Annotated in this window: 52 protein-coding genes and 1 other RNA gene (1 of these 53 running past the window's edge); 19 read left to right on the plus strand and 34 right to left on the minus strand. The window is 63.1% G+C overall.

Annotated elements, in window-relative coordinates:
- The 6 genes from B0G75_RS30685 to B0G75_RS30710 form a co-directional block, all read right to left on the minus strand.
- Positions 1-212: acyl-CoA dehydrogenase N-terminal domain-containing protein (locus B0G75_RS30685; protein ID WP_181309388.1), on the minus strand; the 212-nt coding region annotated here is incomplete at its 3' end.
- Between the two features lie 102 nt (positions 213-314).
- Positions 315-1,250: an electron transfer flavoprotein subunit alpha/FixB family protein gene (locus tag B0G75_RS30690; protein ID WP_106313792.1), complete on the minus strand. Its 936-nt coding sequence runs from the start codon at positions 1,248-1,250 to the stop codon at positions 315-317.
- A gap of 14 nt (positions 1,251-1,264) precedes the next feature.
- Positions 1,265-2,014: an electron transfer flavoprotein subunit beta/FixA family protein gene (locus B0G75_RS30695; RefSeq protein WP_106313793.1), complete on the minus strand. Its 750-nt coding sequence runs from the start codon at positions 2,012-2,014 to the stop codon at positions 1,265-1,267.
- A 238-nt stretch (positions 2,015-2,252) separates the two neighbouring features.
- Positions 2,253-3,050, minus strand: a complete 798-nt coding sequence (locus B0G75_RS30700) for a MetQ/NlpA family ABC transporter substrate-binding protein (protein WP_106313794.1) — start codon at positions 3,048-3,050, stop codon at positions 2,253-2,255.
- Between the two features lie 34 nt (positions 3,051-3,084).
- Complete coding sequence (locus B0G75_RS30705) at positions 3,085-3,738, minus strand: methionine ABC transporter permease (RefSeq protein ID WP_106313795.1); 654 nt, start codon at positions 3,736-3,738, stop codon at positions 3,085-3,087.
- Entirely contained in the window at positions 3,728-4,762 is a 1,035-nt protein-coding gene (locus B0G75_RS30710; protein ID WP_012433961.1) for a methionine ABC transporter ATP-binding protein, read from the minus strand. The genes B0G75_RS30705 and B0G75_RS30710 overlap by 11 nt, the downstream gene beginning before the upstream one ends.
- Positions 4,763-5,002: 240 nt before the next feature.
- Here B0G75_RS30710 and B0G75_RS30715 point away from each other — a divergent pair, with 240 nt between their 5' ends.
- Positions 5,003-5,914 (plus strand): alpha/beta hydrolase, encoded by a 912-nt coding sequence (locus B0G75_RS30715; protein ID WP_106313796.1) that lies wholly within the window; start codon positions 5,003-5,005, stop codon positions 5,912-5,914.
- 18 nt (positions 5,915-5,932) lie between these two features.
- Here the strand turns inward: B0G75_RS30715 and B0G75_RS30720 are convergent, their stop codons facing one another.
- Both B0G75_RS30720 and B0G75_RS30725 read right to left on the minus strand, forming a co-directional pair.
- Entirely contained in the window at positions 5,933-6,742 is an 810-nt protein-coding gene (locus tag B0G75_RS30720; protein ID WP_106313797.1) for an enoyl-CoA hydratase, read from the minus strand.
- A gap of 122 nt (positions 6,743-6,864) precedes the next feature.
- Positions 6,865-7,788 (minus strand): histone deacetylase family protein, encoded by a 924-nt coding sequence (locus tag B0G75_RS30725; protein WP_106313798.1) that lies wholly within the window; start codon positions 7,786-7,788, stop codon positions 6,865-6,867.
- Positions 7,789-8,082: 294 nt separating this feature from the next.
- On the opposite strand from B0G75_RS30725, the gene mltB reads away from it, so the two are divergent.
- Positions 8,083-9,231: a lytic murein transglycosylase B gene (gene mltB, locus B0G75_RS30730; protein ID WP_106313920.1), complete on the plus strand. Its 1,149-nt coding sequence runs from the start codon at positions 8,083-8,085 to the stop codon at positions 9,229-9,231.
- 103 nt (positions 9,232-9,334) lie between these two features.
- On the opposite strand, the gene cysM is transcribed toward mltB, so the two are convergent.
- From cysM to serC, 15 genes are all read right to left on the minus strand, one after another.
- Entirely contained in the window at positions 9,335-10,237 is a 903-nt protein-coding gene (cysM, locus tag B0G75_RS30735) for a cysteine synthase CysM (protein ID WP_012433966.1), read from the minus strand.
- Positions 10,238-10,511: 274 nt separating this feature from the next.
- The gene (locus B0G75_RS30740; protein ID WP_106313799.1) at positions 10,512-10,877 is read right to left on the minus strand and encodes a helix-hairpin-helix domain-containing protein; all 366 of its coding nucleotides are present in this window, start codon (positions 10,875-10,877) and stop codon (positions 10,512-10,514) included.
- Between the two features lie 77 nt (positions 10,878-10,954).
- On the minus strand, positions 10,955-11,947 hold the full coding sequence (gene rfaD, locus B0G75_RS30745) for an ADP-glyceromanno-heptose 6-epimerase (RefSeq protein WP_106283259.1): 993 nt from the start codon (positions 11,945-11,947) through the stop codon (positions 10,955-10,957).
- Between the two features lie 145 nt (positions 11,948-12,092).
- A complete protein-coding gene (gene rfaE1, locus B0G75_RS30750) occupies positions 12,093-13,100 on the minus strand; it encodes a D-glycero-beta-D-manno-heptose-7-phosphate kinase (protein WP_106313800.1) in 1,008 nt (335 codons plus the stop codon).
- Positions 13,066-14,469 (minus strand): UDP-glucose/GDP-mannose dehydrogenase family protein, encoded by a 1,404-nt coding sequence (locus tag B0G75_RS30755; protein WP_106313801.1) that lies wholly within the window; start codon positions 14,467-14,469, stop codon positions 13,066-13,068. The genes rfaE1 and B0G75_RS30755 overlap by 35 nt, the downstream gene beginning before the upstream one ends.
- A 150-nt stretch (positions 14,470-14,619) precedes the next feature.
- On the minus strand, positions 14,620-15,795 hold the full coding sequence (lapB, locus tag B0G75_RS30760) for a lipopolysaccharide assembly protein LapB (RefSeq protein WP_106313802.1): 1,176 nt from the start codon (positions 15,793-15,795) through the stop codon (positions 14,620-14,622).
- A gap of 68 nt (positions 15,796-15,863) precedes the next feature.
- Positions 15,864-16,157 carry a lipopolysaccharide assembly LapA domain-containing protein gene (locus B0G75_RS30765; protein WP_012433972.1) on the minus strand — a complete coding sequence of 98 codons (294 nt, stop codon included), beginning with the start codon at positions 16,155-16,157 and terminating at the stop codon, positions 15,864-15,866.
- Positions 16,158-16,648: 491 nt separating this feature from the next.
- Positions 16,649-16,972 (minus strand): integration host factor subunit beta, encoded by a 324-nt coding sequence (locus B0G75_RS30770; RefSeq protein WP_012433973.1) that lies wholly within the window; start codon positions 16,970-16,972, stop codon positions 16,649-16,651.
- 21 nt (positions 16,973-16,993) lie between these two features.
- A complete protein-coding gene (gene rpsA, locus B0G75_RS30775; RefSeq protein WP_012433974.1) occupies positions 16,994-18,727 on the minus strand; it encodes a 30S ribosomal protein S1 in 1,734 nt (577 codons plus the stop codon).
- A gap of 164 nt (positions 18,728-18,891) precedes the next feature.
- Positions 18,892-19,578: a (d)CMP kinase gene (cmk, locus tag B0G75_RS30780; RefSeq protein ID WP_106313803.1), complete on the minus strand. Its 687-nt coding sequence runs from the start codon at positions 19,576-19,578 to the stop codon at positions 18,892-18,894.
- A gap of 35 nt (positions 19,579-19,613) precedes the next feature.
- The gene (gene aroA, locus B0G75_RS30785; protein WP_106313804.1) at positions 19,614-20,918 is read right to left on the minus strand and encodes a 3-phosphoshikimate 1-carboxyvinyltransferase; all 1,305 of its coding nucleotides are present in this window, start codon (positions 20,916-20,918) and stop codon (positions 19,614-19,616) included.
- A gap of 19 nt (positions 20,919-20,937) precedes the next feature.
- Entirely contained in the window at positions 20,938-21,879 is a 942-nt protein-coding gene (locus B0G75_RS30790; protein WP_106313805.1) for a prephenate dehydrogenase/arogenate dehydrogenase family protein, read from the minus strand.
- Positions 21,880-21,930: 51 nt separating this feature from the next.
- Positions 21,931-23,043, minus strand: a complete 1,113-nt coding sequence (hisC, locus tag B0G75_RS30795; RefSeq protein WP_106313806.1) for a histidinol-phosphate transaminase — start codon at positions 23,041-23,043, stop codon at positions 21,931-21,933.
- 78 nt (positions 23,044-23,121) lie between these two features.
- Positions 23,122-24,204 carry a prephenate dehydratase gene (gene pheA / locus B0G75_RS30800; protein WP_012433979.1) on the minus strand — a complete coding sequence of 361 codons (1,083 nt, stop codon included), beginning with the start codon at positions 24,202-24,204 and terminating at the stop codon, positions 23,122-23,124.
- Positions 24,205-24,273: 69 nt separating this feature from the next.
- Positions 24,274-25,356 (minus strand): 3-phosphoserine/phosphohydroxythreonine transaminase, encoded by a 1,083-nt coding sequence (gene serC / locus B0G75_RS30805; protein ID WP_106313807.1) that lies wholly within the window; start codon positions 25,354-25,356, stop codon positions 24,274-24,276.
- A gap of 1 nt (position 25,357) precedes the next feature.
- Here serC and B0G75_RS30810 point away from each other — a divergent pair, with 1 nt between their 5' ends.
- Positions 25,358-25,651, plus strand: a complete 294-nt coding sequence (locus tag B0G75_RS30810) for a hypothetical protein (RefSeq protein ID WP_106313808.1) — start codon at positions 25,358-25,360, stop codon at positions 25,649-25,651.
- A 1-nt stretch (position 25,652) separates the two neighbouring features.
- Here the strand turns inward: B0G75_RS30810 and B0G75_RS30815 are convergent, their stop codons facing one another.
- Together B0G75_RS30815 and gyrA are read right to left on the minus strand one after the other, a co-directional pair.
- Complete coding sequence (locus B0G75_RS30815) at positions 25,653-26,255, minus strand: DUF2059 domain-containing protein (RefSeq protein ID WP_106313809.1); 603 nt, start codon at positions 26,253-26,255, stop codon at positions 25,653-25,655.
- Between the two features lie 123 nt (positions 26,256-26,378).
- Positions 26,379-29,015: a DNA gyrase subunit A gene (gyrA, locus tag B0G75_RS30820; RefSeq protein WP_012433982.1), complete on the minus strand. Its 2,637-nt coding sequence runs from the start codon at positions 29,013-29,015 to the stop codon at positions 26,379-26,381.
- A gap of 486 nt (positions 29,016-29,501) precedes the next feature.
- On the opposite strand from gyrA, the gene ompA reads away from it, so the two are divergent.
- The 5 genes from ompA to B0G75_RS30845 all read left to right on the plus strand — a co-directional run bounded on the left by ompA (position 29,502) and on the right by B0G75_RS30845 (position 32,899).
- On the plus strand, positions 29,502-30,149 hold the full coding sequence (gene ompA, locus B0G75_RS30825) for an outer membrane protein OmpA (protein ID WP_106283269.1): 648 nt from the start codon (positions 29,502-29,504) through the stop codon (positions 30,147-30,149).
- Between the two features lie 192 nt (positions 30,150-30,341).
- Entirely contained in the window at positions 30,342-31,040 is a 699-nt protein-coding gene (gene ubiG, locus B0G75_RS30830; RefSeq protein WP_106313810.1) for a bifunctional 2-polyprenyl-6-hydroxyphenol methylase/3-demethylubiquinol 3-O-methyltransferase UbiG, read from the plus strand.
- Positions 31,041-31,071: 31 nt separating this feature from the next.
- Positions 31,072-31,785, plus strand: a complete 714-nt coding sequence (gene gph, locus B0G75_RS30835) for a phosphoglycolate phosphatase (RefSeq protein WP_106313811.1) — start codon at positions 31,072-31,074, stop codon at positions 31,783-31,785.
- A gap of 111 nt (positions 31,786-31,896) precedes the next feature.
- Positions 31,897-32,267, plus strand: a transfer-messenger RNA (tmRNA) gene (ssrA, locus tag B0G75_RS30840).
- 272 nt (positions 32,268-32,539) lie between these two features.
- Complete coding sequence (locus B0G75_RS30845) at positions 32,540-32,899, plus strand: hypothetical protein (protein ID WP_106313812.1); 360 nt, start codon at positions 32,540-32,542, stop codon at positions 32,897-32,899.
- A gap of 107 nt (positions 32,900-33,006) precedes the next feature.
- Here the strand turns inward: B0G75_RS30845 and B0G75_RS30850 are convergent, their stop codons facing one another.
- Both B0G75_RS30850 and B0G75_RS30855 read right to left on the minus strand, forming a co-directional pair.
- On the minus strand, positions 33,007-33,273 hold the full coding sequence (locus tag B0G75_RS30850; protein ID WP_106313813.1) for a hypothetical protein: 267 nt from the start codon (positions 33,271-33,273) through the stop codon (positions 33,007-33,009).
- Positions 33,274-33,381: 108 nt separating this feature from the next.
- Complete coding sequence (locus B0G75_RS30855) at positions 33,382-34,461, minus strand: substrate-binding domain-containing protein (RefSeq protein WP_106313814.1); 1,080 nt, start codon at positions 34,459-34,461, stop codon at positions 33,382-33,384.
- Between the two features lie 134 nt (positions 34,462-34,595).
- Between B0G75_RS30855 and B0G75_RS30860 the strand changes: the two genes are divergently transcribed.
- From B0G75_RS30860 to B0G75_RS30875, 4 genes are read left to right on the plus strand one after another with little or no spacing between them, the layout of a single operon-like run.
- A complete protein-coding gene (locus B0G75_RS30860; RefSeq protein ID WP_106313815.1) occupies positions 34,596-35,081 on the plus strand; it encodes an NAD(P)H-dependent oxidoreductase subunit E in 486 nt (161 codons plus the stop codon).
- A complete protein-coding gene (locus B0G75_RS30865) occupies positions 35,078-36,640 on the plus strand; it encodes an NADH-quinone oxidoreductase subunit NuoF (protein ID WP_106313816.1) in 1,563 nt (520 codons plus the stop codon). The genes B0G75_RS30860 and B0G75_RS30865 overlap by 4 nt, the downstream gene beginning before the upstream one ends.
- A 14-nt stretch (positions 36,641-36,654) precedes the next feature.
- Positions 36,655-39,603 (plus strand): formate dehydrogenase subunit alpha, encoded by a 2,949-nt coding sequence (gene fdhF / locus B0G75_RS30870; RefSeq protein ID WP_106313817.1) that lies wholly within the window; start codon positions 36,655-36,657, stop codon positions 39,601-39,603.
- An 8-nt stretch (positions 39,604-39,611) separates the two neighbouring features.
- Positions 39,612-39,863: a formate dehydrogenase subunit delta gene (locus B0G75_RS30875; RefSeq protein WP_106313818.1), complete on the plus strand. Its 252-nt coding sequence runs from the start codon at positions 39,612-39,614 to the stop codon at positions 39,861-39,863.
- Between the two features lie 243 nt (positions 39,864-40,106).
- Here the strand turns inward: B0G75_RS30875 and B0G75_RS30880 are convergent, their stop codons facing one another.
- From B0G75_RS30880 to B0G75_RS30890, 3 genes are all read right to left on the minus strand, one after another.
- Positions 40,107-41,831 carry an FAD-dependent monooxygenase gene (locus B0G75_RS30880; protein ID WP_106313819.1) on the minus strand — a complete coding sequence of 575 codons (1,725 nt, stop codon included), beginning with the start codon at positions 41,829-41,831 and terminating at the stop codon, positions 40,107-40,109.
- Between the two features lie 147 nt (positions 41,832-41,978).
- A complete protein-coding gene (locus B0G75_RS30885) occupies positions 41,979-43,088 on the minus strand; it encodes a cation diffusion facilitator family transporter (protein ID WP_106313820.1) in 1,110 nt (369 codons plus the stop codon).
- The gene (locus tag B0G75_RS30890; protein WP_374956934.1) at positions 43,085-43,477 is read right to left on the minus strand and encodes an ArsR/SmtB family transcription factor; all 393 of its coding nucleotides are present in this window, start codon (positions 43,475-43,477) and stop codon (positions 43,085-43,087) included. Before B0G75_RS30890 ends, B0G75_RS30885 begins: the two co-directional genes overlap by 4 nt.
- Positions 43,478-43,581: 104 nt before the next feature.
- On the opposite strand from B0G75_RS30890, the gene B0G75_RS30895 reads away from it, so the two are divergent.
- The gene (locus tag B0G75_RS30895; RefSeq protein ID WP_106313821.1) at positions 43,582-45,429 is read left to right on the plus strand and encodes a tetratricopeptide repeat protein; all 1,848 of its coding nucleotides are present in this window, start codon (positions 43,582-43,584) and stop codon (positions 45,427-45,429) included.
- A gap of 113 nt (positions 45,430-45,542) precedes the next feature.
- Here B0G75_RS30895 and B0G75_RS30900 read toward each other — a convergent pair whose 3' ends face one another.
- The gene (locus B0G75_RS30900) at positions 45,543-46,844 is read right to left on the minus strand and encodes an MFS transporter (RefSeq protein ID WP_106313822.1); all 1,302 of its coding nucleotides are present in this window, start codon (positions 46,842-46,844) and stop codon (positions 45,543-45,545) included.
- A gap of 303 nt (positions 46,845-47,147) precedes the next feature.
- Between B0G75_RS30900 and B0G75_RS30905 the strand changes: the two genes are divergently transcribed.
- Both B0G75_RS30905 and B0G75_RS30910 read left to right on the plus strand, forming a co-directional pair.
- Positions 47,148-47,672 carry a GNAT family N-acetyltransferase gene (locus B0G75_RS30905; RefSeq protein ID WP_106313823.1) on the plus strand — a complete coding sequence of 175 codons (525 nt, stop codon included), beginning with the start codon at positions 47,148-47,150 and terminating at the stop codon, positions 47,670-47,672.
- Between the two features lie 299 nt (positions 47,673-47,971).
- A complete protein-coding gene (locus tag B0G75_RS30910) occupies positions 47,972-49,090 on the plus strand; it encodes a hypothetical protein (RefSeq protein WP_106313824.1) in 1,119 nt (372 codons plus the stop codon).
- 133 nt (positions 49,091-49,223) lie between these two features.
- On the opposite strand, the gene B0G75_RS30915 is transcribed toward B0G75_RS30910, so the two are convergent.
- The 3 genes from B0G75_RS30915 to B0G75_RS30925 all read right to left on the minus strand — a co-directional run bounded on the left by B0G75_RS30915 (position 49,224) and on the right by B0G75_RS30925 (position 53,834).
- Positions 49,224-49,901 carry a DUF2968 domain-containing protein gene (locus B0G75_RS30915; RefSeq protein WP_374956935.1) on the minus strand — a complete coding sequence of 226 codons (678 nt, stop codon included), beginning with the start codon at positions 49,899-49,901 and terminating at the stop codon, positions 49,224-49,226.
- A 524-nt stretch (positions 49,902-50,425) separates the two neighbouring features.
- Positions 50,426-51,925, minus strand: coding sequence for a gamma-glutamyl-gamma-aminobutyrate hydrolase family protein (locus tag B0G75_RS30920; protein WP_106313825.1), 1,500 nt, complete (start codon positions 51,923-51,925; stop codon positions 50,426-50,428).
- 151 nt (positions 51,926-52,076) lie between these two features.
- Positions 52,077-53,834 (minus strand): cation:proton antiporter, encoded by a 1,758-nt coding sequence (locus B0G75_RS30925; protein ID WP_106313826.1) that lies wholly within the window; start codon positions 53,832-53,834, stop codon positions 52,077-52,079.
- 206 nt (positions 53,835-54,040) lie between these two features.
- On the opposite strand from B0G75_RS30925, the gene B0G75_RS30930 reads away from it, so the two are divergent.
- The 4 genes from B0G75_RS30930 to B0G75_RS30945 form a co-directional block, all read left to right on the plus strand.
- Positions 54,041-54,730 carry a DUF2848 domain-containing protein gene (locus B0G75_RS30930; RefSeq protein WP_106313827.1) on the plus strand — a complete coding sequence of 230 codons (690 nt, stop codon included), beginning with the start codon at positions 54,041-54,043 and terminating at the stop codon, positions 54,728-54,730.
- Between the two features lie 7 nt (positions 54,731-54,737).
- Complete coding sequence (locus B0G75_RS30935; RefSeq protein ID WP_106313828.1) at positions 54,738-56,087, plus strand: MFS transporter; 1,350 nt, start codon at positions 54,738-54,740, stop codon at positions 56,085-56,087.
- A 146-nt stretch (positions 56,088-56,233) separates the two neighbouring features.
- Positions 56,234-56,914, plus strand: coding sequence for a GntR family transcriptional regulator (locus B0G75_RS30940; protein ID WP_106313829.1), 681 nt, complete (start codon positions 56,234-56,236; stop codon positions 56,912-56,914).
- A gap of 88 nt (positions 56,915-57,002) precedes the next feature.
- Positions 57,003-57,302, plus strand: the 5' end (the start) of a protein-coding gene (locus tag B0G75_RS30945; protein ID WP_106313830.1) for an amidase. It continues 1,077 nt past the right edge of the window; only the first 300 of its 1,377 coding nucleotides appear in the window; it begins with the start codon at positions 57,003-57,005; its stop codon lies off the right edge, out of view.

Raw genomic sequence — 57,302 nt, forward strand, 5'->3', positions numbered from 1 at the left:
ACCACGCCGTCTTTCCAGCTGCTCGGATTGCGATCGCCTTCGACATTCAGCGGCGCCAGCACGCCACCGCACAGTTTCGCCGACTCTTCGAGCACCGCCTGCGCGGTCTCGAGGTTCGCGTCTTCGAAGCCCGGCAAGGTCGCGATGTCTTCGAGACCGGCCAGTTCTTTCATGACGAACAGCATGTCCTTGATGGGCGCCGTATAGCTCATTTCAGTTCTCCCCCGCTTCGAATATAAAAAAAGGACGCTGGACTTGATCGGTCCCGCGCCCTTCCTGTGCTGCCAGACGCCTTTTATGCGGCGCTACGGCGCTTAGCCGAGTTCACTGACGAGTTCGGGCACGAGCGTGAACAGATCGCCCACCAGACCGTAATCGGCGACGCTGAAGATCGGCGCTTCTTCGTCTTTGTTGATCGCGACGATCACCTTGCTGTCTTTCATGCCGGCCAGATGCTGGATCGCACCCGAGATGCCGACTGCGATGTACAACTGCGGCGCGACGATCTTGCCGGTTTGTCCCACCTGATAGTCGTTCGGCACGAAGCCCGCGTCGACCGCGGCACGCGATGCGCCCAACGCGGCGTTCAGCTTGTCTGCCAGCGGTTCGAGTACCTTGGTGTAGTTCTCGCCGTTGCCCAGACCGCGGCCGCCCGAGACGATCACCTTCGCCGACGTCAGTTCCGGACGATCCAGCTTCGTCACTTCACGGCTCACGAACGACGAGATGCCGCTGTCCGCTGCCGCTTCGATTTTCTCCACCGATGCGCTGCCGCCTTCGGCTGCGACTGCATCGAAACCGGTCGTGCGAACCGTGATGACCTTGATCGGGTCAGCCGATTGCACAGTTGCGATTGCGTTGCCGGCGTAGATCGGACGTTCAAAAGTATCAGCCGAATCCACTGCCGTGATGTCGCTGATCTGCGCGACGTCGAGTTTTGCAGCGATACGCGGCGTGATGTTCTTGCCGTAGGCCGTTGCCGGCGCGAGGATGTGCGTGTAGTCCTTCGCGACGTTCAGCACCGTTGCCTCGACGTTTTCCGCAAGGCCCGCTTCGAGTTGCGGTGCGTCGGCCAGCAGGACCTTCGACACGCCTGCAATCTTCGCTGCCGCATCCGCCGCGGCTTGTGCGTTGTGGCCCGCCACCAGCACGTGAACGTCGCCACCAATCTTCTGTGCGGCGGCAATCGTGTTCAGCGTCGCGGCCTTGATCGACGCGTTGTCGTGTTCTGCAATTACCAGATTCGTCATTTGCTCTGTCTCCCTCACAGCACCTTGGCTTCGGTCTTCAGCTTCTCGACCAGCGTCTTCACATCCGGCACCTTCACACCGGCGGAGCGCTTGGGCGGCTCGACAACCTTCAGCGTCTTAAGGCGCGGCGTGACATCGACGCCGAGGTCTTCCGGCTTGAGGACTTCCAGCGGCTTCTTCTTCGCCTTCATGATGTTCGGCAGCGTGACGTAGCGCGGCTCGTTCAGGCGCAGGTCGGTCGTGACGACAGCAGGCAGCTTTAAAGACAGCGTCTCAGCGCCGCCATCGACTTCACGCGAAACGGTTGCCTTGCCGTCCGCGACGACAACCTTGGATGCAAACGTCGCTTGCGGCAAACCGGCCAGCGCAGCGAGCATCTGGCCAGTCTGGTTCGAATCGTCGTCGATAGCCTGCTTGCCGAGAATGACCAAACCAGGCTGCTCCTTGTCGACCAGCGCCTTCAGCAGCTTGGCCACGGCCAGCGGCTGCAGTTCCTGCGAAGACTCGATCAGGATCGCGCGATCCGCACCAATGGCCAGCGCCGTGCGCAGCGTTTCCTGCGACTGCGTGACACCCGCCGACACAGCGATCACTTCCGTCGCCACGCCCGCTTCCTTCAGACGCACCGCTTCTTCAACCGCGATCTCATCGAACGGATTCATCGACATCTTCACGTTCGCAACGTCGACGCCCGTGCCGTCCGACTTGACTCGAACTTTCACGTTGTAATCGACCACTCTTTTGACTGGCACCAGGATTTTCATGCACACGCTCCAAAGTTACGAATACGTCAACCCAACGAACATTATAACGACTGCCCTCACGGCAGCCCGGTCGCGGGTGCTTTAGCAGGAGGATATCGCTCCTCAGCGGCGTGACGGCAATATCGAACGATCGTTCTATTTTAAACTCGAAAAAACCCGGGAGACAACCCCGGGTTAAGACTTACGACTCTAAACTTTCCATTGCCGTCGTATCTTGCTTGCTTTGCAGGCCGCCCGCTTACCACGCGGTGACGACCGACCCGCCGAATTTGCTTTCCACGAACTGCTTCACTTCCGGCGAATGATACGCCGCGACCAGCTTGGCGACCCACGGCTTATTTTTATCTGCCTCGCGGATTGCGATGATGTTCACGTAAGGACCTTTCGGGTCTTCGATCGCGATGGCGTCCTGCTTGGGCTTCAGACCTGCTTCCATCGCGAAGTTCGTGTTGATCGCAGCCGCGTCCACGTCGTTCAGAGAGCGCGGAATCTGCGCGGCGTCGAGTTCGACGATCTTCAGCTTCTTCGGGTTGTCGACGATATCGAGCGGCGTCGCCTTCAGGCCCGCGTCGGCACGCAGTTTCAGCAGACCCTGCTTTTGCAGCAACAGCAGCGCGCGGCCGCCGTTGGTCGGATCGTTCGGCACCGCGATCTTCCCGCCGGGTTGCAGTTCGGCGAGCGTCTTCACTTTCTTCGAATAGATGCCCATCGGGTACGTGACCGTATCCGCGACACGGATCAGCTTGTACCCGCGGTCCTTCACCTGCGCTTGCAGATACGGGTCGTGCTGGTAGCTGTTCGCGTCCAGATCGCCGCCGGCGAGCGCGGCGTTCGGTTGCACGTAGTCGGAGAATTCGACGATCTTGATGTTCAGACCGTTCTTGGCCGCGACCGTCTTCACGACTTCCATGATCTGCGCGTGCGGACCGCCGGTGACGCCGACCTTGATCGTGTCTTCAGCGTAAGCCGCGTTGGCGGCGATGAGCGATGCGGCGCCGAGCGCGGCAGCCAGCTTGAGAATGAAACGACGTTGCATGATGGACCCTTCCAAACCTATCGACTTTGTTGTTTTACTTATGGCTCAAACGACGCACGAGCCAATCCCCGAACGACTGCACCAACTGCACGAAGACGATCAGAATCACCACGACCGTCAACATCACTTCCGGCAGGAAACGCTGATACCCGTAGCGAATGCCGAGATCGCCGAGCCCGCCGCCGCCGATCGCGCCCGCCATCGCCGAATAGCCGACCAGCGACACGAAGGTGATCGTCAAGCCGGCGACCACGCCCGGCAGCGACTCCGGCAACAACACCTTGAAGACGATCTGGCTGGTAGTCGCGCCCATCGCCTGGGCCGCTTCGATCAGACCGCGATCCACTTCGCGCAACGCGGTCTCGACCAGACGCGCGATGAAGGGCGCGGCGGCGATCGTCAGCGGCACGACGGCGGCCGCCGTGCCGATCGAGGAACCGACCACCAGACGCGTAAACGGAATCACGGCCACCAGCAGAATGATGAACGGCGTCGAACGCACCGCATTGACGATCACGCCCATCACGCGATTGACGGCGATGTTCTGCAGCACGCCCTGGCGATCCGTCAGATACAGCACCACGCCGAGCGGCAAGCCAACCAAAGCGCCGACCAGTCCGGAAATGCCCACCATGACGAGCGTTTCCCAGAACGACTGGACGAACATATCGAACATTTCACTCAACATACGACAACTCCTCCACCACCACGCCCTGTTCACGCAGATACGTCAGCGCCTGCGCCACCTTCGCCGGTTCGCCGCCCGCGAGCACCGCGAGCGAGCCGAACGCCTGCCCCTGGATCTCGTCGATCTGGCCGTGCAGGATGTTGAAGTCGAGTTCGTAGCGGCGAATCGTTTCGGAGAGAATCGGTTGATCGACGCCTGAGCCGGTGAAGGCGAGGCGCAGCAAGTGGCCGCTGCCGGTCTTCAGCCGCTCGGCGACGCGCGCCTTCATGGCGGGCGGCAATTCCTGCGCGATCACGTCGCCGATCAAAGCGCGCGTGACTTCGTGATGCGGCTGCAGGAACACGTCGATGACCTTGCCTTCTTCGACCACACGGCCCGCATCCAGCACGGCGACGCGATCGCAGACCTGCTTGATCACGTCCATCTGGTGCGTGATCAGCACGATGGTCAGGTTCAGTTCGCGATTGATGCGCTTGAGCAAGTCGAGAATCGCGCGCGTGGTTTCGGGATCGAGCGCGGAGGTCGCTTCGTCGGAGAGCAGCACTTTCGGCTTGCTTGCCAAAGCGCGCGCGATGCCGACCCGCTGCTTCTGTCCGCCGCTGATCTGCGCCGGATACCGATCTTTCTGCGCTGAAAGACCGACCAGTTCGAGCAGCGGCAGCACGTTCGCTTCGATCTCGTCGCGCTTCATGCCGGCGAGTTCGAGCGGCAGCGCGACGTTCTCGTACACCGTGCGCGACGACAGCAGATTAAAGTGCTGGAAGATCATGCCGATCTCGCGGCGCGCCTCGCGCAATTGCGCGGCGGGCAGCGTCGTCAGATCGCGGCCGTTGACGACGATATTGCCTTCGCTCGGGCGCGTCAGCAGGTTGAGGGTGCGCACGAGCGTACTCTTGCCCGCACCGCTGCGGCCGATGATGCCGAACACCTCGCCCGCCGGAATCGACAGATTGACGTTGTGCAGTGCCTCGACCCAGCCCCGGGGCCCGGCGAACCGCTGGGAGATATTGCGTATTTCGATCATGGAAAAACGAAACGGCGGAGTCTGTCAGCGAGCGTTGTGTGCTCCCGACAAGCGGCCGCCGTTGCTTTTATTGGGATTTGAGCCCGCAATTCTACCGCAGCGTCGTCATTCTCTTTAATAATCAATTACGATCTTTTCATAACCTGAAAGCATTAGAGGCTCGCTCCGTGTGGCGCACTCGCGCGTGCACGGTCGCTGCGACTATGATCGGCGGAACAAAAACGGGAGAGGCGCGCAGGCATGGAGACATCTCAAAGCAGCAACGTACGGTCCGTCGCGGGCAACAGCGGCGGCAACACCGCCGGCGAACCGCAGCGCGGCTCGGTTACGACCGCCGACGGCGTCGACTTGCCGCTATACCGCTGGCCGGCGACCACGCCAATGCGGGCCACCGTCGCACTGCTGCACGGCCTCGCCGAGCACGCCGGCCGCTACGCGGCATTGGCTGCGCGGCTAAACGCGGCCGGCATCGAACTGGTGGCGATCGATCTGCGCGGCCACGGCCACGCGCCCGGCAAGCGCTCCTACGTGAAACGCTTCGACGACTATCTGCTCGACGCGCAAGCCTTGCTCGACGCCGCCGCGCAAAGTTGCGCCCCGCTCTTCCTGATGGGCCACAGCATGGGCGGCGCCGTGGCCGCGCTGTATGCGATCGAGCGCCTCGACGCGAGCGGCCGGCGTCTGAACGGCCTGATCCTGTCGAGCCCGGCGCTTGCACCCGGCCGCGACGTGCCGCGCTGGATGCTCAAACTGAGCCAAGTGATCAGCCGTCTCTACCCGAGCTTCCCGGCGATGAAAATCGACGCCGCCTTGCTCTCGCGCCTTCAGCCCGTGGTGAACGCCAATCGCAACGATCCGCTCGTGCATCACGGCGCGATTCCCGCGCGCACCGGCGCGGAACTGCTGCTGGCAATGGCGCGCATCGAACGCGGCCGCGCGGGTTTGCGTGTCCCGCTACTGGTTTATCACGGCACCGCCGACAAGCTCACCGAACCCGAAGGCAGCCGCGAATTCGGCCAGAACGCGGGCTCGCCGGACAAAACGCTCACCCTGCACGAAGGCAGCTATCACGAGACGATGAACGACCTCGACCGCGATCGCGTGATCGGGGCGTTGATCGACTGGATTGAAAGACGGCTGGTGATCCGATAGAGCCTGAGCGACGCGCGGTTAGCCCGCGTCGCGTTTCCAGTCAGGCGGCCGTTTGTCGATGAAAGCCTGCACGCCTTCAAGCGCTGACTCATCCATCATGTTGCAGGCCATGGTCTGACCCGCGAGTTGGTAAGCCGCCTCGATACCCATCTCCAGCTGACGATAGAAGAGGCCTTTGCCGGCGCTCACGGCTTCGACGGGCTTCGCGCAAATACTGGTGGCGAGCCGCGCGATTTCCGCATCGAGTGCATCCGCTGGGACAACGCGGTTGACTAGACCTTGCTGCTTCGCTGCGGCGGCATCGATGAAATCGCCGGTGAGCAGCATTTCAAGCGCCGCCTTGCGCGACAGGTTGCGCGACAGCGGCACGGAAGGCGTTGCGCAGAAGAGCCCAAGGTTCACGCCCGACACCGCAAACCGCGCCGTGTCGGCGGCGACCGCCAGATCGCACATCGCGACGAGCTGACAGCCGGCCGCCGTCGCAATGCCCTGCACCCGCGCGACCACCGGTTGCGGCAAACGCTGGATCGTCATCATGAGTTTTGTGCAGCGGGCGAACAGCGCCTGGTAGTAAGCGAGCGACGGCGCCGCGCGCATTTCCTTCAGATCGTGTCCCGCGCAGAATGCTCGGCCCGCGCCGGCGATCACGACCACGCGAGCATCCGACCGGCCGATTTCGCTCAATGCGGTCTGTAGCTCGTCGAGCAAAGCTTCTGAGAGCGCGTTGAAGGCGTCGGGCCGGTTCATCGTCACACGCACGACGCCCGGCACGCCGTACGCGCCGTGTTCGATCTCGACCAGTGAAGCATTGCCCGCATCGGCATTCATGGCTCGGTCCTAATGCGTTTTGAGTGGATGGCGCCGCGCGACTTAGCGACTCAGCGGCGTAGCGGCGTAGCGGCGTAGCGGCGTAGCGGCGTAGCGGCGTAGCGGCGTAGCGGCTTAGCGTCTCAGATCCCCGCCAACGAGCGCACGTGAGCGACTACGCTGCGCCCGAGCGCGGACAGGTTGTAGCCGCCTTCAAGACAGCTGACGATCCGTCCGTGCGCATAACGCTTGGCGATCTCGCGTATCTGATCGGTGATCCAGGCGTAATCGTCTTCGACGAGGCCCATGTTGCCGAGGTCGTCCTCGCGATGCGCGTCGAAGCCCGCCGAGATGAACAGCATCTCCGGCTTGAACTCATGCAGGCGCGGCAACCACAGCATGTCCACCGCTTCGCGCACCGCCATGCCTTTCGAGCGCGCCGGCATCGGCACGTTGCACATGTTGGGCGCCTGATTGTCGGCGCCGGTGAACGGGTAAAACGGATGCTGGAAGATGCTGCACATCAGCACGCGCGAGTCGCCCGAGAAAGCCGCTTCGGTGCCGTTGCCGTGATGCACGTCGAAATCAATAATGGCGACGCGCGCGAGCCCATGCACTTCGAGCGCATGACGCGCGGCGATCGCGACGTTGTTGAAGAAGCAGAAGCCCATGGCGCGCGCCGGCTCCGCGTGGTGGCCGGGCGGCCGCACGCTGCAGAAGGCGTTGTCGTAACGGCCTTCGATCACCGCATCGGTCGCGGCGACCGCGGCGCCGACCGCACGCAACGCGGCTTGCAACGTGTGCGGACACATCGTCGTGTCGGGATCGATTTCGGCGGTTCCTTCAGCCGGCGAGCGGCTGCGGATATAGTCGACGTGAGCTTGCGTATGCACGCGCAGCAGCGCGGCATCGTCGGCGAGCGGCGGCGACTCGCGCTCGATCAAGGAATCGATGCGGCTCGCGATCAACTGATCTTCGATTGCCTGCAGACGCGCGGGGCATTCGGGATGCCATTGCCCCATATCGTGCAGCAGACAGTCGGCGTGGGAATAGAAGCCTGTTGCCATGATTCTCTTTCTGCGGCGTCACGCCTTCGAAGCGCGCGCGGCATGTCTCCATCCAGGGGTGCGCGCCCTCGGCGCGCCAACATTCATCAAGTTACCACACGATGCGGCTGTGACGCGTCAGGCACAGTTTTGCGGAAGGCGTCGGGTATACTGCCCCGATCGGTTTTTCCCCGTCTTTCCCTTGTCTCCTGCGCCACGCGCCTTTAGCTCACTATGACCGTCAAGCTTGCTCTGTCTGCACGAAACCGGCTACGCACCAGAACCATGGCCGCCGCACTGTCCGTCGCATCGTGCATGTTCATGGCAACCAGTCCGGCGAGCGCGCAAAGCGCCGCCAAAAAACCGCCGGTGCTGCTCGCGCAAAGCCAGCCGCAACCCGCGGTGCCGCAGGGGCAAACGTTTGAAGAAGAGATCATCCCGCAGCGCTATGCGAACAATGCCGACGTCAACGCGTTCATCAACGACATGGTCGCGCGCTACGACTTCGACGAATCCACGCTGCACTCGCTCTTTGCCGGCGTGAGTTATTCGGCCACCGCGGTCAAGCTCGTGACGCCGTCGCCCTCGCCGTCGGTCAAGAACTGGCGCGTGTATCAGTCGCGCTTTCTCGACCAGGTCCGCATCAATGCCGGCGTGCGCTTCTGGCGCGCGAACCAGGCCACGCTGCAACGCGCCTATGAAGAGTTCGGCGTGCCGCCGGAAGTGATCGTCGGCATCATCGGCGTCGAGACGATCTATGGGCGCTTTATGGGCAACTTTCGCGTGCTCGATGCGCTGACCACGCTCAGCTTCGATTATCCGAGCACCGCCAATCGCGCGGATCGCCAGGCGACCTTCCGCAAGAACCTTGAAGACTACCTGGTGTGGACGCGCGACTCGCAGATCGATCCGACCACGGTGCTCGGGTCGTACACCGGCGCGATCGGCATTCCGCAGTTCCTGCCGAGCAGCATCGTGCAATACGCGGTGAGCTACGACGGCAACAAGCAGATCGACTTGCGCACGAGCCAGGCGGATGCAATCGGCAGCGTGGCGAATTATCTGCGTCAGAACGGCTGGGAAAACGGCCGGCCGGTGGTGTGGAAGATCGGCTCGGACGCCGGCAGCCTGGGTGTCGCGCAAGCGGCCGCCGACGGCCAGCCGGAGCCGCACTGGCCGCTCGATCAATTGCTGCGCGCCGGCTTGCTGCTGAACGAGCCGGGTGTGGATGTGGCGTCGGAAGCCGGCACGCCGGTGACGGTGGTGGACCTGCCCTCGCCGGGACGCGGCACCGAGTTCATGCTGGGCCTGAAAAACTTCTACGTGCTGACGCGCTACAACCGCAGTTTCTTTTATGCGCTGGCGGTGTATCAGTTAGGTCAGCGGGTCAAGGCGCAAATGGAAGCCGGCGATGCAACCAACGCCGTCAACAACGCGGCGCCGCCGGTTGCGGCCTCGCAATAGGCTGCCGTGCGGCGCCGGCGCCTCACAAGTCGATGAGATGAAAAAAAGCGCCGGTCTTGAACCGGCGCTTTTTCATTGGCGAGGGAGACTTTAAGCCACGCGCTTAGGCGGGAAACACGCCCGTCGACAGATAGCGGTCGCCGCGATCGCAGACGATGAATACGATCGTCGCGTTCTCGACCTGCCGTGCGATGCGCAGCGCCACTTCGCACGCGCCGCCCGACGAGATGCCCGCAAAAATCCCTTCCACCGACGCCATGCGACGCGCCATCGCTTCCGCGGCCGCCTGACTCACGTTCTCGACGCGGTCCACACGGCTGCGATCGAAAATCTTCGGCAGATAGGCTTCCGGCCATTTGCGGATGCCCGGAATGCGCGAACCTTCTTCAGGTTGTGCACCTATGATCTCGATAGCCTGATTCTGTTCTTTCAGATAACTGGACACGCCCATGATCGTGCCGGTCGTGCCCATAGACGACACGAAGTGGGTGATGCGCCCTTCCGTGTCGCGCCAGATTTCCGGGCCCGTGCCTTCGACGTGGGCGGCAGGATTGTCCGGGTTGGCAAACTGGTCGAGGATGATGCCCTTGCCTTCGCGCTGCATCTGCTCGGCCAGATCGCGTGCGTACTCCATACCGCCCGTGACCGGCGTGAGCACGATCTGCGCGCCATACGCGGCCATGCTCTGACGGCGTTCCACCGACAGGTCTTCCGGCATGATCAACACCATCTTGTAGCCACGGATCGCGGCCGCCATCGCGAGCGCAATGCCCGTGTTGCCGCTGGTCGACTCGATCAACGTGTCGCCGGGCTTGATGCGTCCGCGCGCTTCCGCTTTCTTGATCATCGACAACGCCGGGCGATCCTTCACCGAGCCCGCCGGGTTGTTGCCCTCGAGCTTTGCAAGAATCACGTTATTGCGGCTGCGGATCTCGTCGTCGGGAAGCCGGACGAGTTGTACGAGCGGCGTGTTGCCGATCGTGTCTTCAATCGTTTTGTAAGCCATATCGGTTCTGGTGCTGTCGATGCGCGGAGTCTTCGATCCATCGATTCTAAACCACCGTGCCCCCGGCTGCCGTGCGGCCCTTCTGCCCGCATGGATGCAGGCGCCCGTGTGCGAGCGCCCGCAACGCAAAAAGCCCGCGGCTGAGTACCGCGGGAGCCAGTCATTTGCATGACAGCTGAAGGAGCGTTACTGCCAACTCCGACCATGAAGGGAAAACGATGCGGACCGACCCGCGCACGGCTCATAAGGCCGCGCGCGCCCAGTCCGTGTCAGGCTATTTCTTCACTGCCACCGTGGCACCGTTTTTTGGCGTGGCGGCCGGAACGGCCGCGCCTTTGGTCTGTGCAGACGCCGCAGCCTGCGGGTTAGCAGCCGCGCCAGCCGGACCGACAGCGAGACCCTCCGCCTGCAGGCGCTCGACGGTATGCCCGCCCATGCCTTTGACGCGCTTGCCGAGGTCGGCCGGGTCCTTGAACGGACCATGCGCTGTACGCTCTTCGAGAATGGCTTTCGCTTTGGCAGGACCGATGCCCTTGATGCCGCGCAGCGCGTCCTCATTAGCCGTGTTGACGTCGACCGCCGCATAAGCGTGGCCAAAAGCGGCGAGCATGGCCGCGGTAACCAGAATTTTTCGAAACATATGGAATCTCCCTCGTACAACCGGTTGGCGACCATCACCAACCGGGAGATTCCAGTTTAAAGAGGGATCCGAATTATTTACACCTGGCCGAATAGCCAACGCACGTAACGGTCGACACCTTCCTGCACGCTCAGGAACGGCGCGTCGTAGCCGGCCGCGCGCAGCTTCGACTGATCCGCCTGTGTGAAGCACTGGTACTTGCCGCGCAACGCGTCGGGGAACGGAATGTATTCGATCAGCCCGCGCTGCACCTGATCCGCGAGCGAGAGCGCCGGTTCGTTGTTCAGCGAGCGCAGCGTGTTGACCACCGTGCTGGCGATGTCGTTGAATGGTTGCGCGCGGCCGCTGCCCAGATTGAAGATGCCCGACTTGTCCGGATTGTCGAAGAAGAACAGGTTGACCTTGACCACGTCTTCCACCGAGACGAAATCGCGCGTCTGCTCGCCTGCGGCGTAGCCGTTGTATTCGCCGAACAGCTTGACTTTGCCCTCGGCGCGGAACTGGTTGAAGTTGTGAAACGCCACCGACGCCATGCGCGCCTTATGCGTTTCGCGCGGCCCGTAGACGTTGAAGTAACGGAAGCCTGCGATCTGGCTCTTCGCCGTAGGCAGCACGCGGCGGATCACCTGATCGAACAGGAACTTCGAGTAGCCGTACACGTTCAACGGCTGCTCGACTTCGCGCTCTTCGACGAAGCGACTCGATCCGCCGTACGTTGCCGCCGAAGACGCGTACAGGAACTGGATGTTCTGCGCGAGGCAGACATCGAGCACGTCGCGGCTGTAGCGGAAATTGTTGTCCATCATGTAGCGGCCGTCGGTTTCCATCGTGTCCGAGCAGGCGCCTTCGTGGAAAATCGCGCGCACCTTGCCGAAGTCGCCGCGCTTGAAACGCTCGACGAACTCGGTCTTGTCGAGGTAGTCGTCGATCTCGCAGTCCACGAGGTTCTTGAACTTGTCCGCGCGCGTGAGATTGTCCACGGCGATGATGCGTTGTTCACCGCGCTCGTTGAGCGCCTTCACGAGATTGCTGCCGATGAAACCGGCCGCGCCGGTGACGATGAGGGTCATGATTGATGATCCTGCGGTAGTGAGCTTGGCATTGGATCGGAGTCAGCGCGTGCCGCCCGCTCCGATCGACAGGTTCAGTCGACGCCGCGCGGATCCCTTTTGCACGCCGTTCACAGAAGCACAGCGAGGGACCCGGCGGGCCGCATCAGTGAAAAAGTTCGTCGTAGTCGACGGTGGCGGTGCCGAGTTTGCCGACCACGATGCCGGCTGCGCGATTTGCGAGCCCGACCGCCTCGACCAGCGTGAGACCCGCGCCGAGCATGGCGGCGAGCGTGGCGATCACGGTGTCGCCCGCACCCGAGACATCATACACTTCGCGCGCAACCGCCGACGCGTGCAGGATGCCGTCGTCCGAGAAGAGCGTCATGCCCTCTTCCGAACGCGTCAGCAGCAGCGCCTTGAACTGCAGATCGGTGCGCAGCTTCGTCACGCGCGCGATCAGATCCTCCTCGGATTTCCACTGGCCGACCACTTCCCGCAACTCGGCGCGGTTCGGCGTGATCAGCGTCGCGCCGCGATAGCGTTCCCAGTCGTCGCCCTTCGGATCGACCAGCACCGGCTTGCCCGCCGCGTGCGCTTTCGCGATCATCTGCGTGACATGGGTCAGGCCGCCCTTCGCGTAGTCGGACATCAGAATCACGTCGTGCAAAGGCAGCAGTTCGTCGAACCGGGCGAGACCCGCGAGCAGCACTTCGTGCGCGGGCGAGTTTTCGAAGTCGACGCGCAGCAACTGTTGCTGCCGCGACAGCACACGCAGCTTGATCGTGGTGAGCAGCGCCGGATCGCGTTCCAGATGCGGCTTCACGCCGCTTTCGTCGAGCAGTTGCACGATGCGCTCGCCGGGTTCGTCGTGCCCGACCACGCACAACAAGCCGGCTTGCGCGCCGAGCGCAACCGCGTTGCGCGCAACGTTCGCCGCGCCGCCGAGGCGGTCTTCCTGACGCTGCACGTGCACGACCGGCACGGGCGCTTCCGGCGAGATGCGGTTTACGTCGCCAAACCAGTAGCGATCGAGCATCACGTCGCCCACCACCAGCACGCGCGCGGCGGCGAGCTGTTCGCGCGGGACCACCGTGAGTTGTGGCGCGGGCGTGCTTGGCGTGGCGCCGGGCACGGTCTCAGGCAACGGCCGGAAGTTCAGAGGGTTGGGCATAAGGGCGTCCAATCGAGTGGTAGTCGATGCCGAGCTCGGTCATCGCGTCCGGTTCATACAGGTTGCGGCCGTCGAAAATCAGCGGCGACTTCAGCACCGATTTCAGATGAACGAAATCCGGGCTCTTGAATTCTTTCCATTCGGTCACGATCACGAGGGCGTCCGCGCCGGTGAGCGTTTCGTCCTGCGTGGTCGTGAAGGTCAGACGCGCGAACTGATCCGGTGCGTCGTGCAGGTCCATGGCGAACACGCGGCGCGCCTCGGTCACCGCGACCGGATCGTACGCGCGCACCTGGGCGCCGCGCGCCAGCAATTCCGAAATCAGACGACGGCTCGGCGCCTCGCGCATGTCATCGGTGTTCGGCTTGAATGCGAGGCCCCACACGGCGAACGTGCGGCCGCTCAGATCGTCGCCGAGCTTGTCCGTGATCTTGTGCACCAGCACGTCTTTCTGCTTGTGATTCACTTCCTCGACCGCTTCGAGGATGCGCAGATTGTGGCCGCTTTCGCTGGCCGTGCGGATCAGCGCCTGCACGTCCTTCGGGAAGCACGAGCCGCCGTAGCCGCAGCCGGCGTACAGGAAGTGATAGCCGATCCGCGGATCCGAGCCGATCCCGCGGCGCACCGCTTCGATATCCGCGCCGACGCGGTCCGCCAGATTCGACATCTCGTTCATGAACGAGATGCGCGTGGCCAGCATGGCGTTGGCAGCATATTTCGTGAATTCGGCCGAGCGCACGTCCATGTACAGCGTGCGTTCGTGATTGCGGTTGAACGGCGCGTACAGACGCTTCATCAATTCGCGCGCGCGCATGCCGGGTTCGTCTTCGTCGATGCCGATCACGATGCGGTCGGGACGCATGAAGTCGTCGACCGCTGCGCCTTCCTTCAGGAACTCGGGGTTGGACACCACCGAGAAGCGATGCTGCGCGCTGGCGGCGAGCCCGCGTTTAGCCAGTTCTTCTTCGACCACCGTGCGCACGCGCTGCGCGGTGCCGACCGGCACCGTCGACTTATCGACGATCACCTTGAAACCGTTCATCGTGCGGCCGATGTTGCGGGCCGCTTCCAGCACGTATTGAAGATCGGCCGAGCCGTCTTCGTCCGGCGGCGTGCCCACGGCGATGAACTGCACGTCGCCGTGCGCGACGCTGGCTTCGACATCCGTGGAAAACGTGATGCGGCGCGCTGCGCGCGTGCGCGCGATCATTTCCTGCAGGCCCGGCTCGTGAATGGGCACGCCGCCGTTGTTGAGGATTTCGATCTTGCGCGGGTCGACGTCGAGACAGAAAACGTCGTGACCGATCTCGGCGAGACACGCGCCAGTGACGAGACCCACATAGCCCGTGCCGATAATGGTGATTTTCATACGCTTTCCGGTAGAGGGTTCCGGTGAGGATTCCCGGCGATGAAGCCGGTCATGAACATCTTGCGATTGGCGCCCGCACATGGGCACTTGCCCTGCTGCGCCCGGTGACGGCCAAGCCGCACGACCGGAGCCGGTGTGGCCGCCATAGCATCAGTTCGATGCGGTAATCGGCTCGACGCGGCGCGGCGCATAGGTTTCCCAACCGCTGCAACCCGGGCATTGCCAGTAGAAAAGCCGCGCCCTGAAGCCGCAATTCTGGCACGTATACCGTGGCAGATTTTTGGTGCGCTGGCGGATCAGCGTGCGCATCAGTTCGAGTTCGCTGCGCCGTGGTTCTTCCGCGACGGCTTCCTGCGCTTCGAGCAGCCGCGTCATGCCCGCCAGATTCGGCGACTTCTGCATTTGCGAACGTGCCAGCGCATGGGCGGCGTCAGGTCCGCGCAACGATGCGACGTGCTGATAGGCAACGTCGAGCAGGTCGTTGGTCGGATAGCGGTCCACCCACGTGGTGAGCAGATCGGCGCCATCTTGCGGGCGGCCGAGCGCCTCGTAGGCCTTCATCAGCTTTTCCGCGACCAGCGGCAGATAGGCCGGATTCTGCTCTTCCACCCGGCGCCATTGGGCGATGGCCGCTTCCTGCGCGCCACCGGCCGCGTCGACGTCGCCGAACAGGATCGTGGCGCGCACGTTGGTTGGGTTCGCCTTCAGCGCAAAGCCGAGCTGGCGGCGGGCTTCGTCCGGCTTCTTCTGTTGTAGCGCTTCCTGGGCAAGTTCGCAGTGGAACTGCGCAATTTCCTTATCGAGCGACTCGGCGCCCATCGTTTCCAGATGGCGGGCGGTATCGATCGACTTGACCCAGTCCTTCTCGATCTCGTAGATGGTGAGAAGCGCGCGTTGCGCGCCCAACGCGTAGTCGCCGGTTTCGAGCGAGCGGAACGTTTCTTCCGCGCGATCGAGCAGGCCCGCCTTCAGGAAGTCTTGCCCCAACTCGTAGAGTGCGTGATCACGCTCGCTAACCGGCAGGTCGGCGCGGCTCAACAGGTTCTGATGCACGCGAATTGCGCGATCCGTTTCACCGCGGCGCCGGAACAGATTGCCTAGCGCGAAGTGCAACTCGACCGTTTCCGGATCGAGCTTGACCACTTCGATGAACGCGTCGATTGCCTGGTCGGGTTGCTCGTTGAGCAGGAAGTTCAGGCCGCGAAAATACGAGCGCGGCAGGTTGGCGCTTTCGGACAGCAGCGTCTTGAGGTCGTAGCGCGCGGCCATCCAGCCGAACGCGAACGCGACGGGTATGACGAGCAGCCACCAGAAGTCTAGATCCATGCGATTAATGCAAATGTGCGGGAAAGCAAAAACGGAAAGCCGCGCTCAAGGCGCGCGGCGGAAGGCATTCAGATCAACGGCGGCATGGGCGGTTGTTCGACCACGACCGGGGTTTCACGCGCCACCCGCAACTCGCGCTTGAGCCGGCCATTTTCCATGCGCAAGCGCAGCATGGCCGGCATCGACGACACCAGCCCGGCCAGCAGCCCGACCACGAAGAACGCGAGGCCGATCAGGATCAACGGCGCCGACCATGCGTAGCCAGCGAGGAAATTCAGCGTAGCAGGTTGTGTATTGGCGAGCGCCAGCACCAGCAGCAGCACGAACACCAGTACACGGATCAGCCAGACGATAAATTTCATGAATAGGTCTCTTGACGGCAGTTGCGGGGTGACGCCGGCTTGATGACGCGTCGCGCCACGGTGTTGCCCGCGCCGAAGTGACCCGTATTGTAATTGAAGCCCTCGCGGCTGGGCAGGAAGTGGGGGATTCGGGGGTTGTGCGAGGTTGTCTTGTTTTGGGCGGGAGGGGGGCGCGATGTGGGCGGGTGCGGCGGTGGGTTAGCATTCGGCGGCTTTGCTTGCGGGCCGTGCTGGCGGACAGCGTTGATCTACTTGCATGCGGATCGTCGTGGCGGCGTGCTGCGGGCAACGCTTGCATGCGCCGACATGTGGGCGTGCTCGCACGCCACGCTTGCTGGCCACTCGTCGACCCCGGGCAAAACGCCGCGGCGCAAAACGCCAAACATATAGGCGAAAAAAAAGCGCCCGAAGGCGCTTTTTCTGGTCTTTTGCCGACTGGCTTTGGCCGCTGACGCTACCAATGCCACGCTGCAAACAGCACAGCGGAGCATTTACAGGTCGTCATCCGGCTCTTCGGCCTTCAACGGCTCACCCGCGCGACGATCTACCCGTTCGCGCAATTCCTTGCCAGGCTTGAAGTGCGGTACATACTTCTCAGGTACCAGCACCTTCTCGCCCGACTTCGGATTACGTCCGACGCGGGAGGGACGGCGGTTAAGGCCGAAGCTGCCGAAGCCGCGAATTTCGATGCGATGGCCGTTGGCAAGTGCCTCCGACATCGCATCAAGCATCGTCTTCACCGCGAAATCCGCATCTTTAAGGACAAGTTGCGGAAATCGCGCAGCCAGCTGGGCGACCAATTCCGATTTGGTCATACTGCAGCAGACCTCTCAGGCTTACTGGTTCTGGCCGTCGAGCTTGGCCTTCAACAGCGCGCCGAGGTTCGTCGTGCCGGTGGCAGCCGAGCTCGAGTCCGACGAAGCCAGGCCGCGGATCGCTTCCTGTTGCTCAGCCGAATCCTTGGCCTTGATCGACAGGTTGATGCCACGCGACTTGCGATCGATGTTGATGATCATCGCGTTGACCTTGTCGCCGTCCTTCAGCACGTTGCGAGCATCTTCCACGCGGTCTTGTGCGATTTCCGAAGCGCGCAGGTAGCCTTCGACTTCCGCCGACAGCTGAACCACAGCACCCTTCGCGTCCACCGTCTTGACCACGCCGTCGACGATCGACCCCTTGTCGTTCATCGCAACGAAGTTGCTGAACGGGTCGCCTTCGAGCTGCTTGATGCCCAGCGAAATGCGTTCCTTCTCGACGTCGATGCCGAGAACGATCGCTTCCACTTCGTCGCCCTTCTTGTACTTGCGAACCGCTTCTTCGCCCGTTTCCGACCACGACAGGTCCGACAGGTGAACCAGACCGTCGATGCCGCCCGGCAGACCGATGAAGACGCCGAAGTCGGTGATCGACTTGATCGCGCCTTGCAGCTTGTCGCCCTTCTTGAAGTTGCGGCTGAAGTCGTCCCACGGGTTCGGCTTGCATTGCTTCATGCCGAGGCTGATACGGCGGCGGTCTTCGTCGATTTCCAGAACCATGACTTCGACTTCGTCGCCCAGTTGCACAACCTTCGAGGGCGCAACGTTCTTGTTCGTCCAGTCCATTTCCGACACGTGAACCAGGCCTTCGATGCCCGATTCGACTTCGACGAATGCGCCGTAGTCGGTGATGTTGGTGACCTTACCGAACAGGCGCGTGCCCGACGGGTAACGGCGCGAAATGCCTTCCCACGGATCGTCGCCCAGTTGCTTGATGCCCAGCGAAACGCGGTTCTTTTCTTGATCGAACTTGAGGATCTTCGCGGTGACTTCCTGGCCAACCGACAGCACTTCGCTCGGGTGACGCACACGACGCCATGCGATGTCGGTGATGTGCAGCAGGCCGTCGATACCGCCGAGGTCCACGAACGCGCCGTAATCCGTGATGTTCTTCACCACGCCTTCCACGATCGCGCCTTCCTTCAGCGTTTCGAGCAGCTTTGCGCGCTCTTCGCCTTGGGTTGCTTCGATCACGGCACGGCGCGACAGCACGACGTTGTTACGCTTGCGGTCGAGCTTGATGACGCGGAATTCCAGCGTCTTGCCTTCGTACGGAGTCGTGTCCTTGACCGGACGCGTGTCAACCAGCGAACCCGGCAGGAACGCGCGGATGCCGTTGACCATGACGGTCATGCCGCCCTTGACCTTGCCCGTGATCGTGCCGGTCACGAGTTCGTTGTTGTCGAGAGCCTTTTCCAGCGACAGCCACGAAGCGAGGCGCTTCGCCTTGTCGCGCGACAGGATCGTGTCGCCATAGCCGTTTTCCAGCGCGTCGATCGCGACGGAAACGAAGTCGCCCGCCTGCACTTCTACCTCGCCCGCGTCGTTCAGGAACTCTTCGAGCGGGATGTAGGCTTCGGACTTGAGACCAGCGTTGACGACCACGAAGTTGTGGTCAACACGCACGACTTCGGCGGAGATCACTTCGCCGGCGCGCATGTCTTGCTTGGTCAGCGACTCTTCGAACAGAGCCGCAAAAGATTCGGTATTCGGGGTAGAGGTTTGCAGGTCGGACATAAAAATCAAAATTTGCATGGTTCTCGCGGTGCCAGGCTGGCCGGATGGTCAGCAACAACGGCCAAGAAAGCGAATGCCACGCGGGGTTAAAGGGTTAAAACAACGCTTTGCGACAATCGCAAAGCACCTACTGACAACGAACTTCTACTGCGTCCACACCTGAAGCACAACGCGTACTTTCATCAGGCATGCGGGACTAAAGCTTCATACCACTGCACCACTTGTTCGACCGCCTGGTCGACCGACAATGCGGAGGTATCAAGCAGCTTTGCATCCGCTGCGGGCTTGAGTGGCGCGGCGACGCGCTGACTGTCACGCTCATCGCGCTCACGCAAATCACGGAGCAAGTCATCTATGTTAGCAGAAAATCCTTTTTGGATCAATTGCTTATGCCGGCGCGCCGCGCGGGCCTCGACGCTGGCGGTCATGAACACCTTCAGCACGGCGTCCTGGAAGATCACCGTGCCCATGTCGCGGCCGTCGGCGACCAGCCCCGGTTCCTTGCGGAACGCCCGCTGACGCGCCACCAGCGCGGTGCGCACCGGTGCGTGCACGGCAATCGTCGAGGCGCGGCCGCCAACCTCCTCGGCGCGAATCTCGGCCGATACGTCGACGCCGTCGAGCTGCGCCAGTCCCTCGCGAAAGGTGATGTGCAGATCGTCGATCAGTTTTACAAGGGCGTCGACGTCGTCGCCCGGGATGTCGTAGCGCAAGCTGGCGAGCGCGGCGAGACGGTACAGCGCACCGCTATCCAGCAAGTGGAAGCCGAGGCTCGCGGCCACCAGCGCGGCCACGGTGCCTTTGCCGGAGGCACTCGGGCCGTCGATCGTAATGACGGGCGTCTGGTGAAAGGGACGGGTCGGTTTCATCGAAAAAGTCGCACGTCAGTCGATTCGGGGTCGAATCAGGGTTGGGCGAGCGCGGTGAAGCGCTCGAAATAATCGGGAAACGTCTTGCCGACGCACTTCGGGTCGTTGATCCGAACCGGCACGCCACCAAGGCTCACCAGCGAAAAGCACATAGCCATACGGTGATCGTCGTAGGTGTCGATAGCGGCGTTCGGAGTCAGTTTTTCAGGCGGTTCGATCACGAGGTAATCCTCGCCTTCCTGCACCTTGGCGCCGACCTTACGAAGCTCGGTCGCCATCGCGGCGAGCCGGTCGGTTTCCTTCACGCGCCAGCTGGCGATATTGCGCAGCGTGGTGGCGCCGTCCGCGAACAGAGCCGCGACGGCGATGGTCATCGCGGCATCGGGAATCAGGTTGCAGTCCATGTCGATCGGCTCGAGCTTGCCGCTGTCGTGGCCGACGCCGCGCACTTCGATCCAGTCGTCGCCCATCTGCAAGTTCGCGCCCATCTTGATGAGCGCATCGGCAAAGCCGACGTCGCCCTGGATACTGGCCCGGCCGACGCCTTCCACCCTCAGCGGCCCGCCGCCGAGCGCGCCGGCCGCGAGGAAATACGAAGCGGACGACGCGTCGCCCTCCACCATGATCGTGCCCGGCGACTGATACCGCTGCCCCGCCGGCACTACGAATTGATGCCAGCCATGGCGCTCGACCTTGATGCCGAAGCGCTCCATCAGCTTGATGGTGATCTCGATATACGGCTTCGAGATGAGTTCGCCGTCCACCTGCACGGTGCTTGCGCCGCTTTCGGTGCGCAAAAGCGGCAGCGTCATGAGCAGCGAGGTCAGGAACTGGCTCGACACGTCGCCGCGCACGGTGATCGGCGCGTCGGCGTTGATTTGCCCCGGGCGGATGCGCAGCGGCGGATAGCCTTCGTTCTCTTCGTAATCGATCCTGGCGCCGAGCTGGCGCAGGCCGTCGACCAGGTCGCCGATCGGCCGCTCGTGCATGCGCGGCACGCCGTGAATGCGGTAGTCGCCGCCGTTGACCGCCAGCGCCGCCGTCAACGGACGCACCGCCGTGCCGGCGTTGCCGAGAAACAGATCGGCCGTGCGCGCTGTGAATGCGCCGCGCGTGCCGGTCACGACGCAGGTATCGCCGTCGCGCTTCAGACGCACGCCGAGCTTTTCGAGCGCATCGAGCATCACGCGGGTGTCGTCGGAGTCGAGCAGATTCGTGATCGTCGTTTCGCCTTCGGCGAGCGCGGCGAGCAGCAGCACCCGGTTCGAAATGCTCTTCGAGCCAGGCAGACGAATCGTGCCGGACGCGCGGGAAAACGGTCCGAGATCGAGGAATTCCATGATTGAGTCCAGTTTCCGGTTATTTCGACGCGTCGCTATTCGCGACGCCGGCCGCGCGTTGTTCCTGCCATTCGGTGCGCGCCACGCGCGAGCGCGCGAACACGGCTTCGAGGGCAGCGCCGTCCGCGGCTTCGATGGCAGCGCGCAGACGCGCCAGCACCACCGTGTAGGCGTCGAGTTCGTCGAGCAGCGCGACGCGATTGGCGACGCACACGTCGCGCCACATTTCCGGGCTCGACGCGGCGATCCGCGTGAAGTCGCGGAAACCGCCGGCGGCGAACGAGAATTTCAGCGCGGCGTCGGGCGAATTGAGAATCTGCTCGACCAGCGCAAACGAGAGCACGTGCGGCAAGTGGCTGACCGACGCGAACACGCGGTCGTGCTGCTCGGGCGCCATGTCGCGCACGAGCGCGCCGGTAGCGCGCCACATCGCCGCGACGCGCTCCACGTCTGCCGGCGCATTCTCAGGCAGCGGGCACAACACCACGTTGCGGCCGACATACAGGTCGGGCAAGGCCGCTTCAACGCCGCTGGCCTCGCGGCCGGCGATCGGATGCCCCGGTACGAACTGGCCGATGCGCGTGCCGAGCGCGGCCCGAGCGGCGGCGACCACGTCGGACTTGGTGCTGCCGGCGTCGGTGACGATCGTCGCGGCATCGAGAAACGGCGCGATGCGTTCGAGCAGCGGCTGCGTCTGCGCGACGGGCGCGGCCAGCAGGACGAAGTCGGCGCCATTAAGCGCTTCACTGAGCGCGGCGGCGTCGTTCAGCGCCGCCGAACCGTCGATCACACCGAGTTCCAGCGCCCGCTCAGTCGATGCGGATGAACGTCCCACGCCGATCACCTTGCGCGCGCCATCGGCCTCGCCACGTTCGCGCAACGCGCGCGCAAGCGATCCGCCGATCAGGCCGACACCGAAAATTACCAGCTTGTTAAATGAAAACGCGGCCACGTCGGTCACAGATAAAGCGCGCCTTTCATGCCGACAAGGCGCGCGGGTCAAGGGTTACGCTTATGCGGCGGCGAGCGTCTTTTCGAGCGCCGCAATAAATGCTTCGTTTTCTTCCGGCAGGCCGATCGTGACGCGCAGCCACTGCGGCAAACCGTAGTTGCCGACCGGACGCACGATCACGCCTTGCTTCAGCAATCCGAGGTTAACGCGGTTGCCGGCCGCGTCGTCGTTGCCGACACGCACCAGCACGAAGTTGCCGTCCGACGGCACATACTCCAGGCCGAGCTTGTCGAACGCTTCAGTCAGTCGGCGATAGCCCTGCGCGTTCAGCGCGGCGCTCTTTTCCAGGAACGCCTTGTCGTTCAGCGCGGCGATCGCCGCGGCTTGCGCGAGCGTGTTCACGTTGAACGGCTGACGCACACGATTCAGCAAATCGGTCAGTTCAGGTTGCGCGATCGCGAAACCCACACGCAACCCGGCAAGACCGAAGGCCTTCGAGAACGTGCGCGACACCAGCAAATTCGGATAGCGACGCACCCACGCGATCGAGTCGTAGCGCTTCTCTTCCGGCAGGTATTCCGTGTATGCCTCGTCCAGCACGACGACCACGTGGCGCGGCACCTTGTCGAGAAACGCCTCGAGCTTCGGGCCTTCGATGAACGTGCCGGTCGGGTTGTTCGGATTCGCGACGAAAATCAGGCGTGTGTCGTCCGTAACGGCGGCGAGCATCGCGTCGAGGTCGTGACCATATTTAACGGCCGGCACGACGATCGCGCGTGCACCCAGGCCTTGCGTGGCCAGCGCGTAAACCGCGAACGAGTACTGTGCATAAACGATTGACTGGCCCTTTTCCACGAACGCGTGCGCAGCGATTTCGAGGATGTCGTTGCTGCCGTTGCCGAGTGTGACCCAGTCGGCCGGCACGCCGTAGCGCTCGCTCAGGGCCGCCTTCAACTCGAACGCATTCGCGTCCGGGTAGCGGCCAAGTTCGCTCGCGGCCTGCGCCATGGCGCGCTGCGCCGACTCCGGGATGCCGAGCGGATTTTCGTTCGACGCGAGTTTCACGATGGTCGCTTCGTCCAGACCGAACTCGCGGGCCACTTCCGAAATCGGTTTGCCTGCGATGTAAGGCGCAATCGCGCGCACGTAGGAAGGACCGAAAGACGCTGTCATGAGAATCTCCGAACGACTATGAGTAATTGAATGCGCGGCGGCCACCGCAAGATGCCACGCGCCGCCGCTTGAATTTCGTTACCGGGCGCGCGGATACGAGCCCAGAATCTTCAGGAACGCGGCCTTCTCGCCGAGTTCGGTGAGCGCGGCGGCGACCGCCGGATCGTCGCGATGGCCTTCGACGTCGATGTAGAAGTAGTACTCCCACGTGCCGACACGCGCGGGCCGCGATTCGAAGCGCGTCATGGACACGCTGTGACGCGCCAGCGGCTCCAGCAGCTTGACCATCGCGCCCGGTTCGTTCACGACCGACACGATCAGCGACGTCTGGTCATATCCGCTCGGGCCGGCCGGCTGCTTGCCGATCATCACGAAGCGCGTGCGGTTGTGCGGATCGTCCTGGATCAGTGCGTACGCCACTTGCAGACCGTAATGAGTAGCGGCGCGATCGCCGGCGATCGCCGCCACGGTCGGATCTTCCGCCGCCATGCGTGCCGCTTCGGCGTTGCTCGACACTGCCTGGCGCTCGAGATGCGGCGCGTTGGTCGACAGCCAGCGCTGGCACTGCGCAAGCGCCTGCGCATGCGCGCACACGCGCGTCACGCCGGTGAGCCCGCCGTTCAGCGTCAACAGATTGTGATGAATCGGCAAAGCCAGTTCGCCGCCGATCGTAAGTTGCGTTTGCAGCAGCAGATCGAGCGTGCGCGACACCGCGCCTTCGGTCGAATTCTCGACCGGCACGACGCCGAATTCCGCGGCGCCGGCTTCGACCGAACGGAACACTTCGTCGATCGACGGGCAGGGCAGGCCTTCGATCGACTGACCGAAGTACTCGTGCATCGCCTGTTCGCTATAAGTACCGACCGGCCCGAGATACGCGGCCTTGATGGTTTTCTCGAGCGCGCGGCTCGCGGCCATGATCTCGCGCCAGATCGCGCTGATATGCTCGCTCGCGAGTGGCCCTTCGCTCATGTCCTGCAAACGCGCGATCACTTGCTGTTCGCGCTCGGGCCGGAACACCGGCGCGTTGAAGTGCTTCTTGACCTCGCCCACTTCGAGCGCCACCGCGGCGCGCTGATTGAGAAGCGCGATCAATTGCGCGTCGAGCGCGTCGATGCGTTCGCGAAGGGGTTTGAGTCGGGTATTGAGTTCGTCGTCCATGCGTGAAAACGGCCCTGCCGGTAGCTGCCGCACAAATGCGTGCTGGAAAGGATGCGCGCGCCGCAATACTCAGGCGCTGCGCTGTTCGAATTCCTTCATGTATTCGACAAGCGCTTTGACGCCCTCGAGCGGGACAGCGTTATAAATCGACGCCCGCATGCCGCCGACGGACTTGTGGCCCTTTAGCTGCACCATTCCCCGCGCTTTCGCGCCGGCCAGGAAATCTTCGTTGCGCGACTCGTCGGCGAGGAAAAACGGGACGTTCATCCGCGAGCGCGAGCCACGCTCGACCTTGTTCAGATAGAAGCTGCTCGAGTCGATGGCGTCGTACAGCAGTTTCGACTTCTCGACATTACGCGCCTCCATCGCGGCAAGGCCGCCCTGCTTCTTCAACCACTTGAACACCAGCCCGGCGATGTAGATCGCATAAGTGGGCGGCGTGTTGTACATCGAATTGTTCTCGGCGACGGTCTTCCATTCGAACGCCGACGGGCAGATCGACTGCGCGCGATCCAGCATGTCTTCGCGCACGATCACCACCGTCACGCCGGCCATGCCGATGTTCTTCTGCGCGCCGCCAAACAGCACGCCATATTTGGCGATGTCCATGGGACGCGACAGGATGTGCGACGAGGCGTCGGCCACGAGCGGAATATCGCCGAGATCGGGAATCTCGAATGTCTCGACGCCGTGGATCGTCTCGTTCGTGCACAGATGCACGTAAGCCGGGTCGTCCGACAGTTGCCATTCGGAGCGGGCGGGTGCGCGCGTGAAACCGTCAGCCGTCTGACCGCTCGCCGCCAGATGCACGGTACCGTACTTCTGCGCTTCCTTGAACGACTTCTGCGACCAGGAACCCGTTACGACGAAATCCGCGCGCGGCTTCGCGCCCATCAGATTCATCGGCACGATTGCGTTCTCGCCGAGACCGCCGCCTTGCAGGAACAGAATGCGATGGCTCGCCGGCACCTCCAGCAGGTCGCGCAGATCGACGAGCGCTTCCTCGTGGATCGACATGAACTCTTTCCCGCGATGGCTCATTTCCATCACGCTCATGCCGCTGCCTTGCCAATCGAGCATTTCGTCGGCGGCTTGACGCAGCACTTCTTCGGGCATGGCCGCGGGGCCGGCGGAGAAATTAAAGACGCGCATCGTGAGATCCTGGAAGCAGGCGCAAAAAAAGGAAGAACGCGCAAAGATCGGCGAAGCTGGCAGCCGTGCAAACAACCGCGGTGACGCTGACAACGCAATTTTGCCGGCGCGATTTTCTGACGCGGATTCGGACCATTTCGCGCCGAAAAAAGAAAATGGCCGTCTGCGCGCGTGCGCAAACGGCCATTATCGCATTGTCACCGCCAAGCCGCCAAACCCGGCGCGCCATTCAGTCTATGAGGCGGACCTGCGGGGCGGCGGCTGGCGCGATGTCAGCGCAGCCTTTCGACCTTAGCTTACTTAGCCGGCTTGACCGAAGCGACTTCCTTGTCGGCCTGGTCACGCGTTGCCTTGATCGATTGCGGCATGTACTTTTGCATCAAGCCGTTCACGACGTCGCGACCAACCTGGTCTTGCACCTGGATGAACTTGCGGCCGGTCGGGCTCTTGTAGAACGTGGTCAGATCCTTGATTTCCGACGTGCTGTAGTACTTCGCGTAAGCGTCGTACTGAGCTTGCATGGCGTCCTGACGGAAATTGTCCGTTGCGAACACCTGGCCTGCGCCGTCAACCAGCTTCGGCACTGCGTTCTTTTGCAGCGTCGGCACGGAAGCCTGCTTCTGCTTGTCCGTCATCGTCTTGTTTTCGCTCAGCGCGTCCGACAGGATGGCCGGAACCAGCTGCTTGGCTTGCATCTGGGCGCTGTTGCCGATCGCGCCGACGAGCTTTTGCGCGTCGATTGCGTCCAACAGGTCCTTGATTGCAGCCTGCTTGGCCGGATCAACCGGTGCTGCGGCAGCAGCCGGAGCCGCCGGAGCCGGGCTCTGAAGTGCTTGAGCCATGGCAAAGGTCGGCACGAGGGCAGCCAGCAACATCAGTTGTTTGAATCGTTTTTGCATCATTACTCCCTAATAGAAATGAACTTGAGCAGCAAGCCGCGCGGGACACGTATCAGCCCGACACGCCATTATTCCCGGCGCAGCTTTCAACTAATCACTGAGACTGTAAGACGCTGACGCGAATCAGGCCGCACCACCCTCTTCACCACCGTTGTCACCTTCTGCGGGACCTTCGGCGTCGCCTTCTGCATCACTTTCTGCCTCGGCCTCAGCAACCTGTTGCAGACCTGAAAGCTTGGTCCCTTCGTCAAGGCTGATGAGTGTAACACCTTGGGTTGCACGTCCCATTTCTCGAATTTCCGAGACGCGCGTACGGATCAGCACGCCGGTATTGGTGATCAGCATGATCTGCGCTTCCTGATCCACCAGCGTGGCGGCCACGACCTTGCCGTTACGCTCCGACGTCTGGATCGCGATCATGCCCTTCGTGCCGCGACCATGACGGGTGTACTCGGTGATCGGCGTGCGCTTGCCGAATCCGTTTTCCGTTGCGGTGAGCACCGACTGCTGCTCGTCGCCGGCCACCAGCAGCGCGATCACGTTCTGACCGTCTTCGAGCTGCATGCCACGCACGCCGCGAGCTTCCCGGCCCATCGGACGCACGTCGTTCTCGTCGAAGCGAACTGCCTTGCCCGAATCCGAGAACAGCATTACGTCGTGCTGGCCGTCAGTAATGGCGGCGCCGATCAGGTAATCGCCGTCATCCAGACCGACCGCAATAATACCCTTGCGCAACACACGGCCAAAGGCTTCCAGCGGCGTCTTTTTTACGGTTCCTAACGCGGTGCCCATGAAGACGAATTTGTCAGCCGAAAATTCCTTGACCGGCAGGACGACCGTGATCTTTTCGCCTTCCTGAAGCGGGAAGATATTGATGATCGGACGGCCGCGCGAGTTCCGCGAACCTTGCGGCACTTCATAGACCTTCACGCTATAGACGCGGCCGCGATTCGAGAAGCACAGTATGTGATCGTGCGTGTTCGCGATGAACAGCGTGTCGATCCAGTCGTCTTCCTTCATTGCCGTGGCCTGCTTGCCGCGACCACCGCGCTTCTGCGCGCTGTATTCGGACAGCGGCTGCGATTTCACGTAGCCGGCGTGCGACATGGTCACGACCATTTCTTGCGGCGTGATCAGGTCTTCGGTGTTCAGTTCGGTGGCGTTCAGCTCGATCTTCGAGCGGCGCGCGTCGCCGAATTCCGCTTTGATCGACGTGAGTTCGTCGACGATGATCGCTGTAATGCGTTCCGGACGAGCCAGAATGTCCAGCAGGTCGGCGATTTGCGCCATCACTTCGCGGTACTCGCCAATGATCTTGTCCTGCTCCAGACCAGTCAGGCGCTGCAGACGCATCTGCAGAATTTCCTGAGCTTGGGTGTCGGACAGACGGTAGAGGCCGTCGGACTGCATGCCGAACGACGGATTCAGTCCGTCAGGACGGTACGCATCGCGACCGCCTGCCGTCGCGTTTTCCGTCTCGGCGCGCGACAACATCTCGCGCACCAGCGACGAATCCCACGGACGGGCCATCAATTCCTGCTTGGCGATCGGCGGAGTCGGCGCGGCTTTGATGATCGCGATGAACTCGTCGATATTGGCAAGCGCGACCGCCAGACCTTCAAGCACGTGGCCGCGTTCGCGCGCCTTGCGCAGTTCGTATACAGTGCGCCGCGTCAGCACTTCCCGGCGATGCGACAGGAAGCACGACAGCATTTCCTTCAGGTTCAGCAGCTTCGGCTGGCCGTCGACCAGCGCGACCATGTTCATGCCGAAGGTGTCCTGAAGCTGGGTCGCCTTGTACAGATTGTTCAGAACGACTTCCGGCACTTCGCCGCGCTTGAGCTCGATCACGACGCGCATGCCGCTCTTGTCGGACTCGTCGCGGATGTCGGAAATGCCTTCGAGCTTCTTCTCGTTGACCAGTTCGGCGATTCGCTCCAGAAGTGAGCGCTTGTTCACCTGGTACGGCAGTTCGTCGACGATGATCGACATGCGCTGACCGCGGTCGATTTCCTCGAAGTGCGTGAGCGCGCGCATCACCACACGGCCGCGGCCCGTGCGATAGCCGTCGCGCACGCCGGCCACGCCGTAAATGATGCCGGCGGTCGGAAAGTCGGGTGCCGGAATGATCTCGATCAGTTCGTCGATCGTGGCTTCCGGGTTCTTGAGCAGATGCTGGCAGGCGTCGACAACCTCGTTGAGGTTGTGCGGCGGGATGTTGGTCGCCATGCCGACCGCGATGCCGGACGAGCCATTGATCAGCAGATTGGGAATGCGCGCCGGCAGGATGGCCGGTTCGTTTTCGCTGCCGTCGTAGTTCGGCGTGAAATCGACCGTTTCCTTGTCGATGTCGGCCAGCAGTTCGTGGCCGATCTTCGCCATGCGGATTTCTGTGTACCGCATCGCCGCGGCGTTGTCGCCGTCGACCGAGCCGAAGTTGCCCTGACCGTCCACCAGCATGTAGCGCAGCGAGAAGTCTTGCGCCATCCGGACGATCGTGTCGTAAACAGCCGTATCGCCGTGCGGGTGATATTTACCGATGACGTCGCCGACGATACGCGCCGACTTCTTGTACGCCCGGTTCCAGTCGTTATTCAGTTCGTGCATCGCGTACAGCACGCGCCGGTGCACCGGCTTCAGGCCATCGCGAACATCGGGAAGCGCACGCCCCACGATCACGCTCATCGCGTAATCGAGATACGAACGGCGCATTTCCTCCTCTAGGGAGATTGGCAGAGTCTCTTTGGCGAATTGATCCATTATCCGTATCTTTTACGTGCCAAGACGACGGCTTAACATCAATTCGCCGCGCCTTCGCGTAAGCATTGCAGGCGCAATGCATCACGCGATTCTAACATGCCGCGAATCCGCTCCCGACGAAGGTACGTATACCTATTAGTGGGACGCACGCGAAGCGCTCCTCGACGCGCATTTTTGGAACCGGTCAGGCTCGATTCGTGCGTGAGGCAATTCGCCGCTCAGCCATGACTGGCGGAGCCTCCAGGGAATTGCTTTTGTTGCGCATGCACCACAATTGGAGGGTGATTTGATGGGGGGCAGCTTTTTTTATCGTTGGAAGGGAACGATATGGCAAAATGCCAACGCACAAAGAGTTAGACACTGCTCGAAGTCTACACAGCACGTTTTTTGTTCTACACCGATGTTATACTTCGAGCAATGTATGACTTGTCTTCGTCAACAGGCTCGCAGTAAACCTGCGGTAATCTCAATTTCGAGAGGAGAAATATGAATAAACTTTCAAAGCTCGCGTTCATTGCAGCTACCGCGGTTATGGCTGCATCCGCCATGGCACAGTCGGTGCCGGCGTCGCGACAAGCTACGAACGACAACTGGGTGAATGGTACCGGCGAATACGTGTGGATGAACGGCACGAACGAGCTGTGCTGGCGCGATGCATTCTGGACTCCGGCAACGGCCAACGCAAAGTGCGACGGCGCTCTGGTTGCTCAAGCTCCGACTCCGCCGGCTCCGGTCGCACCTGCACCGGCTATTACGAGCCAGAAGATTACGTATCAAGCTGACGCACTGTTCGACTTTGACAAGGCAACCCTGAAGCCGGCCGGCAAGGAAAAGCTGGACGATCTGGCATCGAAGATCGGCGCGCTGAACCTGGAAGTCGTCGTCGCAACGGGTTACACGGACCGCATCGGTTCGGACAAGTACAACGACCGTCTGTCGCTGCGCCGCGCTCAAGCTGTGAAGGCATACCTGGTCAGCAAGGGTATCGAATCCAACCGTATCTACACGGAAGGCAAGGGCAAGCGCAACCCGGTCACGACCGGTTGCAACCAGAAGAACCGCAAGCAACTCATCGCCTGCCTCGCACCGGATCGTCGCGTGGAAGTCGAAGTTGTCGGTACTTCGAAGCAGTAAGCTACAAAATACCGCAGTATCAAAGCCCCGCTTCGGCGGGGCTTTTTTTATGTCCGGCGCCGTGCACGACGCCACATCGGACACCGCGCCGGCCCTCGAGCGGGCGCATTTTGCCGCTCCGTCCCGCGCCCTATATACTCAGGGTTTATCCTCGAGCGCCCGCTCACCGCTCTCTTCGAGGCAGCTTCCGCCATGACCAACGCCGATCCCCACGAACTGCAGAAATTTAGCGATCTCGCGCATCGTTGGTGGGACCCGAATGCCGAATTCAAGCCCTTGCATGAGCTCAATCCGATTCGCCTGAACTGGATCGATGCGCACGCGCATCTCGCGGGCAAGACCGTGCTGGATATCGGCTGCGGCGGCGGCATTCTGTCCGAGTCGATGGCCGGTTTGGGCGCGCATGTGAAGGGCATCGACCTGTCGACCCAAGCTTTGGGCGTGGCCGACCTTCACAGCCTTGAAAGTGGTGTAACCGTCGATTACGAAGAAATCGCCGCCGAGGCACTCGCCGCCCGCGAACCCGCGAAGTACGACGTCGTCACCTGCATGGAAATGCTCGAGCACGTTCCTCAGCCTGCCGCCATCGTGGAGGCGTGCAAGACGTTGGTGAAACCCGGCGGCTGGGTGTTCTTTTCCACCCTGAACCGCAACGTGAAGTCGTACCTGTTCGCCGTGATCGGCGCCGAATACATCGCGCGCATGCTGCCCAAGGGCACGCACGACTACGCGCGCTTCATTCGCCCGTCGGAACTGGCGAGCTTCGTGCGCAGCGCCGACCTGCGCACGGCCGATATCAAAGGCATCGTGTATAACCCGCTCAGCAAGCATTTCATGCTGTCCGCCGACACGAGCGTGAACTACATGCTCGCCTGCCGCCGCGACGTTTGATCCGCCTCGACCTGCCGGACCTATCGAACCAATGAGCGATCCCACGCCCCTGCCCCAACGCGAAGACAACGAAGATGCGCTCGGTCTTTGCCATGCCGTCCTGTTCGACCTCGACGGCACGCTAGCCGACACGGCGCCCGACCTCGCGGCGGCCGTCAACAAGATGCGCCACGATCGCGGGCTCGAGATGGTGCCGCTCGAAGATCTGCGCCCGCTTGCGTCCGCGGGCGCGCGCGGGCTGATCGGCGGCGCGTTCGGGATCGGCCCCGATAGCCACGAGTTCGCGTCGATGCGTGAGGAGTTCCTCGCCAACTACGAGGCGGACCTGTGCATCGAGACCACGCTGTTTCAAGGCATTCCCGAGATGCTCGACGAGCTGGACGCACGCGGTGTGCGCTGGGGCATCGTCACGAACAAGGTTGCGCGGCTCACCGAGCCGCTGATCGCACAACTCGGCCTCGAAGAGCGCGCAGGTTGTGTCGTGAGCGGCGACACTACGCCGCATTCGAAACCGCACCCGGCGCCGCTGCTGCATGCGGCGCGCGAACTGGACGTGATGCCGGAGCGCATCGTCTACGTAGGCGATGATCTGCGCGACGTGCAGGCCGGTTTCGCCGCCGGCATGAAGACGGTCGCGGCGGCGTACGGCTACTGCGGCAACGACATCCCGCCGACGCAATGGCATGCGCAACACGTCGTCCAATCGCCGGCGGAATTGCAGAGGCTGCTGCGCGACATCGGCTGAACGCAGGCGGCGAATGCGAGCCGCCGAGCCGGCCGGGCCAAGGAGTCAGGACGTGGCCGTCGATCTATTGTAAAATATCAGCTTGGCTCAGAAGTTTGAGCAACGAACCGCGGGGGCGACCTGGTTTCGACAGGGGTTGCGAAGCGGCTAGGGCATGTCGAGGCCCCGTCACCTCGTAAATCAGCGGGAAAAACGTAACTGCAAACGACGAAACGTTCGCACTGGCAGCCTAAGGGCCGCCGTCCTCTGCCTAGTTCACTGACGGGCTAGAGTCGCAAGACCGGTAGCAATACCGACAGAGGTCATATACGTCAGTTAAGCCTTGGTGGTGTCACGACATCCGGGTCGAAAACCTAGTGAATCGCCGTAGTGCAGCGTGTTCGTCCGCGTCACTAATGGTTAAATCAAAAGACAGAACTACACATGTAGAACTAGTCGTAGAGTGCTTCTGGACGCGGGTTCGATTCCCGCCGCCTCCACCAGAACATGTTTCACGCTGCACCATCAAGTCTCACCGGAAACCCGTAAGCGGCCTGCTGCTTGCGGGTTTTTTCTTATCCCTCGCGTCCTTCCCGCTGCGCGCTTTCCCGCACTATCCTTTTCCTATCTCATCCACGCGCCGTTCCCTGACGGATCTATTCCGATCGTCTCGTGAAGAAGTGATTGGAATAAACGCATCCGCTCAGTCGTTTGATCCTCACGCGCGCACGCCGTGCCTCGCGTGAGACCAACACCAAAATCAGGAGCCGACATCATGCGCAAGACTCTCTTCTGCCTCGTCCTTCTCGCTCTGCAACAAAGCGCTTTCGCCGAAGCACCGAAAATCGTCGACGGGCGTTTCGTCAATGCAGACGGCATGACGCTCTACACCTTCGACAAGGACACCACACCCGGCGTGAGCGCCTGCACCGGCGGCTGCATGAACTACTGGCCCGCGGCCACGGCGAGCGCGTCAGACAAACCGTCCGGCGACTGGAGCGTGATCACTGGCGCAGACGGCAAGCCGCAATGGGCGTACAAGGGCCATCCGCTCTATCGCTACGCAGCGGACAAGCAGGCGGGAGACATGAAGGGAGAAGGCTTCAAGGACATGTGGCACACGGCAAAACCTTAAGCGCGCGCCGCGAGCCACCAACAACCGCCCCAGACTGAATCGGAGAGCCAAACGAAAGACGCCGGCAGAACGCCGGCGTCGCACCAACAACGGACACGTGCGTCCGCTTATTCGTCTTTAGGACACTGCAGATTGCAGCCATTGGGATCGCCCAGATCGCCGCGCTTGCGCATGGCCGATTTCTTGCCGCTCTGGTACTTGTCCGAAGGAGACGACGCCGCAAACGGCATTTGCGGATGCTCGGCGAGACGGAACTGGTCTTGCAGAATGCCGCCCGGAACACCCGGTGAATTCTGTGCGAAAGCAACTGATGCGGTCGCGAGGAGCACACCAGCCGTCGCAACGGCAGTACATGCGTGAAGAATGACTTTCATATGGATCGGCGCGACGTAACGCGCGGTTTAGGCGGAAGCGGAAGCCTAGAGAGTATCCCAAACGGACGCCACACGCAGCGCCAAACATTGCCTGATGTTTACGGCCGCTTACGCCACCGCTTCGCCCAAGCCCTCTTCGAGATCGACCACCTTGCCGCAATCTTGCGGGTCGTAGCCTTCCAGCTGTTCGACGCTACGGCGAAACGCGCTGCCGCGCAGCAATCCGAGCACCGTCGCCAGCGGCATACGTTCGAGGCGCGCGCGGTCGCAGGCGAAATAATAGTCTTCGTCGACAATCGGAATGAAGTCCAGTCCGAAGTGGTGCGCCGCGGGCTCCACGCCGAAACCCACATCCGCCATGCCGCTCGCGACGAACGCCGCAATCGCCGAATGCGTGAGTTCGGCCGACGCATAGCCATTGACCCGATCCGGATCGACTCCCACTTTCCGTAGCGCAAGATCGAGCAACATACGGGTGCCGGAGCCGGGCTGTCGATTCACGAAGCGGATATCGTCGCGCGCGAGATCGCCCAAGCCGACGATCCCCTTGGGATTGCCCTTGCCAAGAAACAGCCCTTGCTTGCGTCGCGTGAGATGCACGAGCACGTGGCGTTGCGGATCGAGCCAACGCCGATACTCATCGGCACACACCGAGCGAAACTCGCCGAGCGGCAAATGGAAGCCGGCCAGATCGCATTCGCCGCGCGCAAGCGCGCTGACGGCGTCCGCGCTGTCACGATACTTGATGTCGACCGGCAAATCGTTGGCGACCAGTGCCGTCACGAGCGCGGCCACGGCATAGCCGTGCGACGCGAAGATGCGCACGTCGTCTGCGGGCGGCGCGAGCCAGCGGTTCAGATCGCTCGCCACTTCGCTGGCGAGTGCCTGCATGTTGCCGTCGAGCCGCTCGCCGCACAGACGCTGCGCGCGCAACACCGCTTGCCCGAGTTCGGAGAGAACCGAGCCGCGGCCACGCTCCTTTGCGATCAGCGGGCCGCCTAGACGCTCTTCGATGCTGCGCAGCAAACCCCATGCGTGGCGGTAGGACAAACCCTTAAGCGCCGCCGCCTGCGCGATGCTGCCGGATTCGTCCACCAGTGCAAGGAGCGGCACCACGTCCGACAGGCTTGCCTCCCGGCCGTCCGAGCCCTTCACCACCAGTTGCGCCTGACATTCGATTCTGATCATATATGTTCAACTCTTTCCTATTGCGTCGACTGAAATGCCCGCCTATTGTTCGGCTATCCCATATCGAATAAACGAAGCATAAGTGCACGCATTATGAATGACAAGTGCATATATGACTTTGGAGGAGCCCCCACTTGGACGATTCCCTCGCCATCGCGCCGGATCAACTCGTAGAGCGTCACGCGCAACCGGGCGTGTCGCTGCTAGCGGTCTTGCACGCCATCCAGGACGAAGTCGGTTACGTGCCGCCCGCCGCGGTCGCGCCGCTCGCGCGCGCCATGAATCTGTCGCGCGCGGAAGTACACGGCGTCATCACCTACTACCAGCACTTCCGCACGCAGCCGCCCGCGCCCGTCACGGTGCAACTGTGCCGGGCGGAAGCCTGCCGCAGCATGGGCACCGAAGCGCTCGCGCAACATATCGAGGCGCACACGGGTTGCCGCTTCGACGGCGAACATCAGCACGGCGCGACGGTGGAACTGGAATCGGTGTATTGCCTCGGCCAATGCGCGCTGTCGCCGGCGCTGATGCTCAACGGCACGCTGCACGCCAGAGTCTCGCCGCAAAAGTTCGACGCGATCTTCGCGGCCGCCAGCAAGTGCGTGGAGGTGACGGCATGACGCGTATCTACGTTCCCCGCGATTCGTCGGCGTTGGCGCTTGGTGCTGACGCGCTCGCACAAGAAATCGAAACCGAAGCAGCACGCCGCGGCCTCGCCATCGACCTGGTTCGCAACGGTTCGCGCGGCTTGCTGTGGCTCGAACCGCTCGTCGAAGTTCAGACCTCTGAAGGCCGCATCGGCTACGCGAATATCGAAGCCGGCGATGTCTCCGCGCTGTTCGACGCCGGCTTCCTTGAAGGGAGCGCGCACGCAAACCGCGTTGGCGTGGTCGACGAGATTCCGTACCTGAAGAAGCAGCAACGCCTGACGTTCGCCCGCATCGGCATCACGGACCCGCTTTCCATCGACGACTACGTCGCCCACGGCGGCCTCGAAGGCTTGCGCAACGCTTTGCAAACCGACGGCGACGCCGCCTGCGAAGCCTTGATCGAATCCGGCCTGCGCGGCCGCGGCGGCGCGGCCTTCCCCGCCGGCATCAAATGGCGCACGGTGCGCGGCGCCAAGGCGGCGCAGAAGTACATCGTCTGCAATGCGGACGAAGGCGACTCCGGCACGTTCTCCGATCGCCTCGTGATGGAAAGCGATCCGTACGTGTTGATCGAAGGGATGATCATCGCGGGAGTCGTGACCGGCGCGACGGTCGGCCATATCTACGTGCGCAGCGAGTATCCGCATTCGATCGCCACGCTCGAAGCCGCCATCGCCAAAGCACGCGCCGCCGGCTGGCTCGGCGACAGCGTGCTCGGCTCGGCGCATCGCTTCGAACTGTTCGTCGCGAAAGGCGCCGGCGCTTACGTATGCGGCGAGGAAACGGCGCTGCTGGAATCGCTCGAAGGCAAGCGCGGCATCGTGCGCGCCAAGCCGCCGGTGCCGGCGCTCGTCGGCCTGTTCGGCCAGCCGACCGTGATCAACAACGTCATCACGCTCGCCACGGTGCCGATCATCTTCGCGCGCGGCGCGGCGTTCTACAAAGACTTCGGCATGGGCCGCTCGCGCGGCACACTGCCGTTCCAGCTCGCGGGCAATGTCAAGCAAGGCGGCCTGGTCGAACTCGCGTTCGGCGTGACGCTGCGCGAACTACTGTACGACTACGGCGGCGGCACGGCGAGCGGCCGGCCGGCGCGCGCGGTGCAAGTGGGCGGCCCGCTCGGCACGTATCTGCCGGAAAGCCAGTGGGACATTCCGATGGACTACGAGGCGTACGCGGCAGTCGGCGCAGTGGTGGGCCACGGCGGCCTCGTCGTGCATGACGACACCTCGAATCTCGCCGAACTCGCGCAGTACGCCATGCACTTTTGCGCGCTCGAATCGTGCGGCAAATGCACGCCGTGCCGGATCGGCTCGACGCGCGGCGTCGAAGTGATCGGACGGATTCGCAACGGCGACACGTCCACACGACAAGTGCAGTTGCTGCGCGATCTGTGCGACACGATGGTGTCCGGTTCGCTGTGCGCGATGGGCGGCATGACGCCGTTCCCGGTGTTGTCCGCGCTCGATCATTTCCCCGAAGACTTCGGTCTCGCCGACGTATCTCATCACACGCCGAAAGCGGCCTGACCCAGGAGCCCACCATGTCCGACGTGCTCAACTCTCCCACTGGCGGCTGCGGCTCCGGCAACTGCGCGTGTAAATCGCAGGCGCAGCAACAGCGCGCGCCCCGCTCCTTCTTCGACGACACCGATTTCGGCACGCCCGAGCGTCACGCCGACGTCGACATCACGCTGGAAATCGACGGCCAGTCCGTCACGGTTCCCGCCGGCACCTCGGTGATGCGCGCCGCCGTCGAAGCGGGCGTCAACGTGCCGAAGCTCTGCGCGACGGATTCGCTGGAACCGTTCGGCTCGTGCCGTTTGTGTCTGGTGGAAATCGAAGGCAAGCGCGGTTATCCCGCCTCGTGCACGACGCCGGTCGAAGCGGGCATGAAGGTCCGCACGCAGACCGATCGTCTGCAGTCGCTGCGCCGCAACGTGATGGAGTTGTATATCTCCGATCACCCGCTCGACTGCCTCACCTGCCCCGCCAACGGCGACTGTGAACTGCAGGACATGGCGGGCGTAACGGGTTTGCGCGAAGTGCGCTACGGTTTCGACGGCGCGAATCACCTGAAGGACAAGAAAGACGAATCGAATCCGTACTTCACCTACGACGCGTCCAAGTGCATCGTCTGCAATCGCTGTGTGCGCGCGTGCGAGGAAACGCAAGGCACGTTCGCGCTGACCATCGCCGGACGTGGTTTCGAATCGCGCGTCGCGGCCAGCGAAAACGTGCCGTTCATGGAATCGGAATGCGTGTCCTGCGGCGCGTGCGTGGCCGCGTGCCCGACCGCTACCTTGCAGGAAAAGACCGTCATCATGCTCGGTCTGGCCGAGCATTCGGTCGTCACCACCTGCGCGTATTGCGGCGTCGGCTGCTCGTTCAAGGCGGAGATGAAGGGCAACGAGGTCGTGCGGATGGTGCCGCACAAGAACGGCCAGGCCAATGAAGGCCACGCCTGCGTGAAGGGCCGCTTTGCCTGGGGCTACGCGACGCACAAGGACCGCATCACCAAGCCGATGATCCGCGCGAAGATCACCGATCCGTGGCGCGAAGTCAGCTGGGAAGAAGCGCTCACGTATGCGGCCTCGGAATTCCGCCGCATTCAGGCCAAGCACGGGCGCGATTCGATCGGCGGCATTACGTCGTCGCGTTGCACGAACGAAGAAACGTACCTGGTGCAAAAGCTCGTGCGCGCCGCGTTCGGCAACAACAACGTCGACACCTGCGCACGCGTTTGCCACTCGCCGACTGGCTATGGACTGAAGACCACGCTCGGCGAATCGGCGGGCACGCAGACTTTCGCGTCCGTGGATAAAGCCGACGTGATCATGGTGATCGGCGCGAATCCGACCGATGGCCATCCGGTGTTCGGCTCGCGTCTGAAGCGGCGCGTGCGTGAAGGCGCGAAGCTGATCGTCGTGGATCCGCGCCGCATCGATATTGTCGATACGCCGCACGTGAAGGCCTCGCATCATCTGCAATTGCGGCCGGGCACCAACGTGGCCGTCGTGAATGCGCTGGCGCACGTGATCGTCACCGAAGGCCTGGTCAATGAAGCGTTCGTCGCCGAACGCTGCGAAGCGCGCGCGTTCGAGCAATGGCGCGATTTCGTCGCGCTGCCGGAGAACGCACCCGAGGCAACCGAGGCTGTGACCGGCGTGCCGGCTCAATTCGTGCGCGAAGCCGCCCGCATCTATGCGACCGGCGGCAACGCCGCGATCTACTACGGCCTCGGCGTCACCGAACACGCGCAAGGTTCGACGATGGTGATGGGTATCGCCAACCTCGCGATGGCGACAGGCAACATCGGTCGCGAAGGCGTGGGCGTGAATCCGCTGCGCGGCCAGAACAACGTGCAGGGCTCGTGCGACATGGGCTCGTTCCCGCACGAACTGCCGGGCTATCGTCATATCAGCGACACGGTCACGCGCACGCTGTTCGAAGACGCCTGGAACGTCACGCTGCAACCGGAACCGGGCCTGCGCATTCCGAACATGTTCGACGCCGCCGTGCACGGCACCTTCAAGGGGCTGTACTGCCAGGGCGAAGACATCGTGCAGTCGGATCCGAATACGCATCACGTATCGGCCGCGTTGTCGTCGATGGAATGCATCGTCGTGCAGGACATTTTCCTGAACGAGACCGCCAAGTATGCACACGTGCTGCTGCCGGGTTCGTCGTTCCTCGAAAAGGACGGCACCTTCACCAACGCGGAGCGCCGCATCTCGCGCGTACGCAAGGTTATGCCGCCAGTGCCGGGTTACGCCGACTGGGAAGTCACGGTGATGCTCTCGCGCGCGCTCGGTTATGAAATGGACTATACGCACCCGTCGCAGATCATGGACGAGATCGCGCGTCTCACGCCCACTTTCCACGGCGTCTCGTACAAAAAGCTCGATGAGATGGGCAGCATTCAGTGGCCTTGCAACGAAGATGCGCCGGACGGCACGCCGACCATGCACATCGACAGTTTCGTGCGCGGCAAGGGCAAGTTCGTGATCACCAAGTTCATCGCGACGCCCGAGAAGGTCACGCGCAAGTTTCCGATGCTGCTCACGACGGGCCGTATCCTGTCGCAGTACAACGTGGGCGCGCAGACGCGCCGCACCGAGAACTCGCGCTGGCACGACGAGGACCGGCTGGAAATCCATCCGCATGACGCCGAAGAGCGCGGCATCAAGACCGACGACTGGGTCGGCATCGAATCGCGCGCGGGACAAACCGTGTTGCGCGCGAAGGTGACGGAGCGCATGCAACCGGGCGTCGTTTATACGACGTTCCACTTCCCTGAATCGGGCGCGAACGTGATCACCACCGATAGCTCGGACTGGGCCACCAACTGTCCGGAGTACAAGGTGACCGCGGTGCAGGTGATGCCGGTCGAACAGCCGTCGCAATGGCAGAAAGACTATTCGCGTTTCAACACCGAACAGCTCGATCTGCTGAAGCAGCGCGAGCTGGCCAACGCGACATCGGGCAAGTGAGGGCGGCCATGGACAATCAGAACCTGATCGACATGGCCAACCGGATCGGCGACTTTTTCGATTCGATGCCGGACCGTGAGGAAGCGCTCGCCGGCATCGCCGATCATATTCGCCGTTTCTGGGAGCCGCGTATGCGGCGCGCGTTGCTGGCTTCGCTCGATGAGCCGGATGCGAGCGGCATTGAGATGTCGGCCATCGTCGCGGAAGCGCTCGTTAAACACCGCGAGCAATTGACGCCGGCGGCGCCGGCGACAGTGTAGCCAGGCGTGGCGGCTGCGGCTGCGCAGCCTTGGCCGCATGCTCGCGCGCGCAATCCTGGTCGCACCGGTACGGCGTACCGGCCGCGATCGCGACCGTGATGCACCACTGATCTCGCACCGTTCACGGACTAGCTGGGCAGGCGGCCGTCACAAGGTCGCTTGCTCTGGTTATCTCGCCATTCACCGTAAGCGAGTCAGCGGGCACCGCTGCGCCTACCGCTCAAGCTCGGCGAGCGGCTTACATCACAACGCCGCCTGCTCCGGTATCTCGCCACTCACCGTGAACCACGCTTCGCAATGCCGCAACAGACCGTGCAGATCGGAGCCGGTGCGTCCGCGCGCGCTGATGTAGCCGTCCGGGCGCACCAGATAAAACGACGGCCGCGTGCGTCCATACGATTCGGAAAGCGCCGGGCCGCCATCGCCGTTGGTATCCGTGATGCGCCAGATGCGCACTGCGCCCGGCAGCAAGCGCTCGACTTCGGCCGCTACGCGTTCCATTTCCGGGTCCGGCGGCGGCGCATGCTTCGCTGCGGGATCGAGCGGCGTTTCGTCGACGGGCAGCGGCGGCACCAGCAGGAACAGCGAGAAGAACGCCGGATCGTGCAGATCGAAAATGCAGCCGACGCCGGGCGCCCGGCCAAGCGGTCCATCCACCACATGCACCAGCGCGTCGGGCGCGCGCTCGCCGGCGCGCGGGCCACCGTCGAGCACGCGCTCGAGCGTCAACGGACTGCGCCGGTACTGGATCGACAGTTCGCTGATCGTGGCGCGTGCGGCATCGCGCAGCGGACCCAGCGCGGCGAGCACCGGCATCACGCGTTCGCGCAACAGCCTGAGCGGTCCGTGATCGGCCTCGGCCATTTGGGTGATGAAGCCGGTCTGCCGAAGCACGTCACGTTCGATCGGATGACGTTCGGTGTGATAGGTGTCGAGCAGCCGATCCGGCGCCGCGCTCTTCATGACACGCGCCAGCTTCCAGCCGAGATTGAGCGCCTCCTGAATACCGGTGTTCATGCCTTGCGCGCCGGCCGGACTGTGCACATGCGCGGCGTCGCCCGCGAGAAAGATGCGGCCCACACGCAACCGGTCCACCATGCGGCTGTTCACATGAAAATACGCGGACCACGCCAGATCCGACACATCGACCCGCTCGCGCACGCGCCGCGCGATCAGCGCCTTGCATTCCTCGAGCGACGGCGCCGGCACCTTGTTCAACGGCGGTTCGCCCAACACCGCAGGCGTCGCGGCAGGCGCGAGCGCGGCAGGCTCGACCGCATGATCCGCAATCAGGCGATGCCGGCCGTGGCCCATCGGAAAGAGCGCAACCAGACCTTCGCCTGACGCGAAGATATGAAACTCGTCTTCGGGCCAATCGGTTTCGGCGTGCAGATCGGCGAGCAGGAACGTCTGCTCGAAGGTCTTGCCTTCGAAGTTCAGACCCAGCCGGTGACGGATCGCGCTATGCGCGCCGTCGGCGGCGATCATGTACGACGGACGCATCGTCTCCGTGTGACCGTCCGCGCGGCGCAGCGTCGCCTGAATGCTGGCGGAGCCTTGCGCGAACATGGTCAACTCGACGCCGCGCTCGACCGTCACGCCGAGCGTCGCGAGATGCTCCGTCAGCAAGCGCTCGGTCACGGACTGATCGAGAAACAGCAGATACGGATAGCGCGTATGGAGTGGATCGAAATCGAGTTGCGCGAGACGCATGCCGTTCGAAAACAGATTGGCGATGCGCGCGCGATGGCCGAGTTCGAGAAACGGTTCGACCAGCCGATGCTGCTCGAGCAACTCGAGCGTGCGTGCCTGGATGCCGATGGCCCGCGAATACGGGTTCGGTTGCATGGCTTTGTCGATCAGACGCACGGGGATGTGGGCACGCGCCAGACTCATGGCCGCGGCGAGCCCGGTGGGGCCGGCACCGACGATCAGTACCGGCGACGCATCGTTTGCGGCAGCGTCCATGCGGAACTCCGGAAACAACAATGCGTTCTAGTGTACGCCCGGAGGAACTCGCCCTGAAGCGCCGCCGGCAAGCCGCTGACGGTGCGCTGCATCAATCATGCGATTGGCTTGCGCTTGCCCAAGGCTTGCTGCGCGTGCCAGTTTGCCTCAGTGCGCGTGCGGCGCATGATCCATTGCGCACCGATGGTTCGTGGTGCCGAGGTCGACTTGCAGCGTCGCGTGCTGCATCGAAAAGCGTTCGCGCAGTATGACGACGATGCCGTCGAGCGACTCGTCGCCGGGGTGGCCGTCCGGCATCACCAGATGCGCGCTAAGCGCATTGCCGGTGGTCGACAGGGCCCACACGTGCAGATCGTGCACATCGACGACGCCGGGCTGCCCCGCCAGATAATCGCGGATGCTTTGCAGATCGACGCCGGGCGGCACGGCGTCGAGCGCGAGACGCACCGAATCGCGCAACAGGCCCCACGTGCCGACCACCACGACCGCCACCACGAGCAGGCTCATGATCGGATCGAGCCACGTCCAGTTGGTATAGAGAATCACGAGACCGCTCACCGCGACCGCCGCCGAGATGCCGGCATCCGCCGCCATATGCAGGAAAGCGCCGCGAATGTTCAGGTCATCCTTCTGCCCGCGCATGAAGAGCCACGCGGAAATCCCGTTGACCACCACGCCGAGCGTCGCGACGACGAACACCGCGAGCCCTGCCACCGGCGCGGGGTTCATCAGCCGCCCGATGGCTTCGGCGACGATCACGCCGCACGCGAACAGCAGCAGCCCGGCATTGACGAGCGAGGCGAGGATCGACGAGCTGCCGAAACCGAAGGTGTAGCGCGCCGACGGACGGCGCGTGGCGAGCCATGACGCTCCCCAGGCGAGCAGCAGTCCAAGCACATCGGAGAGATTGTGGCCGGCGTCGGCGAGCAACGCGGTGGAATGGGCGAGAACACCGTAGACGGCTTGCGCTATCACGATGGCGATGTTCAACACGACCGCGAGCGCGAACGCACGGCCGTGGCCTGCGACGGGAGCATGGGCGTGGTGGTGGCCGGCGTGGCCGTGGGCGTGACTGTGACCGCTGTGACTGTGACCGCCGTGACTGTGGTTGTGCCCACCGTGGCTGTGGCCGCTGTCGCCGGGGCTGCTTTCACTGTGGGTGTGGACGCCGTGCGCCTGACCGGCTTGCTCAGCGTAGCCCGAGCTGCAATCGTGACGGTCTGCCGCAACCGCGTTCGGAGTTTCCGGTTTCTTCATGACGGTTCCAGTGAATCATCGCCGGCCGGTTCGGCCACGTGTTCGAGCATGCCGGCCAGCATCGCGCTGATGTGGCGGTCGGCAGCGAGGTAGAAGACCTGCTTGCCCTGCCGCTCCGCGCGCACGATCCGCGCCGCGCGCAGCAGCCGCAAATGATGGCTTACCAGCGACGACGACAAACCCAGCGCCTCCGCAATCGCCCCCACGGCGCGCCGCTCGTCGAGGCACGCCAGCACGATGCGCAAGCGGGTGGGGTCGCCGAGCAGACGAAACAGATCGGCCAGCGGCACGATCGTGTCGACCGAGCGATCGTCAAAGCTCGCAAACGACGAGGTAGAAGCAAGGGAAGAAGCCATGGCAGGCGGAGGTGCGGAAGAACATATGAACATGTATTCATATGTTATAGATATTGAGACAACCGGTCAAATCGGAGCGCGGTCCGGCGAGTGTGGGAAAATGCGGCCTCTGCCTCACCCGAATGCCATCCCCCGTCATGCAACCTGTATTTGACCGCGCTTTCGCGGCGCATCGTGACGGCCGCCTCGACGACGCCGAACGCGGCTACCGCGCGACGCTCGACGGCAATCCCGCGCACGTCGATGCGTTGCACCTGCTGGGCGTCCTGCGCCACCAGCAGGGCCAGCACGCCGAAGCCGCCGAGCTCGTGCGGCGCGCGGTGAACCTGCGTCCGGAAGACGCCGCGCTGCAACTGAACCTGGGCAACGCGCTCAAAGCGCTGGGCCAGATCGACGACGCCATCGAACAGTTCCGCAACGCGCTGACGCTCGCGCCGTCATTCCCGATGGCGCACTACAACCTCGGCAATGCCTACGCCGCCGCGGGTCGTCATGAAGACGCCGCCGATGCGTTCGAACGGTCGTTGCGGCTGCAACCGGACGACGCTTCGTCGCACAACAACCTCGGCAATGCGCTGCACGCGCTCGGACGCCACACGGAAGCCATCGCCGCGTTCCGGCGCACGCTCGAACTGCGTCCCGGACACGCCGGCGCGCTCAATAACATGGGCATGTCGCTGAACGCACTCGGTCGCGCGGAAGAAGCGATCCCGTGTTTCCAGGCGGCGTTGGCGGCCGAGCCGCGCTTCGTCGCCGCGCACTTCAATCTCGCCAACACCTTCGACGCCACCGGGCGCCATGCCGAAGCCGTCGCGTCGTTCAAGGCGGCGCTGGCCTTGCAGCCGAACCTGCCGCCGGCGATCTTCGGCATGGGTAACGCGCTCGCGGCAGTGGGACGCCACGCCGAGGCGCTGCCGTATCTCGAACGCGCCGTCGGTCTCGATCCGCAATTCGCGCTCGCGTGGCTGAGTCTGGGCACCGCGCATCAGGCGCTGGGCGCGCATAGCCCCGCCGTGCGTGCACTGGATCAGGCGCTGCGTCTGCGTCCCGATCTCGCCTCCGCGCATATGAACCGCGCGCTCGCGTGGCTCGCGCTGCGCGATTTCGCGCGCGGGCTGCCGGAGTACGAATGGCGCCTGCAAACCATGGCGCAGCCGGTAATCCAGACGCTGCCGCGCTGGCACGGCGAGCCGATCGCCGAACGTACGCTGCTGGTTCACGCCGAGCAGGGTTTCGGCGATACGCTGCAATTCGTGCGCTTCGTCCCGCTGGTTGCGCAGCGTGCGGCGCGCGTCGTACTCGAAGTGCAGCCGCAACTGGTGCCCTTGCTGGCTCCGGCCGCGCAAGCCTGGCGCGTGACGCTGATCGCCCAGGGCGCGCCGCGTCCCGCCGCCGACCTGCACTGTCCGCTGCTGAGCCTGCCGCTCGTACTCGGCACGACCTTCGACACCATTCCGGACCGCACGCCCTACCTCAGCGTGCCGCCCGCCTACGGCCGCAAATGGCGCGGCTCGCTCGGCGGCCAGGCGAAGCGCAAAATCGGCATCGCGTGGTCGGGACGCATCCAGCAAAACGAAACGCGTTCGATGCCGCTCGCCGCGCTCGATCCGTTGTTCGCACTCGAAGGTATCGACTGGATCGTGCTGCAGCCCGAATTGAGCGCCGACGAACGCGTGGCGCTCGACGCGCATCCGCGCGCTGCGTCGATTCATCGCTTCGACAAGCGGATCGGCGACTTCGCGGACACGGCGGCGATCATCGAACGGCTCGACGCGGTGGTGTCGATCGATACGTCTATCGCGCACGTTGCCGGCGCGCTGCGCAAACCACTGTGGTTGATGCTGCCGTTCGCGGCGGATTGGCGCTGGTTTGCGGGCGAAACACGCAGCCCCTGGTACCCGGGCGCAACGCTGGTGCGTCAGCCGCAACCCGGCGCGTGGGGCGACGTCGTCGAGGCCGTGGCGAACGAGTTGCGCAAGGGCTAGCGCACACGCCGCCCGGCGATGTCAGCCGTCGTCACCGAGCACAAAACAAAAACCCCGCGTTCGTTCGAACGCGGGGTTTTTTTCTTGCCCGAATGAATCGTAAACGGTGAGGCTCAGGCCGTCCGATATTGATTGCGCGATTCCGGCGTGCGATACAGCACCAACGTCGCGATCAACCCGCAAATCGCCGCCACACCAAGGAACAAACCCGGTGCCGCCTTGTTGCCGGTAGAGTGAATCAACAACGTCGAGATTGCCGGCGTGAAGCCGCCGATCGTCGTGGCGAGGCTATAGGCAAGCGAGAAACCAGCGGTCCGCACTTCGACCGGCATGACTTCGGTCAGCGCCACGACCATCCCGCCGTTATAGCTGCCGTACAGGAACGACAGCCACAGTTCGACCTCCAGCAGACGCGCGAACGACGGGTCCGCGACCAGCCACTGCAGCGCCGGATAGGCGGTGATGATGGTCAGGATCGTGAACGCCAGCAACACCGGACGCCGGCCGATACGGTCGGACAACGCCCCCGCGAGCGGCAGCCAGATCAGATTCGACAGACCGATACAGACCGTAACGATCAACGTATCGATCGACGACAGCTTCAGCACTTCCTTGCCGAAGGTCGGCGTGTACGCCGTGATCATGTAGAACGACACGGTGGTCATGATCACCATGCCCATGCCGCCGAGCACGATGCCCCAGTTCGCGGCCATCGTCTTCATGATCTCGCCCATCTTCGGATGGTGCTTGCGTGCCTTGAATTCTTCGGTCTCCTGCAACGAACGGCGGATCAGGAACAGGAACGGCACGATCAGGCAGCCGATCAGGAACGGCACGCGCCAGCCCCAGGCGTTCATCTGGTCGGCCGGCAACAGCTTGTTCAGGAACACGCCGATCAGCGCGGCGAACACCACGGCGACCTGCTGGCTGCCCGACTGCCACGCGCAGTAGAAGCCCTTGTTGCCCTTGGTGGCAATCTCCGACAGATACACCGACACGCCGCCCAGTTCGACCCCGGCGGAGAAACCTTGCAACAGCCGGCCACCCAGAACGAGCACCGGCGCCAGCAAGCCGATCGTCGCGTAGCCTGGAATCGATGCGACCGTGAGCGTGCCAAGCGCCATCAAGCCGAGGGTGAGAATCAGGCCTTTGCGCCGGCCGTGATGATCGATGTACGCGCCGAGGACGATCGCGCCGAGCGGCCGCATCAGGAAGCCCGCGCCGAACACCGACAGTGACAGCATCAACGAGGCGAATTCGTTGCCGCTTGGAAAGTAGGTCTTGGCGATCGCCGAAGCGTAATAGCCATAAACCATGAAGTCGTACATCTCAAGGAAGTTGCCGCTGACAACGCGGAAGACTGTCTTGACTTTGGATTCTTGCGATGTGGAAGTAGCGTGTGTCGCTGTAGACATGACATTCTCTGATGAGCCTGTCGCCACGCGGGAATCGGCGACGGCAGGCAGTTAAAACGATCCACCGCGTTCGGCAAGCAGATGCCTCGGACGGCTGCAAGAGAACGCGCCCGGAGGGCGCGGCATTTTGATGCTGAACGCATTCTCGCGGTATCAGGGTAAACGTTGGGACTCATGCGGTGGCCGCTCCACGTAATGTTACCGGTGAAGTCGCTGTTGCGAAATGCATACAGTTTCCTTACATAGAATGACCGGCCGTCGCGATAACATTTGCAGTCAGGCATTCCGTTGATCACTACCCCGATGCGAACCACCCCCGCTCTTTCGCTGCGCCCCGCGACTCTCGCGGACGCCGCGCTCATTGCTTCGATCCACAGCACCAGTTGGCAGGCCACCTATCGCAGCCTGTTGCCCGACGCATTTCTCGACGGCGAAGTCACGCGCGAACGCGCAGCCTATTGGGAAGCACGCCTGAGCGCGCCCGGCGGGGAACGCCGCATCGTACTGATCGCCGAACTCGCGGGCGAGCCGACGGGTTTCGTCTGCGTCGAACGTCAGCCGGAGTCCGCGTGGGGCGTGCTGCTCGATAACCTGCACACGCTGCCGGCCTATCAGGGTATCGGCGTCGGCAAACTGCTCATGCAGGCCGCCAAAGACTGGGCTCGCGCGCAGGGCGAAGTGCAACTTTATTTGTATGTGCTCGAAGGGAATGCACCGGCGATCGGCTTCTATGAGCGGCAAGGTTGGCGGTTCGTCGGCGCCGAACCGGATCATATGGGCGGCGTGGATATTACAGCGTTGCGCTACGTCTACAGGCTCGATCGATAGGACAAGCGTCGCTTGTCTGATCGTCGTCCAGGGTTGACCGATCCTGGACGGATCGACATATCTTTTCGGAACCGTCCGATCCCGAGGTCCGCTGCTTCCCGGCATCATCCTCCGCACCCTGCTGGCTTCACAGTGACCCGCCCATGCGCCCGTGTGCTTGTCCAGAGCACAACGCGGGTGTTCGGCGGCGACGTACGGCGTGCATGTCTGCGTTTCACGCGCATGCACCGAGGCCTGAGACCCCGCAGATCCCGGGTCCGCCGAACGGCGGCCCCTTTAAGAGGCGCTGGAAACGACCGATGTCCACCATTCCTTTCACCCCGATCCAGGGCTACCTTGCCATGCCGCGCCTGCGTCCGCTGGGTCATGTGCCGGCGTCCTTCGGCCGGGACTGGGCACTGCTCCCGCCGGGTCACAGTTTGCGGGCGGAACTCAAGGCACTCTACGCGGCCATGCTGCGCACGTTCTGCATGAGCGATCAGGCCATTCGTTCGCTTTGCCGATGGTCGCCACCGGAAGAACGGCGCGCGACTGCGGCCCCGGCTCCGCTGTTTGAAAAGCCATTCGACGCGGCCGCGCAAATCGCAGCGGCTGCTGCGGCCGTACCGCCGATTCTGCCGCATGCTCACGCAACGGGGGTACGCGGGTCCGGCCATCATTGGAGTGCGTTGGCAGGCGGCGCCTGCGTACTCGGCGGCACTGCGATGCTTGGGTGGATCGGGTTCGATCATCTGATGCATCGTGACACCGCCACTCATATGGACTTCGCGGGCAAGGTCTCGCACGAACGCGATTCGCGGTCAGCGAAGGCTCTGCCACCGGTCGCAATCACCGCTCGCGCGATGGATAACGCAGCGGCAAGCATGTCTGCGGCAGTCGCGGTGTCAACGCCCACGTTCTCGACTGCGGCGCCTGAGTTCGCGCCTGCGTCCCGTCCCGCGACGGCGTCGGTGCCGGTGCCGGTGCCTGCTTCGGATTCAGCGTCCACATTGCGCTTCGCTTCGGCGCATGTCGTCGCCGATAAAACCGTCTCACATCGCCGTCAGCCCGTCCGCGAGCGAAGCCGCAAGCAAGTCGAACAAATTCACCCGCGCGGGGCGCGTTTAGCCGTCGCAAACCAATCGCCGCACGCAATGACTAGTGGCGGTGAGGTGACACGCGGCGCAACCCCAACGGTCGCAGTAAATGCGTCGCCAAAGCTGTCGGCTGCCGGAGCCTATTCGCCGGTCGCTCCGGCTCGACTCGGCGTCGACGAATACGCAGGCGTATCCATGTCCGCTGCGACACACGTCCGCGATATTGCGCCAACGCCGCGCACCGGCTCGTCAAACAATTCGTCCAGCACCAGCGGGACCGAATGGATGAACCATCTTTCACAACGACGCGTGACCGACGTTCCCGATCAATTTGCGAAGTAAGCACGACGCGACCACATAGACGTGGCGTAGTACAAAAAAGCGCGGCCGTTCACACACGAATGGCCGCGCTTTTTACGTTCGTACATTCACTTCTGAACCGGCAATCCCATTTCAGTTTGCCGCTGCAGTTGCATCACTTCGCCCTGCACCTGGCGCAACTGCGCTTGCGCTCTTTCCTTCTCAGCATGCAGCGCGACCGCTTCGCCTTGGGTTTGACGCTGATAGTCGTTGACCTTGGCCTCTTGTGTGCGAGCCACGTTAGATCGGCTTGCAGGCGTTTCGCGCGATCTTCGGACATTGCAATCACGTCTTCGATATACGCCTTCTGCGCCTGCAACTGCGTGCGGCGAATCTCGACATCCGCGAGTTGCGCTGTCTGCTGGGCAAAGCCCGCATAGATCGCTTCTGCGCGCGCCATGTCCTCGGACTTGATCACACGCCAGAAATGCTTGTCCTGAAATAACGCGATGTAGTACGTCATTTCCCGCGGATGGAAAAACAGACTGGCGCCGTAACTGCCGTTATACGTGGTGCGCAGTTCGCTAAGCTTCGCGTCGTGAATCATCTGCATGAGTTCGGCGACATTGCCTTGCGCATCGCCGGCCGTGGGCGACGTGGCAGACGTGACAGATGCAGCGTTACTCAGCGGGTCGGCGACGGGCTGCAGCGTCAGGGTATTGATGGCCGGCCTTGTGCCAACCAGCGGCGCGGCCTCGTCGCCTTCCGCGGCCAGCACGAGCCCACCCTGCTGCAATAGCGCACACGAGGCCGCGAGCAGCATGGCGCGCCGTATTAATAAGGGATACTTCATACGCGCATGCTCCATGCGAATCCAAAACAGCCGCAGATTATCGCGCGGATTCGCCTTTAAGCGAAGCATTCCAATGTCACGCCGACAGACTTTAAATCGAGATAAACAGTTGACGAGTGATTTAACCAAGTCGGCGCGTCATCGCGAAATAAACGAGTTCGGATGAGACGAAAACGCGACGTTCCGCCTCGTGCGGATGACTTTGAATTTACGCGAGGGTTATGCGAACTCAGCCGTAAGCGGATTCGCAATATGGAGATAGAGCGCCGGGCAGTGAGATACGCGTTGTTCGGTCAAGAAAAAACTCGCATTCCTGATTATCCATCTCGATAACGAGATGTCTCCGACTTCAAAAACGAGTGCTGCCGCATGCATCGGCAAGCCGATGCGAAAGTCGAGCGAGAAACGAATCGAAACAACGGCAAGAGAAAAACGCAAGAGGCGCACCGTTGCAAACCGCAGGGGTGCGCCTCCAACAAACTGCCAGCCCGGCCATCCAATCCCGCCTCGCCAGCCAGCGCGTCTTAAAACCGCGTCTCGCGCGCCACACGCAGGAACGTATCGAGCAACGGCGTGCAGTCGAGCAACTCCGGCCCGCCCGCGCGATGAAACTCCGGATGCCATTGCACGCCCATCACGAACGGCGCGCGCCGGTAGCGCACGGCTTCGATGATGCCGTCCGACGCCGACACCGCTTCGATATTGAGATCGCGGCCGAGCGTCTTGACCGCCTGGTGGTGAATCGAGTTGACGATCGCATCGCGCCGGCCGGGGAACATGTTGGCGAGCGTCGAACCGTCCGGGAAATGAATGCCGTGCCGATGCTGATCGTAGTTCTCGTTGACGTGCGTAGCCGCGGTCGGCACATCGGTGGCGATGTCCTGATACAAGGTCCCGCCGAACGCCACGTTGATCAGTTGACAGCCGCGGCACACGCCGAGCACCGGCTTGCCCGACTCGACAAACTCATGCAGCAGTTCGAGTTCGTACATGTCGCGCACGCGGTCGCCCGGCCATTCGTGACTGGTAGCCTGTTCCGCGTAGGACTGCGGCGAGACGTCGGCACCGCCTTGCAGCAGCAGGCCGTCGAGATGCTTCGCGTAGTCGCGCAAGCGGATATTGCTCGGATGCAGCATGCCCTGATGACCGACCGTCGGAATCATGAACACCAGCACGTCGCGCGACATCACCCAGTGCGCGATCGATTCCTCGAGGTACTGCAAGGTCTTGCCGCGCAGTCCCTTCGCGCCCGGCTCGGGATGGAAGATACGCGCCGACACGCCGATGCGCAGCGTGCGTTGCGTGATCCGCTGGCCCGCGCGATCGAAAATCTGGCGCGCGCGCGCCGCGACAATGCGGCCGAACACGGTCCACGCCGAATCGTTGTGCTTCAGATAGCGCGGCGGCGACGGCGGCAAGGCGTTGGGCGGCGGCGGGTTCGAGGCCGTGAAGTCAGGCGCCGCGCCGAACCCAGGCGGCGGCGAGCCTGCCCGGCGTTCGGTGGAAGCCGGGATCTCTTCGTTCACTGTCACGTCTTCGACGGAGCTGACCAGTTCGCCGTCCACGGGTTCGCTGCCGCCGACAGTCGCCGACGGCCTCATTGCATGGACGCCGGCGCGGCGCGCATCCCGCTCATGAACCTCCGCTTCCTGTTTCGCGGTGGATGCGGCAGCTGAGCTGCGTGCTTCGGCGGCATCGCGTTGCCGCGCCTTTTGCGGATCGGTGGGCGTGACCGCCGACGCGCTGTCGGGATCGTCCGTCGACGATCGCACGGCGGCTTCTTCGGCAGCCGGCGTCGCGGTGGACGCAGCGGACGTCGAGGTGGAAGAAACATCCGGCGGCGTCACGTCCTTGATCGGCGACTGGATGGCATCTTCGTGCGAGAGGGGTAGCGAGGCCGCCGGATCGGGCGGCACGGAGCCGGCTATCGACGCGCCGGGCGTAGTGCCGGACGGCGCGGGCGACGCCGAAGGCGGCGTGGGGTTGCCGGGCTTGCCGGCATTTTCAGGTTTGTTTTCGCTCATGACAGTCAGACAGGCGCCTTCCACGCGAACGAATGAATATGCCCTGATTATCCGCTAGCGAGCCAAGCGCCGCAAACCCGCACACAATTGCTCACATTGTTGCGGACGCCGCGCGGAACTCGATTTGGCGTTATCGCGCGGCAAGTCCGACTCAAGGATCCGGCTGCTCTTCGAAAGTCTCACGCAAGGCGATCTGCATGGCCGCGTGGATTTTCACGCACCAGCGCCAAACCAGCGCCAGCAGCAACGCGGCGCAAACCAGCACCGCGGCGAGCAGACCGGTCGGCGGCAGAATGCCGCCGGAAAGCGCCGCGACCAGCAGAAACACGCCGACCATCGAGACCACCGGAACCAGATCGGAAATCGCATAACGGATCGCGCTCGTGAAGCGCCCGGCCGTCGCCGGTTGCACGCTGACTTCGGCGAGCAGCAAGGCAAGCGACTTGAGCTTGCGATACACGGCGACGAGAAACGGCAGCGACACGACCAGCGCGGCGCTCCATAACACCACGCGCTGCATCGGCTCGGAACTCAACCAATGCGCGAGCCACGCGCTGGTATAACGCGCGCTATACGACACGATCAGAAAAATCGCGGCGACCAGCGCCAGATTGACGGCAATCTGCAGAATGATCCGCCGCGTCATGCTGAACAGCGTCGGTTCACCGCTTCCCGTGCTCAAGCTGCGCAACCATTGCCCGTACATGCCGAATACGTTCGCGAGCGTGCGCGGCATGGCGTGACCGAGGCGCTGCGTCAGCGGGTCGGCCGCGCGAATCAGATACGGCGTGAACAGCGTGGTCAAGGCGGACACCGCCACCGCGATCGGATACAGAAACGCGCTCGTCACCTTCAGCGTCAAGCCGAGCGACGCGATGATGAACGAGAACTCGCCGATCTGCGAAACGGTCATGCCGACGCGCATCGCCGTGCGCCCGTCCTTGCCGGCGAGGAAGGTGCCGAGCCCGCACGACACGATCTTGCCGACGATCACCGCCACCGTGATCACCGCGATCGGCCACGCGTAGTCGACCAGCACGGCCGGGTTCAGCATCAAACCGATCGTCACGAAGAAGATCGCGGAAAACGCGTCGCGCAGCGGCGCGATCAGATGCTCGATCCGATGCAGATGGCGCGATTCGGCCATGATCGCGCCGATCAGAAACGCGCCGAGCGCGATGCTGTAGTCGAGCTTCACGACCAGCAGACAGAAACCGAAGCAGAAGCCGAGCACGGAGACGAGCAGCATCTCGTTGCTCTTCGCCCGCGCCACGTAGTTCAGGGCCCGCGGCACGACCAGAATGCCGACCACCAGCGACACCGTCATGAACAGCAGCAGCTTGCCGAGCGTGACCATGGCGACGCCCGCGCTCAACTGCCCCGTCTGCGCGATGCCCGACAGCAGCACCAGCATCGCGATGGCGAGAATGTCTTCGACGATCAGAATGCCGAACACCAGTTGCGCGAAGCTCTCGCGCTTCAGGCCCAGCTCGGAGAGCGCCTTGACGATGATGGTGGTCGACGAGATTGCGAGGATCGCGCCGAGAAACAGCGAATCCATCGAACTCCAGCCGAACGCGCTGCCGATCTCGTAACCGATCCACAGCATCAGCACGATCTCCGAGAGCGCCGCGACGATCGCCGTCGCGCCGACCTTGAAGAGTTTGCGCAGACTGAATTCGAGGCCGAGCGAAAACATCAGGAATACCACGCCGAGTTCGCCGAGCGTCTGGATGGTCTGCTCGTCGTGGATCAACTGGAACGGCGGCGTGTACGGCCCAATGATCACGCCGGCCGCGATGTAGCCGAGCACCACCGGCTGTTTCAGGCGATGGAACAGCACGGTGACGACGCCGGCGAGCGCCATCACGACCGCCAGGTCCTGAATGAAGCCGATGCCATGGTGCATGAATACGTCCCTTACAAAAAGTAATATTGGAAACGCAGTTTAGCAAACGAACGCGACAGCCCGCCCCGCCTCGACGTTCGAAGGACATGGCACTGCCGTCAAGCCGCGCCTCTCAGGCGCGCCGCCCGTAAGAATGTTTTTGACACGCTGGACTGCCGTGAAATATCACAATAATATTTGCGGCATATTTTATTTGGAGTCGAGCAATGCAGCAGGTGTCCTTCAGCGTTGTAGACCGTTCCGGCGGCAACCGCGCCGAGATCGCCGAGGTGAATCGCCTGACGATTGCCGGCTGGGCCGGCCGCGATCAGGCCGCGATCGAGCATCACATCGCCGAACTGGCCGAACTCGGCGTAAAACGGCCGTCCACCACGCCGCTGTTCTACCGCCTCGGCGCGGAACTGCTGACGCAGGCCGAGCAGATCGACGTGGTCGGCGTGAAATCGAGCGGTGAAGCCGAATGCGTGCTGGTTCAGACAAAGACGGGCTTGCTCGTCACCGTCGGTTCGGATCACACCGACCGCGAAGTCGAGGCCTACGGCGTGACTGTCTCCAAACAGGTCTGCCCGAAACCCTTGGCCCGCGACGCCTGGCGTTTCGACGATGTGGCCGGCCACTGGGACCAACTCGAACTACGCGCCTTCGCAGTCGCCAACAACGGCGAGCGGCGCGTCTATCAGCAAGGCAGCGTGGCATCGCTGTTGCCGGCCGCCGATCTGCTGACGCGCGCGCCACTCGCGCAAGGCGCGGCGATGTTCTGCGGCACGCTGGCGGTACAGGGCGGCATCGTCGGCATGGCCGACGGCGACGCGCTCGAACTCGAATTGCACGATCCCATCCTGAACCGCACGCTGCGCCACGCCTATCGCGTGCGCGCGCTACCTATCGTCGAATGAGGCATCCATGAACTCCCCTTCGCTATCCGCCGCCGACGCGTCTTCCGACGCATGGCTCGAAGCCGCCGCCCTGCGCAAGATCACCTGGCGCATCATGCCGTTCCTGTTTCTCGTCTATGTGCTGTCGTATCTCGACCGCGTCAACATCGGTTACGCGAAGCTGCAGTTCACCGGCGACCTCGGCCTGTCGAACGCGGCGTACGGACTCGGCGCGGGGATCTTTTTCTTCGGCTACTTCGTGTTCGAAGTGCCGAGCAATTTGCTGTTGAAGAAGTTCGGCGCGCGCGCCACGATCGCCCGCATCACGATGCTGTGGGGCCTGCTGTCGTGTCTGATGATGTTCGTACGCACGGAAACGATGTTCTACGTGCTGCGCTTTTTCCTCGGGGTCGCCGAAGCCGGCTTGGTGCCGGGCGTGGTGCTCTATCTGACCTTCTGGTTTCCGTCGGACCGGCGCGCGCGCATGGTCGCCGTGTTCATGGCGGCGATTCCGGTGGCCGGCATTATCGGCGCGCCGTTGTCGGGCTTTTTGATGTCGGCGTTGCATGAAGCGCACGGCTTGCGCGGCTGGCAGTGGATGTTCCTGATCGAAGGCATTCCGTCGATTCTCGCCGGCTTCTGGGCGCTCGCCGTACTGCGCAACACACCCGCCGAAGCCGCCTGGCTCACCGACGACGAAAAGCGCGTGATCCTCGGCCGTCTCGCACGAGAAAACAGCGCGGCTGCGGCAGCCGGCGCTGAACATAGCCTGGCCGTGGCATTGCGCTCGGGCCGCTTCTGGCTGCTCACGCTGATCTATTTCTGCCTCGTCACCGGTAATGCGGGTTTCTCGTTCTGGTTGCCGCAAATCGTCAAGGATCTCGGCGTGACGAACCTCGTCACCAATGGCTTCGTCACCGCGATTCCGTATCTGGCGGCGGGCATCGGCATGATCCTGATCGGGCGTTCGTCGGATATCACTGGCGAGCGGCGCTGGCACTATGCCGTGTGCTGCTTCATCGGCGCAGCGGGCCTGCTTGGCAGCGCCTCGGTGACCAACTCGATTCCGCTCGCCGTCACCGGTTTGTCGATCGCGTATATCGGCATCCTCGCGGGCTTCGGCATCTTCTGGTCGATGTCGACGACCTTCCTGCAAGGCACGGCCGCCGTCGCCGGAATCGCCGTGATCAACTCGATCGCGAACCTCGCCGGCTATGTGAGCCCGTATGTGCTCGGCATCGTCAAGGACGCGACGCATAGCGTGACGTTCGGGCTCGTGCTGATCGCGGGAGCGTTGATCGTCGGCGGGCTGGTTACGCTGATGATGCCGCGCGTCAAGGTGCAACATGCGGCGGCGGTCGCGCCGAGCCGCGCCTGACGGACGGCGACAGTGACGCAACGCGCCGCACGGCGCGCGCGCCAGGGCCGACGCGGGTCGATCGCCCGCTGCCTGCCCGAGCCGCGCCGCTGTGTGCGCAAAACCTTGCTCTACAATGCGGACGACATCGTCCGCTGCCACTTCACATGACGCTTTTGCAGACCGCCCGCCCTTCCCCGCCTGCCCGTGCGACCGCCGCCGCGAGTCTCGCCGAGCAGGCGTATGCGTTCGTCAAGCGCGAGATCATCACCATGCGCCTGCGGCCGAGCGAGGTGCTCAACGAAGCGGAACTGATGGCGCTGACCGGCATCGGCAGGACGCCGGTTCATCAGGCGCTGCATCGGCTGGTGCACGAAGGCATGCTGACCATCATGCCGCGCAAGGGCATCATGGTCCGCCCGGTTTCGCTCGACGACGTGCTGGCGATCATCGACGTGCGTCTCGTCAACGAAAGCTACTGCGTCGAGCTGGCCGCACGCCACGCGCAGCAGCACGACTACGACGCGATGCAGGCGCTGCTGGACCGCTCGGCCGTGTGCGTCGCCGCGCACGATATCGAAGGCATGATGGATATCGACCGCGAATTTCATCTGGCGATCTCGGCCGCGTCGCGCAACCCGGTGCTGGCCGACATTCTGCGCGGGCTGCACGAGCGCTCGCTGCGCTTCTGGTTCATTTCGCTGTCCGAGCCGCATCATCTGGAAGACGTGCACGAGGAACATCTCGAACTGTTCAGCCTGCTGCGCGAACGCGACGCCGAAGGCGCGCGCCAATCCGTGCAAAAACATATCGAAGCGTTCCGCGCCACACTCTTCAATCGCATCTGATCGACCGCATTCCAGCCTGCACATCCACGCTCACGCATTTAGCTCACTGACCGGCTTCGCCGGGTTCAACCGGACTTTTACCGACATCATGGCCACTGAACTCACGCCCTTTCCGCCGCTAGCCCAACTTGCCGCCGACCTCGCTGCCGGACGCACCACGAGCCGCGCGCTCGTCGAGACCGCGCTCGAACGGATCGCCGATCCGGCCGGCCAGGGCGCGGCCGTCTTCATGCACGTCGACGCCGACAGCGCCCGCAGCGCCGCCGACGCCCACGACCGTCTGCGCGCCGCCGGCACCGTGCTCTCGCCGCTCGCCGGGATTCCGGTGTCGGTGAAAGACCTGTTCGATATCGAAGGCCAGCCGACCCGCGCCGGTTCCGCAGTGCTT

This window comes from Paraburkholderia sp. BL18I3N2 (assembly GCF_003001875.1).
GTDB lineage: Bacteria > Pseudomonadota > Gammaproteobacteria > Burkholderiales > Burkholderiaceae > Paraburkholderia > Paraburkholderia phytofirmans.

Excerpts from the sequence above, each read along its gene's own strand:
- B0G75_RS30900 (WP_106313822.1), bottom strand. The coding sequence starts at position 46,844 with ATGTCTACAGCGACACACGCTACTTCCACATCGCAAGAATCCAAAGTC.
- rfaE1 (WP_106313800.1), bottom strand. The coding sequence starts at position 13,100 with ATGCCCAACCCTCTGAACTTCCGGCCGTTGCCTGAGACCGTGCCCGGC.
- B0G75_RS30770 (WP_012433973.1), bottom strand. The coding sequence starts at position 16,972 with ATGACCAAATCGGAATTGGTCGCCCAGCTGGCTGCGCGATTTCCGCAA.
- B0G75_RS30845 (WP_106313812.1), top strand. The coding sequence starts at position 32,540 with ATGCGCAAGACTCTCTTCTGCCTCGTCCTTCTCGCTCTGCAACAAAGC.
- B0G75_RS30850 (WP_106313813.1), bottom strand. The coding sequence starts at position 33,273 with ATGAAAGTCATTCTTCACGCATGTACTGCCGTTGCGACGGCTGGTGTG.
- B0G75_RS30885 (WP_106313820.1), bottom strand. The coding sequence starts at position 43,088 with ATGAAGAAACCGGAAACTCCGAACGCGGTTGCGGCAGACCGTCACGAT.
- B0G75_RS30890 (WP_374956934.1), bottom strand. The coding sequence starts at position 43,477 with ATGTTCATATGTTCTTCCGCACCTCCGCCTGCCATGGCTTCTTCCCTT.
- B0G75_RS30815 (WP_106313809.1), bottom strand. The coding sequence starts at position 26,255 with ATGCAAAAACGATTCAAACAACTGATGTTGCTGGCTGCCCTCGTGCCG.
- B0G75_RS30720 (WP_106313797.1), bottom strand. The coding sequence starts at position 6,742 with ATGAATGCCGATGCGGGCAATGCTTCACTGGTCGAGATCGAACACGGC.
- lapB (WP_106313802.1), bottom strand. The coding sequence starts at position 15,795 with ATGGATCTAGACTTCTGGTGGCTGCTCGTCATACCCGTCGCGTTCGCG.
- B0G75_RS30915 (WP_374956935.1), bottom strand. The coding sequence starts at position 49,901 with ATGAAGTATCCCTTATTAATACGGCGCGCCATGCTGCTCGCGGCCTCG.
- fdhF (WP_106313817.1), top strand. The coding sequence starts at position 36,655 with ATGTCCGACGTGCTCAACTCTCCCACTGGCGGCTGCGGCTCCGGCAAC.
- B0G75_RS30920 (WP_106313825.1), bottom strand. The coding sequence starts at position 51,925 with ATGAGCGAAAACAAACCTGAAAATGCCGGCAAGCCCGGCAACCCCACG.
- B0G75_RS30725 (WP_106313798.1), bottom strand. The coding sequence starts at position 7,788 with ATGGCAACAGGCTTCTATTCCCACGCCGACTGTCTGCTGCACGATATG.
- B0G75_RS30765 (WP_012433972.1), bottom strand. The coding sequence starts at position 16,157 with ATGAAATTTATCGTCTGGCTGATCCGTGTACTGGTGTTCGTGCTGCTG.
- cmk (WP_106313803.1), bottom strand. The coding sequence starts at position 19,578 with ATGAAACCGACCCGTCCCTTTCACCAGACGCCCGTCATTACGATCGAC.
- B0G75_RS30880 (WP_106313819.1), bottom strand. The coding sequence starts at position 41,831 with ATGGACGCTGCCGCAAACGATGCGTCGCCGGTACTGATCGTCGGTGCC.
- ubiG (WP_106313810.1), top strand. The coding sequence starts at position 30,342 with ATGACCAACGCCGATCCCCACGAACTGCAGAAATTTAGCGATCTCGCG.
- gph (WP_106313811.1), top strand. The coding sequence starts at position 31,072 with ATGAGCGATCCCACGCCCCTGCCCCAACGCGAAGACAACGAAGATGCG.
- B0G75_RS30865 (WP_106313816.1), top strand. The coding sequence starts at position 35,078 with ATGACGCGTATCTACGTTCCCCGCGATTCGTCGGCGTTGGCGCTTGGT.
- B0G75_RS30940 (WP_106313829.1), top strand. The coding sequence starts at position 56,234 with ATGACGCTTTTGCAGACCGCCCGCCCTTCCCCGCCTGCCCGTGCGACC.
- B0G75_RS30930 (WP_106313827.1), top strand. The coding sequence starts at position 54,041 with ATGCAGCAGGTGTCCTTCAGCGTTGTAGACCGTTCCGGCGGCAACCGC.
- mltB (WP_106313920.1), top strand. The coding sequence starts at position 8,083 with ATGTTCATGGCAACCAGTCCGGCGAGCGCGCAAAGCGCCGCCAAAAAA.
- B0G75_RS30700 (WP_106313794.1), bottom strand. The coding sequence starts at position 3,050 with ATGCAACGTCGTTTCATTCTCAAGCTGGCTGCCGCGCTCGGCGCCGCA.
- rfaD (WP_106283259.1), bottom strand. The coding sequence starts at position 11,947 with ATGACCCTCATCGTCACCGGCGCGGCCGGTTTCATCGGCAGCAATCTC.
- B0G75_RS30710 (WP_012433961.1), bottom strand. The coding sequence starts at position 4,762 with ATGATCGAAATACGCAATATCTCCCAGCGGTTCGCCGGGCCCCGGGGC.
- B0G75_RS30935 (WP_106313828.1), top strand. The coding sequence starts at position 54,738 with ATGAACTCCCCTTCGCTATCCGCCGCCGACGCGTCTTCCGACGCATGG.
- B0G75_RS30695 (WP_106313793.1), bottom strand. The coding sequence starts at position 2,014 with ATGAAAATCCTGGTGCCAGTCAAAAGAGTGGTCGATTACAACGTGAAA.
- B0G75_RS30705 (WP_106313795.1), bottom strand. The coding sequence starts at position 3,738 with ATGTTGAGTGAAATGTTCGATATGTTCGTCCAGTCGTTCTGGGAAACG.
- B0G75_RS30715 (WP_106313796.1), top strand. The coding sequence starts at position 5,003 with ATGGAGACATCTCAAAGCAGCAACGTACGGTCCGTCGCGGGCAACAGC.
- B0G75_RS30690 (WP_106313792.1), bottom strand. The coding sequence starts at position 1,250 with ATGACGAATCTGGTAATTGCAGAACACGACAACGCGTCGATCAAGGCC.
- B0G75_RS30855 (WP_106313814.1), bottom strand. The coding sequence starts at position 34,461 with ATGATCAGAATCGAATGTCAGGCGCAACTGGTGGTGAAGGGCTCGGAC.
- B0G75_RS30875 (WP_106313818.1), top strand. The coding sequence starts at position 39,612 with ATGGACAATCAGAACCTGATCGACATGGCCAACCGGATCGGCGACTTT.
- rpsA (WP_012433974.1), bottom strand. The coding sequence starts at position 18,727 with ATGCAAATTTTGATTTTTATGTCCGACCTGCAAACCTCTACCCCGAAT.
- aroA (WP_106313804.1), bottom strand. The coding sequence starts at position 20,918 with ATGGAATTCCTCGATCTCGGACCGTTTTCCCGCGCGTCCGGCACGATT.
- B0G75_RS30910 (WP_106313824.1), top strand. The coding sequence starts at position 47,972 with ATGTCCACCATTCCTTTCACCCCGATCCAGGGCTACCTTGCCATGCCG.
- B0G75_RS30905 (WP_106313823.1), top strand. The coding sequence starts at position 47,148 with ATGCGAACCACCCCCGCTCTTTCGCTGCGCCCCGCGACTCTCGCGGAC.
- gyrA (WP_012433982.1), bottom strand. The coding sequence starts at position 29,015 with ATGGATCAATTCGCCAAAGAGACTCTGCCAATCTCCCTAGAGGAGGAA.
- hisC (WP_106313806.1), bottom strand. The coding sequence starts at position 23,043 with ATGACAGCGTCTTTCGGTCCTTCCTACGTGCGCGCGATTGCGCCTTAC.
- serC (WP_106313807.1), bottom strand. The coding sequence starts at position 25,356 with ATGCGCGTCTTTAATTTCTCCGCCGGCCCCGCGGCCATGCCCGAAGAA.
- B0G75_RS30740 (WP_106313799.1), bottom strand. The coding sequence starts at position 10,877 with ATGTTTCGAAAAATTCTGGTTACCGCGGCCATGCTCGCCGCTTTTGGC.
- B0G75_RS30925 (WP_106313826.1), bottom strand. The coding sequence starts at position 53,834 with ATGCACCATGGCATCGGCTTCATTCAGGACCTGGCGGTCGTGATGGCG.
- cysM (WP_012433966.1), bottom strand. The coding sequence starts at position 10,237 with ATGGCTTACAAAACGATTGAAGACACGATCGGCAACACGCCGCTCGTA.
- B0G75_RS30895 (WP_106313821.1), top strand. The coding sequence starts at position 43,582 with ATGCAACCTGTATTTGACCGCGCTTTCGCGGCGCATCGTGACGGCCGC.
- pheA (WP_012433979.1), bottom strand. The coding sequence starts at position 24,204 with ATGGACGACGAACTCAATACCCGACTCAAACCCCTTCGCGAACGCATC.
- ompA (WP_106283269.1), top strand. The coding sequence starts at position 29,502 with ATGAATAAACTTTCAAAGCTCGCGTTCATTGCAGCTACCGCGGTTATG.
- B0G75_RS30755 (WP_106313801.1), bottom strand. The coding sequence starts at position 14,469 with ATGAAAATCACCATTATCGGCACGGGCTATGTGGGTCTCGTCACTGGC.